Source organism: Reyranella sp. (genome assembly GCF_036558665.1).
GTDB lineage: Bacteria > Pseudomonadota > Alphaproteobacteria > Reyranellales > Reyranellaceae > Reyranella.
In genome coordinates, this window is record NZ_DATBFE010000130.1 from 1 (window position 1) to 55,915 (window position 55,915).

Below are 55,915 nucleotides of genomic sequence, written 5' to 3' on the forward strand. Positions count from 1 at the left end.
ACGAACTTCAGGTCGCGGCGGAACTGCAGCATCGGATGTTCGCCGATAGGATGATGCGGGGCGAGAAAAGCGCCGAAACCCAGCCGATGCATAAGACCTCCCTGAACAGGCGGTCATTCGCCTAACATGTCGGCTCGGTGAGGTCGATAGATGGAGGGAAGAATGGCCGAACTCAGCGGGCGGGTGGCGCTGATCACCGGTGGTTCACGCGGCATCGGCCGCGCCGTGGCGATTTCGCTGGCCGAAGCCGGTGCGGCCGTCGCGGTAAATTTCCGGGAAAACGCAGCCGATGCGGACGCCGTGGTGGACCTGATCCGCAAAGCGGGACGCCGGGCGACAGCCGTCCGTGCCGATGTCTCCAACGGCACCGAGGTGACGGCGATGGTCGCGGCCGTCGAGCGCGAGCTCGGCCCGATCGACATGTTGGTCAACAATGCCGGCATCGGCCTCATCCGGAGCATCGAAGAGCTGACGGAAGAGGTGTTCGACGAGACTATCGCCGTGAACCTGAAGTCGGCGTTCCTGTGCACGCAGGCCATCGTGGCGGGCATGCGCGCCAGGAAATGGGGTCGTATCGTGAACATATCCTCGGGCGCGGCACGCGGCGCCGGTGGCATTGGTCCGCACTACAACGCCTCGAAGGCGGGTCTCGAGGGGCTGACGCGGGGCTACGCCGCGCGTCTGGTGAAGGATGGTATCACGGTAAACGCCGTCGCTCCGTCACTGATCGAGACGGATATGGTGCGGTCGGGTCTCGCGTCCTCACCGGCACGCATTCCGCTCGGCCGCTTCGGAACGCCCGAGGAATGCGCACAGATCGTGCTGATGCTGATGGGTAACGCCTACATGACCGGCCAGACTGTGGCGCTGAGCGGCGGCATGTCCTTCATTTAGCGCGCCGGCTGCTTCCCGCGCTCTTCTCGAACATCTCCCGCATCGTGACCGGCCGCTTGTACTTCTTCAGGAGGTCGGCGACCGCTTCGTCCATCAGCTCCTGGAAGGTCTTGCCCGTGTCGGATTCGAGGATCTCCAGGGCATTCAAACTGGTCGGTGCGATCTGGACCATCTTGCGCATGGCGGCTGCCTTCGTTGCGATATGCTGGGAGTGATCGGTGCTCTCGGGAACGCTAATGTTGTGTCTGCAGCGCGTGTTCCATCGGCATCATGTTGGCGTCGAGGTTCGCCATGATCAGCATCGAGCCGAAGACGACGAGCCCGACGACAAAAATGCCAAAAGCCAGGGCGAGGAAGTTGTTGGTGTCGTCGGGACCGCTGGAGATGTGAAAAAAGAACACGACATGTACGCCCATTTGCCCGATCGCGAGGGCGGCGAGCAGGATGGGAACCGCGGGTCCCCAGACGGTGTGCGTGCCGGCCACCCAGAAAGAGGCAAGCGTCAACACGATCGCAAAACCGAGGCCGGCGAGATAGGCGCGAACGCCGCCGCGGCTGGTCTGTGCGCCGCCGGGAGCGTGGTCACCCCGGACATCTTGGGCTTGGCGTGGCTCAGGCATAGCCTGCTCCCAGATAAACAATGGTGAAGACGCCGATCCAGACAATATCGAGAGCATGCCAGAACAGCGTGAAACAAAGCAGCCGGCGCACGACCACGGGGCGAAAGCCGAGCGTCGCGACCTGCGCCATCATTACGGCCAGCCAGCAGAGGCCCAGAGTGACATGCAGGCCGTGCGTGCCGACCAGCGTAAAGAAAGCCGAGAGAAAGGCGCTGCGGGTCGGCCCGGCGCCTTCGCTGCCCATGCGCAGGAACTCCGACAGTTCGAGCCCCAGGAACGCCGCGCCGAAGGCGAAGGTGATCGCCGCCCAGAAGTAGGTCGCGGCGGCCGAACGGCGTTCGATGGCGATTGAGCACAGTCCGCACGTGAAGCTCGAGAACAGCAGGCAGCCGGTCTCGATCAGAACAAGGCCGCGGTTGAACAGATGGAGCCCGTCGGGGCCGCCGGCGGTGCGGTCCGCCAGAACGGCATAGGCGGCGAACAGCGCCGAGAAGATCACGACATCGCTCAGAAGGAACAGCCAGAACCCGAAACCGACCACGACCTCGATCGCTGCGGGTCCGCGCTCCGACAAGGGAATATTGGTGTCGCCATCGACCGGCGTCGTCAGGGCATCGACGACGCTCACGACGACACCTCGCGCCTGCGGGCCTGCTCGGCGCGAGCAATCTCCGCCGCCGGGATCTCTATCTCGCTGTGGATGCGCCAGGCGTGCGTCAGCGCCGCCGCCGCCATGCCCGCCAGTCCGACGATCGCGAGCCACCAGATATGCCAGACCAGTGAAAAGCCGGCGATCACGGAGAAGAAGGAGACGAAGAAGCCCACCGGCGTGGAGCGGGGCAGAACGATCGGCTGCCATCGCGGCGGGGTCCGTCCGCCGCTCTGCTCGCGACCGTCTTGCTTCATGTGCCAGTAGGCATCCGCACCCTGCACCTGCGGCAAGACCGAGAAGTTCCAGGCCGGCGGCGGCGATGGAGTGGACCATTCGAGCGTCCGGCCGTCCCAGGGATCGCCCGTGCGGTCGCGACGGCTTTCTCGGGTGCGGACGCTCACAACAAGCTGCAGGACGATGCAGGCGATGCCGGCAAGGATCACCAGCGCGCCGACAAGGGCGATCACGAACAGCGGCTGCCAGTCGGCCTCGGGGTAGTGCTGCATGCGCCGGGTGGCGCCCATCAACCCCAGGGCGTAGAGCGGCATGAAGGCAAGATAGAAGCCGACCAGCCAGCACCAGAAAGCGGCCTTGCCCCACCTCTCGTCCAGCGTGAAGCCGAACGCCTTGGGAAACCAGTAGGTGTATCCGGCGAAAGCACCGAACAGCACGCCGCCGATGATCACGTTGTGGAAGTGCGCGACCAGGAACAGGCTGTTGTGCAGCACGAAATCGGCCGGCGGCACGGCAAGCAGGACGCCGGTCATGCCACCGATCACGAAGGTGCAGATGAAGCCGAGCGACCAGAGAAGGGGCGAGGCAAACCGCACGCGACCGCCATAGAGGGTAAACAGCCAGTTGAAGACTTTCACGCCCGTGGGCACGGCGATGATCATGGTCATGATGCCGAAGAAGCCGTTGACGTCCGCGCCGGCTCCCATGGTGAAGAAGTGGTGCAGCCACACCATGAAGGACAGCATGCAGATCGCCATGGTGGCGACGATCATGGAGCGATACCCGAACAGTGGCTTGCCCGCAAAAGTGGAGATCACCGCGGAATAGACGCCGAAGGCCGGCAGGACGAGGATGTAGACCTCAGGATGGCCCCAGGCCCAGATCAGGTTGACGTACATCATCGCGTTGCCGCCGGCCGCGTTGGTGAAGAAGTGGAAGCCGAGGTAGCGGTCGAGCAGCAACATCGCCAGGGTCGCCGTGAGGATGGGGAAGGCGGCGACGATCAGCAGATTGGAGGCAAGCGCGGTCCAGCAGAAGACCGGCATGCGGCCGTAGCCCATGCCGGGCGCACGCAGCTTCAGGATGGTGGTGGTGAAGTTGATGCCGGTCATCAGCGAGCCGGCGCCGGAGATCTGCAACGCCCAGAGATAGTAGTCGACGCCGACTCCCGGTGAGAAGGCGAGCTCGGAAAGCGGTGGATAGACGAGCCAGCCGGTTTTCGCGAACTCGCCCACGGCAAGTGACATGTTGACCAGCAGGGCGCCTGCGGCGGTCAGCCAGAAGCTGACCGAATTCAGCGTCGGGAAGGCCACGTCGCGGACGCCGAGTTGCAGGGGCACGACGAAGTTCATCAGGCCGATCATGAACGGCATGGCGACGAAGAAGATCATGATCGTGCCATGCGCCGAGAAGATCTGGTCGAAGTGCTCGGGCGGCAGATAGCCCTGTGCGCCGGCGGCGGCGACGGCCTGCTGCGTGCGCATCATCATCGCGTCGGTGAAGCCGCGCAGCAGCATGACGAGAGCGAGCACCGCGTACATCACGCCGATCCGCTTGTGGTCGACGCTGGTGATCCATTCGCGCCACAGATAGGGCCACCAGCCCTTGAGAACGATCGTCACGAGAACAGCCGCGATGGCGACGATCATCAGCACCGACGCGGCCATCGGGATGGGCTGGTCGAGCGGAAGCGCGTCCCAGGAAAGCTTGCCCAGCATGCTAGCGGCCGGTGGCCTCGCGGACGATGGTCTGGAACATCGCCGGCGCGACGGTGGCGTAGGCCGTGGCCTTGTCGACGGAGCCGGGTGTCGCGAGCGCTCTATAACCCGCCAGGTCGAGCCGGTCCGTACCGCCACGCACGGTGGCGAGCCAGGCTGCGAACTCGTCGGCCGGCATGGCGACAACGTCGAACCGCATGTCGGAGAAGCCGTTGCCGCTGAATTGCGCGCTGAGGCCGGTGAAGGTGCCGGGGTGGTCGGCCTGGAGGTTGAGCTGCGTCGTCATCCCCGCCATGGCGTAGATCTGGCTGCCGAGCTGTGGCACGAAGAAGCTGTTCATCACCGTCGCGGAAGTGATGCTGAAGTGCAGCGGCGTCGCCACGGGAACGACCAGTCGGTTTACTGTCGCAACCCCTTCCTTCGGATAGATGAAGAGCCACTTCCAATCGAGTGAAACGACCTGGATCTCGAGCAGCGGCTTCGGCGAGGCGATCGGCCGCGGCGGGTCGAGGTCGTGGGAGCCGATCCAGCCGATGCCGCCCAGGAACAGCACGACGAGCGCGGGAATCGACCACACGACCAGCTCGACCGGCCCGGAGTAGGACCAGTCCGGCAAATGGCGCGCGCGGCGATTGCCGGCGCGAAACCACCACGCGAAGCCGATGGTGAGCAGGATCACCGGCACGATCACGGCGAGCATGATCGAGGTGGCGTTGAGCAGGATCAGCCGCTCCGCACTGCCGATCGGCCCCTGCGGGTCCAGCACGCCGGCATGCCAAGGCCAGTTGGAGTGCAAAGCCCCTCCCTCGCGAACCGGCTCCAACGCCCGTCGTGCAGGCGGGTTCCGGCATTGCGCCATTGCGAACCCCTCGCTCAGCCAAACTTACCGCAACCGGGAATGGCGACAATCGTTTGTTGGGCTATGGTCGGTCTTGCCCTGACAGACGAGGAACGCGCCGCGCTCGAAAATCTGGCCGCCTTCGGGCCGGAGCGCGGCCTTGCGCCGCCGCTGCGCGGGCGGCTGGCGCTCTACAAGCTGATCGATGAGACTCCCCAAGGTTGGAAGATTACGTCACTGGGGCGCGACGCCTTGACCAGTGCGCCGCTGCGGCGTGATCCGAGGGAAGCGGAGCCCGAGGCCGAGGAGACGCCGCCGTCCACCGAAAGCGAGCGGCACTACGGCCGCAAGTCGCGCAATACCTCCTGGCTCGACTGAGCCCTCAGCTTTCCAGTGCCGCCTTCACACGCGCCGGCGTGAACGGCATGTCGCGCAGGCGATGTCCGATCGCGTCGGCAATTGCATTGGCGAGTGCCGCGGCGGCGGGACCTTGTCCGGCCTCGCCGGTACCCAGGAACGGCTCACCCGGCCGGTCGATCACGTGGACGTCGATCGAAGCCGGTACGCCTGGAAAGCGCAGGATGGGATAACCGCTCCAGTCGAAGCTTCTCCGATGGCTCGCGTCGAATGCCACGGATTCCAGCATGGTCCAGCTCAGCGACTGGATGATCGCGCCCTCGATCTGGTTGCGGATGCCGTCCGGACTGACAGCCTCGCCGCTATCGATGGCGGCCACGATCCGGCGGACGTCGATCGCACCGCTATCCGGATCGACCGCGATTTCGATGGCAAGCGCGCAGTAGGCGCCGAGATTCTTGTAACGTGCGAAACCAAAGCCGCAGCCACGCCCAGGACGGCCTTTGATTCGCCGCTTCCAGCCGAACCGGTTGGCTGCCGTCTCCACTACCTCGCGTCCGCGGCTGTCCTGCAGGTGGACCAGGCGGAAGTCGACCGGATCGACGCCGGCCGCGTGCGCCAGTTCGTCCACGAAGCTTTCGATGGCGAACACGTTCATGTGTGCACCAAGGGAGCGCAGGGCCGAGACGCGTACCGGCGCCTGCTCGACGAAATGGTAAATGCCGCTTGCGTTGGCGAAAGCGTAGATCGGGTTGGCGTTGCGGTCGCCACCGCCTTCCGGCATCGGGATCGGCCGCGCCTTCTGCGGCGGAAACGGCGGATCGAGCTCGGCGCCGGCCAGCAGGCCGCCGGCACTGGTCGGGCGACCGTTGTGCGCATTGCTCCACACCTCGTGATGCCAGGTCGCAACATGGCCGCCTTGCCCGAGCGCGGCCTGAAGCTCGACCACCATCGCCGAGCCCAGCGGTTCCCAGCCATGCTCCTGTTCGCGCATCCATTGCAAGCGCACGGGCCGTCCCGGAACGGCACGCGCCGCCAGCGCCGCATCGGCAGCGGCATCATCGGCGCCGTTGTGGCCGTAGCAGCCCGACCCTTCGACATGGATGCAGCGCACCTTCTCGGCCGGCAGATGGAGCAGGTCGGCGAGCGACTTGCGTAGCGGCGAGACACCCTGGCTGTGCGTCCACACGGTCACGCTGTCGTCTTCCCACAGTGCCAGGGCGCAGGAAGGCCCGATCGAGCCATGCATCAGGCATGGCCGGCTGTAGCGTGCTTTCACGATCCGGGCGTCAGGCGGGGGTTCGTTCGATCCCGGATAGTCGAAGATCGGAATTTCCTGGCCGGGCGAGCTGCGCAGCACATGGCGCATGTCCGCCGCCGGAAGGGGAGCGTCCTGCCGTTCCCATCCCGTTGCCTGCAGGCGGCGCATGGCCTTGATCGCATGCCATTCCTTGGCGGCCAGAACCGCCAGGAAGCGGCCGTCGCGCACCACCCGCTCGATACCCGGCATTTGTGCCACGCCATCGACCTCGACCTGCTTCAGGCGCGTGCCAGCGCTCGGACCGCGAACGACGCGGGCATGCAGCATGTTGGGCATGCGCATATCCTGCACGTAGGCGGCGATGCCGCGCAGCTTGGCCGGTATGTCGACGCGAGGCACGTTCTCGCCGATCAATCGGCGGCCCTTGCTGCGGCGGGTCACGTCCGGTCTGGCCATGACGCGCAGAGAGAAGCCTGCGGCGAGATCGCCATAGCCAAGATGCTGGCCGTTGGGACCAAAAGCCATGCCGTCCTGCAGCTCGATCTGGTCGATCGAGGTCACGAAACGCCAGGCCGCGGCATCTGTGAGCAACATGCGAATGTTGGCGGCGGCATTCAGGATCGCCGTTCCGCTGTTCTGCATCGAATGGCTGCCGGCCGTGACGCCTTCGTCGGGCGTACGCGCCGTGTCGGCGGTAACGAGTTCAATGGCGGCCGGCGAGACGGCCAGCTCATCGGCGGCGATCTGGATCAAGGCGGTGCGCAACCCCTGACCGAGTTCCGCCTTACCGGTGAAGACCGTGATCCTGCCGGTGCCATCGACACGGATCCATGAATCGAGAAAGGGATGCTTGTCGAGATCACCCGGGAGCGTGGCAGATTCGCCGGGCTCCTGAGCGAGCGCCGATGCTGTGCTGGCGAATGCCACCATCAGCCCGCCCTTCGCCAACAGCGCGCGTCGCGTGAGGCCGTTCATCGAGCGGACTCCCGGACGCCGCCGCCCATGGCGATTGCCGCACGGCGTACCGCCCGCAGGATACGCATATGTGTGCCGCAGCGGCAGAGATTGGCAGCGAGATGGGCACGCAGTTCGCCCTCGGTCGGCCGGGTATTGCGCTCGAGCAGGGCCTGCGCCCGCATGATCACCCCGGCAATACAATAGCCGCACTGGGCAGCCTGCTCGGCTTCGAACGCGGCTGCCAGAACACCGGGCCGATCGGGCGTGCCGAGACCTTCGAGGGTGCGCACCTTGCGACCGGCAAGCGCCGCGACCGGCACCAGGCACGAAAAGGCCGGCCGGTCATCGACCAGCACGGTGCACGCCCCACATTGGCCAAGGCCGCAGCCGAACTTGGCGCCATTTAGTCCGAGCTCACCACGCAACACGTAGAGGAGCGGCGTATCGGGATCGGCATCGACGGAATGCGCCGTACCGTTCACGCTGAGGCTGATCATCTGCCGCCCGCCTTGCGGACGTCGGATACCGCCTGCTCGAGGTTTTGCCAGGGCGGCAGGTCGGTGTACCGCGTCCGCAAATAGGCGGCGACTTCGGCGAGCTGGCGATCCGTAAAATCGTTGCCGAAGGCCGGCATCGACGGTCCGACGCCGCTGGCGGAAGCACCGAGGCCCTGAATGATTACTTGCAGCGTGTCGTGCGGCGTGTCCTCGTGCAGCGGCGTTCCCCAGGCAAGTGGCGGGCGTCCTTGTTGCATCATCGGGGCGCCCGCGTCATGACAGGCAGCGCAGGCGCCGGCAAACAGAATCCCGCCCTCGGGATGCGTCCGATCGGCGAGACTTTCGTTGTCGCGCCGAGCAAGATCGCCTTTGGCGGCCGGTGCATCGGCCATAAGACCGGCGAAATAGCCGGCGAGAGCCCGTACATCTGCCTCGGCCGCTGAGGCCAGTTCCCGTGTCACTTCACTCATCGGGCCGGCGGCGGCCGCATGCATGGCGCCGCGCCCGGTGCGCAGATACTCGAACAACTCGTCGGCGGTCCACGGCTGCACTGCTGGAGAACGGGCATTGAGCGCCGGCGCATACCAGCCCTCCGTCCACGCGCCGTCATAGGCCCGATCGCTCATTTCCGCACCCCAGCGGTCGCGCGGCGTATGACAGGCGCCGCAATGGGCGAGGCCCTCCGCAAGGTAGCGTCCCCGATCCGCCTCGTTGATCGCATCCTTCTTCAGATAGAGGAGATTCCAGGCCACCAGAAGCGGTCGATATCCGAACGGCCAGGCGAGACGATTGTCGGGTATTTGCGTCCGGACAGGCGGGCGGGTCATGAAGAAGGCATAGAGGGCGTCGAGGTCGCTGTCGCTCGTATGGGTAAAGTGATCGTAGGGGAAAGCCGGATAGAGCAGGCTACCGTCACGCGACACGCCGTCGCGCATGGCGCGCGTGAAAGCTTCGGACGACCAGCGGCCGATGCCGGTCTCCGGGTCGGGCGTGATGTTGGAGGCGAAGATCGTGCCGAACGGCGTGCGCAGCGCCTTTCCTCCGGCGAACCCCCGTCCGCCAGGTGCCGTATGGCAGGTACTGCAGTTGCCGAGATGGACAAGCGTCTGCCCACGCAACACCGTCGCGCGGTCGAAGCCGGCAGCGGCCGGAGGGGGGACCGGAGGCAAGGCGGGCTTCCATGCCAAGGCGCCCGCCGCGACCGTGATTGCGACAAGCCCCGAGGCGATGCCCGCCAGGACCCACCCGCCTCGAGACAAATTCCGGCTCCGTCAGGCAATTCAGGTCCGGCGGGAGTACCGCCGGCAGGGGGCCGATTTCAAGCTTCAGGATTTGTCCAATTGATGGCGGCTCTCGTGAGCCGAGTCGGCCGATGTGCCGGTGACCGGCGAACGGCCGCGGCCGTCGAGGCTGTCGGTTGCGGCGGTCGGCAGTACGCCGACCTGGCAGGCGATCGGCCTGGTGCCGAACCGGCCTTCGGCAAGAACATTTTGCAGGCGATGCAGCGAATCGTCGGAGCCGACGGTGCCTTTGACGATGACGGCCCCGTTCACGACCTCGACCGCGAGATTGCGTGCATCGATGCTCATCTTCGTCAGGGTGTCGGTGATCGCGTCGCGGAGCCGTTCGTCGCGCTCGTTCATGGGTGCCCTCTTCGGCCCGTGTCGGGTGGACAGGGGAGGAACGCACCGGGCTCGAGATTGTTGCAACCCGCCTGAAGGGCACGCCGTTGCCCTTGCATGGTCGCCGCCAATTCCGAACGGATGGTCCATCGTCAGATCGAACGGCGTGGAGTCCGCGATCCGCGCGTCCTGGCTGCCATGCGCAAGGTGGAGCGCGAGGCCTTCCTGCCCGAGGCGATGCGCGAGTTCGCCTATGAGGATACCGCACTGCCGATCGAGGAAGGTCAGACCATGTCGCAGCCCTTCATCGTGGCGCGCATGGCCGAGGCAGCCAGGATTTCCTCCGGCGACCGCGTGCTCGAGGTGGGCGCGGGCTCAGGTTATGCCGCAGCGGTCCTGGGGGAGCTGGCTGCTCGCGTCTATGCCATCGAGCGGCATGCAGCCTTGGCCGCTTTGGCCCAGAGCCGGCTGCGTTCCCTGGGTTACCGCAACGTCGACGTGCGGGTCGGCGACGGTACACTGGGCTGGCCGGAGGCGGCGCCATTCGACGCGATCATTGCTTCTGCCGGAGGGCCGCGTGTGCCCGAGGCCCTGCGTCGCCAACTGGCGACCGGCGGCCGGCTGATCATGCCGGTGGGCGACACCCGTAACCGCCAGCGTCTGCTGCGCATCATGCGCACCGGCGAGGAGAGCTTCCAACAGGAGACCTTGGAAGAGGTCATGTTCGTGCCATTGATCGGCGCCGAAGGCTGGGACGCGGACGGCGGCGATCGTGGTCCGCCGCGCCGTGGCGACCTGCCGCCTTCGGCGCCGCGCTCCTTGCCCATGATGATCGCTGAGGTCACACAAGCGCTGCCCGACCTGAGGGACCCCGCCTTTGCCGACTTCTTCGACCGCTTCGGCGACCGGCGGGTCGTGCTCCTGGGCGAAGCGAGCCATGGTACGTCCGAATTCTATCGCGCCCGGGCCGCGATCACGCGCCGCCTGATCGAGCGTCACGGCTTTGGCATTGTGGCCGTCGAGGCCGATTGGCCGGACGCGGCGGCGCTCGACCGCTATGTCCGACAACTGCCGGCTTCCGACGGCAATCGTCAGGTCTTTCGGCGCTTCCCGACCTGGATGTGGCGCAACAGGGAGGTCGACGCCTTCCTCCGCTGGATGCGGGACTACAATGCCCCGTACCTCGAGGAGAAGAAGATCGGCTTCTACGGTCTCGACATCTACAGCCTCTCCGACTCGATCGAGGCCGTATTGGGCTATCTTGAGCGCAGCGATCCGGAGGCTGCACGCATCGCCCGCGAGCGCTATGGCTGCCTGACGCCGTGGCAGAGAGATCCTTCGGTCTATGGCCGTGCGGTGCTGAGCCAACGCTACCGTGAATGCGAGGCCGCCGTCGTGGCGACCCTCACCGATCTCTTGTCCAGGCGCCTGACCTACGCAGCGGAGGACAACGAGCGTTTCTTCGATGCGGTGCAGAACGCCCGGCTCGTCGCCTCGGCGGAGCGCTACTATCGGATCATGTACTACGGTGGTGCGGAAGGCTGGAACCTGCGCGACCGGCACATGTTCGATACACTTGTCCGCTTGCTGGAGCATCGAGGGCCCGGCTCCAAGGCGGTGGTTTGGGCGCACAACTCGCATATCGGCGATGCGCGCTTCACCGACCTGGGCCGCATGCGCGACGAGCTCAATCTCGGGCAGCTTTGCCGCGAACGCTTCGGCGATCAGGCTGCAACCATAGGATTCGGCACGCATGCCGGTACCGTTGCCGCAGCCCAAGACTGGGGCGAGCCGATGGAAGTCATGGAGGTGCGCCCCTCGCGCCACGACAGCATCGAGCGGCAATTCCACGATGGCGGCGTCGGCCGCGGTGCGCTCCTGCTGAATGGCATCACCGGCAAGTTGCGCGAACACCTGCAAGCCGAACGGCTGGAGCGTTTCATCGGTGTGATCTATCGCCCCGAAACGGAGCTCCAGAGCCACTACGCGAACGTCGAGTTGTCGGGCCAGTTCGACGCCTATGTCTGGTTCGACCGCACGACCGCTGTCTCGCCCCTGCCGGCAAGCCCCACTTCGGATGGTCCGGATACATGGCCGTTCGGGGTCTGAGCACGGTGCAGGGAAAGTGGTCTCCTAGGTTCCCTGTCGGGCGACGAGACGCGCGACGAGGGCGGCCTTCTTGATGGGTGAGCGGGGCGACTTGCGCAGGCGCGACAGTTTGCCTTCTTCGAATGCCGAGACGACCGAAGCGTGTACGTAGCTCTTGCGGCAGACGGTTGGCGTATTGCCGAGCTCCTCGGCGACCTCGACCACCGCCGATCGAATCTGCGAACGGCGTGCGCGGCGGCTTGCCGCCGCAGGCGTCGCAACCAGGGCGTGGAGGACCCCAGCCGAGCCCACAAGCGTGCGAAAGTCCTTGAGCGAAATGCGCCGGCCGGCAACTTCGCGCAGGAAGGCGTTCACCTCGCCGGCACGCACGGGGTGGATGGTGCCGTCGCCAGCACGATACTGGAACAGGCGACGGCCCGGCAATCTCATCAATTGGCCGATCGCGTCCGCGAGACGGCCGTCGCGCACTTCCTTGGAGACGGTCTTCCCGCCCTTGGCCTTGAATGCCAGCATCACGGTGCGTCGATGCACCTTCACGTTGGACTTGAGCAGTGTCGTCGCGCCGCGCGTGCCGCGTTCGCGCGCATAACTCTCGCCGCCGGCGCGGATGGCGGCACGATCGACCAGGCGCACGATCGACACGACGGCGAATTCGAGAGTGCAGTCCGCGCCGCCCAGCCGTCGCGCCACGGCGCGCTCGATTGCCGGCAGGGAGCGCGCGAGACGGGCCAGCCGGCGTGCCTTCAGCGCTTCCCGCACCTCGGTCCATTTGGAGTGGTAGCGATATTGAAGCCGGCCCGCAGCGTCGATGCCGATCGCCTGCAAATGGGCCAACGGATCGGCCGCATAGCGGACGCCGGAATAGGCGGGCGGCACTGCCAGCGACTTCAATCGATCCAGTTCGTGCCGGTCGCGTACGATCTTGCCGTTGCCGTCGACGTACAAAAACCCCTTGCCGCAAGGCCGGCGGCGCACTGTCAAAGCGGTGGCCTCGACGAGGTTGAGGCCGTTTTGCTCGGCCAGCGAACGGACAAATGCGGAGTGCGGCCGCGGCATGACGGAGAAGGAAACGTGGCGCGGCCTGAGAGCGTTCCCTGCCGCCGTTTACCGATCGTCGGGCGCAACTTGGCGGACGGTCCGGCGTTTGGTTCGACGGGTATGGACGATCGGATGACGATTTCGGAGAAGCCCACAGGGGAGCCTGCCATGCTTGGGCACGGCGGGCATGTCCTGCCCAATGTTACCGTCGATACCTACAACGAAGAGCTGCGCGACGAGGACGGGTTCGTCGGCGATCGTGCCAGCGGGCGGGCTTTTCGTGCCATTCTGGACGATTGGCGGGATAGACTGCGCGACAATGGAGAGGATCCATTCGACGGCACGCCGACCGCCGAGATCTCGAAGTCCAGGCTCGATACCTATCTCAAGGGTGCCGATCCGATGGCGGCCGGGCTGGTCCACACTGCCGTCGAAGAGTTCGCCAACGAGCTCGCGACCGTGGTCCGGCGCTTCCTTCGGCTTACCGCATGGAAGGACACCGAGCGCATTGTCGTCGGCGGTGGCCTCAGCGCCAGCCATATCGGACAGCTTGCGATGGGCCGCGCTGCGGTACTGCTGACCGGCGGCGGCACCGCCATCGATCTCAGCACGATCGAGAATCACCCCGACAAGGCGGGCCTGATCGGCGCTGTTCAGCTCGCGCCGACCTGGATGCTCGAAGGTCATGACGCCATCCTCGCTGCCGATATCGGCGGCACCAACCTGCGGGTCGGCGTGATCGAGTTCAAGGTCAAGAAAGGGCATCTCTCCAAGGCGAGCGTGCGGAAGTACCTCCATTGGCGCTACCGCGATGACGAACCGTCGCGGGACGAGGCCATCGACCGCATGGCCGAGATGGCGAAAGAGCTGGTCGACGGTGCAGCCGTTCATAAGTTGAAGCTTGCGCCGTTCTTCGGTATTGGCTGCCCGGGCCTGATCGACGAGCGCGGTGTCATCCGCAAAGGCGGCCAGAACCTGCCGGGCAACTGGGAGGGCGAGGGCTTCAATCTTGCCCAGGAACTCGCCCATCGATTGCCGCGCATCAATAGCCATGAAACCCTGTTCGTCATTCACAACGACGCCGTTGTGCAGGGGTTGGGCGAGGTACCCGCGATGCAGGACGTGAGCCGCTGGGGTGTATTCACAATCGGTACGGGTCTCGGCAACGCCCGCTTCACCAACCGCTTCGACGATGAGAAGTCCGAGAAGAAATAGAGCGGTGCCGCGAACCGTGATGGAAGCGCGGCAGGTCGATGCTTTGCCGAGCGGCGCGGGATGGCAGTATGAACCGAAGTGGGATGGCTTTCGCTGCCTGGCGATACGGGACGGCACGTCGGTCGAGTTGCTGGGCAAGTCGGGAAAGAGCCTCGCTCGTTATTTCCCCGAAGTCGTCGCGAGCCTGGGTCGCCATTCCGCGCGGGACTTCGCGATCGACGGCGAGCTCGCTGTCCCGCTCGGGGAGCGACTGTCCTTCGACGCTTTGCAAATGCGTCTGCATCCCGCGCAAAGCCGTATCGATCGTCTGTCCCGCGAAACTCCGGCGATCCTCATCGTCTTCGACATGCTGCAGACGATGAAGGGCCAGGACATCGTGTCCGCGCCGCTCAGCGAGCGCCGCCGGGCTCTCGAGGGCTTCTTCGGGATCGCCGATGCAACGGGTATCTTGCGCCTCTCGCCCGCAAGCACCCGCCGCGCCGACGCGGAGCACTGGCTGACCCGCGCCGGCGGCGGCGCCCTCGACGGCGTCGTGGCCAAGCGCCTCGACGAGCCCTATCGGCCTGGCGAACGCGCGATGCTCAAGGTCAAACGGTTGCGTACCGCGGACTGCGTGGTCGGCGGCTTTCGCTATGCCACCGGCCACGCGCGAGGACAGCACCGGCTGGTCGGATCGCTGCTGCTGGGCCTGTTCGACGTGGCCGGCAAGCTCGACCACGTCGGCTTTACGTCCGGGATCGCCGATCGCGAACGGCCTACGCTGACGCGCAAGCTGGAGCGGTTGCGCGGCCACGGATTCACCGGAAAGTCCCCCGGTGGTCCGAGCCGATGGTCGACCGAGCGGTCCTCAGAGTGGGAGGGCGTGAAGCCGTGCCTTGTCGCTGAGGTCCAGTACGATCACGTAACCGGCGATCGCTTTCGCCATGGCACGCGGTTCGTGCGCTGGCGCCCCGACAAGGTGCCACGCCAGTGCACGCTGGATCAGCTCCAGGTCGAAGCCCGGCCGTCGAGGCTCATGAAGGCGATCGCAGGCTAGCCATGCGCACGGTGTTGCTGGACCGCGATGGCGTCGTGACGATCAACCGCAAGTACAACGTGAAGTCGCCGGCTGAACTGTGCCTCGTTCCCGGCGCGGCGAGGGCGATCGCCCGGCTCAATCGGCAGGGCGTCGCTGTCGCGCTTTGCACCAATCAGCCGGAAGTCGACAAGGGCATCATCAACCGGCGCCAGCTCGACGCGATCCATCATGTCCTGCGCGTGATGCTGGGGCGGCACGACGCGCATTTCGACCTGGTGTTGTGTTGCACGGACGATTTTCGCTCGGAACGGCGCAAGCCGTCGCCCGGGATGCTTTTCGAGGCGATGCGGCGACTGGGCGCCAAGGCGGCCGACACGCCGTTTGTCGGCGACCAGGTGAGCGACCTCGAGGCGGCGGCGCATGCGCACTGCCGTCCCGTGCTGGTGCGCACCGGACTTGGCCGGATGACCGAAAGACGCGTCATCCCGGAGTATGCGAAGCCGCTCGCCGTCTACGACGATCTGGCGGCCTTTGTTGATGCCTATTGCCTCTAGTCCGCGTGCTGGCCGGCATCGATGGGCTGCCAGTCGATGCGGAGCACCCCTTGCTGTTGCTGCAGGCGATTGACAACGGGAGGGACATCGTTCGCGGTATCGCGGCTGCTCCAGGTCACGCGGCAGCGGACGCGAAGCTTGTCCGATCGGGTGAATGCGAGCGAAGTCACCTTGTAGCCGGCCTCGATGATGGTCGCGCGCATTTGTGAAGCAGTCGGACCATCTTCCCCCACCTCGACCGTGAGCTCGGCATGGTGCTGGCGGTGCATGAGGGGTTCCAGCTTCACCACCAGCGCCAGCACGACGAAGGTGACGGCGGTGGTCGCGCCACCGAGGAGGAAGTAGCCGGCACCGACGATGAGTCCGATGATCGTGACCATCCACAACGTAGCCGCAGTGGTGACTCCCATCACCATGTCGTCGCGCTTCAGAATGGCGCCGGCGCCGATGAATCCGATGCCTGAAAGCACCCCCAGCGGGAAGCGCAGCGTGTCCATCACCGAGAAGGACGAGTCGTGCCTGCCGGTGACCGAGAGGATCAGATTGGCCTCGATCATCGCGCCGGCGGCGGCAACGCATATGAGGATCGTCGTGCGAAGGCCGGCAATTCGACCGCGTGTCCCGCGGTCAAAGCCGATGATGGCGCCTGCGGCCACGGCCGCCGCCAGGCGGAGGAAGATATCCGCCGTCGTGACTGTGGAATCCACGTAGGGGAAACGCGGCATGGGGCGGCACGTTCCGCATGATCGCCAGGGCAGACGCCGGCAACGACCCTGTGATAGCGCGGGACTAGCTGAGCGGATGGTGGCAGGCGACGACCTGGCCGCTCGAGATCGGACGCAGGACCGGCACCTTCTCCGCGCAGACGGAATCGGCACGCGGGCAGCGCGTGCGGAAGCGGCAGCCCGACGGCGGATCGAGCGGCGACGGCGGCTCGCCGGCCGCGACGTTGGTGGCCGGCGCGATCGTCGGATCGGGGACCGGGATCGCCTCCAGCAGCAGTGCGGTGTAGGGATGGGCTGGACGGGCGAACAATCGCTCCGTCGGCCCGACCTCGCAGAGGCGGCCGAGATACATCACCGCAATGCGGTCGCTGACCGCCTTCACCACGGCGAGATCGTGCGCGATGAAGAGCAGCGTGAGACCGTAGCGCCGTTTCATCTCTTCCAGAAGATTGAGGATCTGGGCGCGGATCGACACGTCGAGTGCCGACACGGGCTCGTCGCAGATCACGAGCTCCGGCTCGAGGATCAGCGCACGGGCGATGCACACGCGCTGGCACTGACCACCGGAGAATTCGTGCGGCAGGCGGCGCCAGACGAGCTCGGGATCGAGGCCGACGGCCGACAGCACGTCGCGCACCCGGCGCTCGCGCTCGACGCGGTCGGAGATGCCGATAATGATCAGCGGCTCGGCCACGATGTCACCGATACACCGCCTGGGATTGAGCGAGGCGATCGGGTCCTGGAAGATGAGCTGCAGGCGCCTGCGCATGAGGCGCAGCGCCTCGCCGTCGAGTTCTGTGAGCTCGGTGCCGTCGAACACGACCTTGCCGCCGGTGGGCCGCCGAAGCTGCAGCACGGCGCGGCCGAGCGTCGACTTGCCGCAACCCGACTCGCCGACAAGGCCCAGTGTTTCGCCACGTCCGACGACGAGGCTCACATCGGCGACCGCCGACAGCGTCCGGCCCGCAACCGGATATTCGACCGTCAGCCGGTCGACGGAAAGGAGCGGCGCGGTGCCGCTCGACGCGCCGTCCGGCACTAGGCCCTCGCCGCGGCGGCCGACGCCAGGGGATGCCAGCAGGCGTAGAGTCCGCCGCTACGGCCGGAGTTGATGAGCGGCGGCTTGGCCTGCCGGCAGCGCTCGTCGGCATAGCGGCAGCGCGGTGCGAACGAACAGCCCGGCATCGGTCGCGTCGGATCGGGCGGGCGTCCGGCGATCGCCGGCAGGGCGGTGTGCGGCGGCGACTCGAGCTTGGGAATCGCCGCCAACAACGCTTCGGTGTAGGGCATACGCATTTCGGCGAACAGCTTGGGCGTTGAGGCGCGCTCGACGACCCGGCCGGCATACATCACGGCAACCTCGTCGGTGCGGCCTGCGACGACGCCGAGATCGTGGGTAATGAGGATCATCGCCATGTGCCGGCGCTTCTGCTCACGCGCGAGCAACTCGAGGATCTGCGCCTGGACGGTGACATCGAGCGCGGTCGTCGGCTCGTCGGCGACCAGCAGTTTCGGCTCGCAGGAAAGCGCGATCGCGATCGCCACGCGCTGGCGCATGCCGCCCGAAAGCTGGTGCGGATATTGCCGCAACCGCTGCTCGGGCGCGGGGATACCGACAGCCGCCAGCAGATCGACACTGCGCCGCGTCGCCATGCCGGCCTCCATGCCGAGATGGGCCTGCAGCGTCTCGACGAGCTGGGTGCCGATCGTGAGCACGGGATTGAGCGAGGTCATCGGATCCTGGAACACGACGGCAAGCTCGGGTCCGCGCAGCCGGCGCAAGGCTTCGGGCGGGAGGACAGCCAAATCACGCCCGCCGAACATGACGTTGCCCGAGAGCTTTGCCCGCTTGGGCAGAAGCTGCAAAATGGCGCGCGACAGCATCGTCTTGCCGCAACCCGACTCACCCACTATGCCGAGCGTGCGACCGGGCATCAGAGCGAGATCGACCTTGTCGACCGCCTGCAAAGGACCACGCGGCGTCGGCAGCTCGACCGACACGCCTTCGAGACAAAGCAGCGGCTCCGTCATGGTGCGCCTCTCACAGCGCACCCGGCCGCGGGTCCGTCAGAGCCCGTAGCGTATCGCCGACGATGTTGAAGGAGAGCACAGTCACGAACATGAAGCCGGCAGGCAGGAAGGCAAGCCAGGGCGCGATGTCGAGACTTTCCCGTCCCTCGCCGATCATGCTGCCCCAGCTCGGGGCCGGCGGCGGCACACCCAGTCCGAGGAAGCTCAGCGCACCCTCGACGACGATGGTCACCGCCACCCCCAGCAGGAAGAAGGCGAGCAACGGCAGCGCCACATTGGGTAGGAGCTCGCGCAGCAGGATGCGGGTATGGGTCGCGCCGAGCGCGCGGGCGGCGACCACGAACTCGCGTTGCGCGAGCGACAGCGTCGTGGCGCGGGCGACGCGTGTGAAGGCGGGAATGCTCAGGACACCGATCACCATGGTGAGATTCAGGACCGACTGTCCCAGATACGCGGTAACCGCGAGCGCGAACACCAGCGGCGGGAAGGCCAGCAGCACGTCGACCCCGCCAACCGTGAGCGCCTCGAAGCGGCCGCCGAAATAGCCCGCCAGCATGCCGAGCGCGCCGCCGATGCCGAGGCCGATCACTGGCGCGAGCAGGCCGACGGTGAGCGAGATGCGCGCGCCGAAGATCAGGCGCGAGAGCATGTCGCGGCCGAGCTGATCGGTGCCGAGGAGATGCTCGGCGCTGGGCGGGGCGCGCTTGCCGAGGAGGTCCATGTCGGTAGGACTCACGATGGGCAGGACGTTGGCCAGAAGGGCGGCGAGCGCGATTGCGGCGATCCAGAAGAGGGCCGCAAGGAACAGCGCGCCCGGGCCGCGGCGCCGGCGCACCGGCGAGACGAGGGCGGTATCGCCTTCGATCTCAAGCACGGCCATGGCGGATCCTCGGATCGAGCACGGCATAGAGCATGTCGACGATGAAGTTCACCACGACGAAACCCGTGGCGACGAACAGCACGACACCCTGCAGGATGATGAAGTCTCGGGCATAGATGGCGCCCACGAGCAGGCGGCCGATGCCTGGAAGGGCAAAGATCGTCTCGACGATCAGGGCGCCGCCGATGAGCCGGCCGATATTGATTCCCGTCACCGTCACGAGCGTGAGCGAGGACGGCTTCAGGGCATGAACCAGAAGGATGCGGGCCGGCCGTAGACCCTTGGCCTTGGCCATCGCGATGTAGTCTTCCTGCAAGGTCGCGATCATGTCCGAGCGCAGCACGCGCATCAGCACCGGCCATTCGGCGAAGGCGAGCGTCAATGCCGGCAACACGAAGCAGCGCAGGTTGCCGATCGGATCCTCGGTGAAGGGCACCCATCCGGTCGCGGGCAGCCAGCCGAGCTGCACGGCAAAGAGATAGATCAGCAGGATCGCCACCATGAAGGAGGGCAGCGACAGCTTGCCGAAGGCAAGCCCGGTCAGAAACCGGTCGATGGCGCTGCCGCTCCTGACCGCGCACAGAATCGCAAGCGGAATGCCGATCAAGAGACCCAGCAGCTCCGCCATCAACATCAGCTCGATCGACACCGGCAGGCGGTCGAGCACTGCGGCGAGCACGGTCTCGCCGGTGCGGAAGGAGCGGCCAAAATCGCCCTGCAGGACGTCCCACAGCCAATGCAGATAGCGCTGCCAGATCGGCAGATCGAGGCCCATCTGGGCACGCAGCGCCGCAACCTTCTCGGGCGTTGCCTGATCGCCCAGCATCACGTAGGCAAGGTCGCCCGGCAGCAGCGAGGCGATCAGGAAAGTCAGCAAGGTGACGGCCAGCAGAACGGGCAGCAGGTGGATTAGCCGCCGTCCTACAAATCGCGCCATGCCGTACTCCTACTCCAGATCGGCCAGGGTCTATTCCAGCCAGGCATCCGAGACGTCGATGACGCCGCTATGCATCTTGGGGATGCCTTTCACGTTGGCCTTTGCCATCGCGTAATAGGTGTTCTGAAAGGTCCAGAACCAGAGCGCCTCCTTGTTGATCAGCCGGCTGATCGCGCAGTAGTCCTCGGTGCGCTTGGCCGGGTCGGCCGTGACACGCGCATGCTCCAGGAGCTTGTCGAGTTCGGGGTCGGAATAGTTGGCGAGCGCCACCGGGCTGCCGGTATGGAAGTTGGCGTACATCTGCGGGTCGGGATCGCTCAGATCGACGATGCGCCAGGGCGTGAGCTGGAACTGGCGCTGGAAGGCGCGCGGGACGATGGTCGCCTGATCGACCTGTTCGATCTCCATCTTCGCACCGACCTGCTTCCAGAGCTGCTGCATCACCTGACCGACGGCGCGCCCGCGCGGCGTGGCCGTCACCAGCATCTTGAACTCGACCGGCTTGCCGTACTCCTTCAGGAGCGCCCTGGCCTTGGCCGGGTCCTCGGGCAAAGCACCGTCGTCCTTGCACTTGACCCACGAGCCGTCGCCATAGGGATTGGTGGCCGGCCGCGCGAGACCATTGGTGAGCGCCTGCGACATCTTCTTGCGGTCGAGCGCCATGACAAGCGCTTGTCTCACACGCACGTCGTCGAACGGCGCTACCTTGGTATTGAAGGCGTAGACGGCCGCGCCGGAGCCGACATAGTCGAGCACCTTCAGGTTCTTGTCCTTCCGGGCGCGCGCAATGTTGTCGGCTTCGTATTCGTCGGCCCACACAAGCTGCGCCTCACCGGATTGCAGACTGGCGAAGCGCGACTGCGAATCGGGCAACGGTCGAAGCACGACGCGGTCCAGATAGGGATGACCCTTGTTCCAGTAGTTGGGGTTGCGCTCCAGCACCATGCGATCTCCGGCCGCCCAGGACTTGATGATGAACGGGCCCGTGCCCACGGGATTGCGGTTGTAGTCGTCGCCCTTGGCCTGGATGGCCGATGGTGACTGGATGACGTTGTTGGACGACTGGATCGTGAGGAGTGTGGGCAGATTCACCGATGGATCGCGCAGATGATAGACGACCGTAAGGTCATCGGTCGCTTCCACGCTATTGATGAAGGAAATGTAGAAGGCGCAGCGGCAGTTGTTCTTGGGATCCTTCTGGCGATTGAAGTTCCATACGACCGCCTGCGCATTGAACGGCGTTCCGTCCTGGAATTTGACGCCGGGGCGCAGCTTGAAAGTCCAGGTCTTGAAGTCTTCGGAAGACGACCAGGAGAGCGCCAGCCGCGGCTGGGCCTTGCCGTCGTCGTCGAGGCTGGTGAGCGTGTCGAAGATCAGGGCGGCTGCCGATTCGGCAGCGGTATCGAAGACGCCGACCTTCAAAGGATCGAAGCCCGGTATGTCGAGCTCGAGCCCGACCGTGAGAGTGCCGCCCTGCTTCTGCGCCATTGCGGGGCCCGAAACAGCCAACGCGGCAGCAGCCGCCAACCCAAGCAGTCGCGCTTTCTTGGTCATCAGTGCCCTCCCGGAACAGTCGGCGTTAGCCTGCCTTGTTGGGGCCACTGTAAGGAGCGTCGCTTCCCGCCTCAAGAAGAAGCTGACGATGGCGTCACCTTGACTTTGGAGCGGACAGGGTCGCGATGGCGTGCCGCAGGGTAAGTGCGAGTAGCGCGTCGAGGTCGCCATTGAAGAACTCCTGCCGCACGGTGTCTCCCGTCGCGACCGCACGATCCGAACCGACGACGATGCTGGCGGCCTGCATCCCGGCCAGTCGCGCGGTGACGAAGAACGGCGCCTCCTCCATCTCGACGTAGCCTGGCACTTTGCCCGGGTCGAAGGGGAAGGCGAGCAGGGACTTCAGCAGGCCCACCTTCTGGAAGTAGTAGACAGGCGAGGTGAAGCCGAGTGCGCGCTTGTGGGCGACGCGCGCAGCGATCAACTGCTGGTCGACGGCATCGGTGAGGGCCGGATCGGCAAGGGCAATCTGCTCGGCCGCCTCGTGCGCACTCGAGGCCAACAGGAAGGCCGCACCATCCTTGTAGGAGCCGTTCGCCACGATCAGAGATGTATAGGGAAGTCGCGCCCCCAGGAGGCCCGCGGTGCCGATATGGATGGCCTGCTTGACGCCGAGAGCGCCGAGCTCGGCCACCTGCGTGGTGATGCCGCCGGCGCCCGGCAGGCCGCGATTGACGATGAAGGCTGGTGCGGACTTCGGCCGCACGACGAACAGCAGGTTCGGATCGATGTGGCCGATGCGAAGCTCCTCGATTTCCTCAGCAGGGTAGCCCAGCTGATTCAGCATCCGCCGCGCGTCGACATGGTGCAGGATCACGGCGCGGTCGGGCAGGCGATCGAGCTGGCCGTCTTTGAATCGCGGTTGCCTCTTCAGCCAGGCAATATAGTCCGCGGGACTGTTCACCGATGGGCTGTCGGCATACGCGCCGTAGGCGTCGAGGACCTTGAACTCCCGAGCCTCCGCCGAATGGCAGGAGAGCAAGAGGACGAGGCAAAACATCGCCCTTGCCAAGCCGAACCGCATTGAACTGCCTCATGCGCCCGTCGCGGGCGAGCGGCGTGCGTATCAGAGGCGTTCGGGCATCACAACTCCGCGCCCCGATATGTTGAGGCCGTAGACGAGCGGCAGCAGTCAGCCGCCCAGCACGTCCTTCTCGTGGAACTCGACGCCTCGCGTGACCTCGGGAGCGACGCCCTCATACTCGACCTTGCGAAGTTGCGTGCGGCGAATCTTGCCGGAGATGGTCTTGGGCAACTCCGTCACGAACTCCACCCGCCGGATGCGCTTGAAGGGCGCCAGCCGCGTGTTGCAGTACTTCAGGATCGACGCTGCCGTATCGCGAGACGGCGGTGTTGAGGCCGTCAGCAGCACGAAGGCCTTGGGCACGCTCAAGCGGATTTCATCGGGCGAAGGCACGATCGCTGCTTCAGCGACGGCCTCGTGCTCGATCAGTACGCTCTCGAGCTCGAACGGGCTGATGCGGTAGTCGGAGGACTTGAATACGTCGTCGGCGCGGCCCACGAACGTCAGGTAGCCGTCCTCGTCGACGCTTGCGACGTCGCCGGTGCGATAGACCTCGCCGTCGGCGCCGCTTAGCTTGCCCGAGGCATCGGCGTAGCCCTGCATCAGCCCGGCCGGCCGTTCGGCACCCAGCACCAGACAGACCTCGCCTTCCTTGGCATCCTTGCCGTCGGCATCGAGAAGGCGCACGCGATAGCCCGGCATCGGCCTGCCCATGGAGCCCGCCTTCACCGGCTGCCCCGGCGAGTTGGCGATCTGCGCCGTGGTCTCGGTCTGGCCGTAGCCGTCCCGGATGGTGAGGTGCCAGGCTTCCTGCACCTTGTTGATCACCTCGGGATTGAGCGGCTCGCCTGCGCCGCAAACCTCGCGCAACGAGAGCTTGCACGCGGCGAGATCCTCCTGGATCAACAGCCGCCAGACAGTGGGCGGGGCACAGAAGGTCGTGACCTTGCAGCGCTCCAGCACCGCCAGCAAACCTTTCGCGTTGAACGGCGCCTGGTTCACCATCAGCACCGTGGCGCCGGCATTCCAGGGCGCGAAAAAAGTGCTCCAGGCATGCTTGGCCCAGCCCGGCGAAGAGATGTTCACGTGCACGTCGCCTGGCCTGAGGCCGAGCCAGTACATCGTGGAAAGGCCACCGACCGGATAGGAACGATGGCTGTGGCGCACCAGCTTCGGCTTGGCCGTCGTGCCCGAGGTGAAATAGAGCAGCAGCGGGTCGTCGGCCTTTGTCGCCCCACCGGGTGTGAAGACCGTGGGGCACTTGTATGCCTCCGCCAGCGGCAGCCAGCCGTCGAGCTTCGATGCGCCGGTCGTCACGAAGATCACGCCGTCTCGACACAGGCCTTTGCATTTTTCCGCTTGGTCTTCGCCCGCGATGATCATGCGGGCGCGGCCGCGCTCGACGCGGTCGGCCAGTTCCTCGGTCGTGAGCAGCGTCGTGGCAGGGATCACCACGACGCCAAGCTTCATCGCCGCCAGCATGATCTCCCAGAGCGGCGCGACGTTGTTCAGCACCACAAGGAGATGATCACCGCGATCGAGTCCCAGATTGCGCAGCCAGTTCGCGACCTGGTTCGAGCGCTTGCTCAACTCGGCAAAGGTAAGCTTCGTCTCCTGACCGGTCGCGACATCGACGATCCACAGCGCGCAGCGATCCTTGCTCTCGGGCGCGCGTGCCAGATCGGCGTCGAACCAGTCGAGTGCCCAGTTGAAGGGAACCGGGTCCGGCCATTTGAAACCTTTGACCGCGGCTGCGTAGTCGGTGCGGTTGTCGAGCAGGAATTGGCGGGCTTGCTGGAAGGTGGGCATGAGCGTTCGTCCTCGAATTCATTCTCGCCCACGCTACTCGGGGACTGCCGGTCCGTCGAGCGACAGGGGAGCTTCTGCGGCCGGCTTGTGATGGTCGAACAGACCGGCACAGCCGGCGCTGAGGCCATTGCCCGGTGCCGCCTGCACCGGCGCGATGAACGTGGCGGAGATCGTGAGCTCGCCCACCTGGAGCCGGGCTTGGCTCAGCCAGCGGGATGCACGCGTCGAAGCGCCGGCCTTGTCGAGCGTAAGCCAGCCGCAGATCACGGTGCGCTCGCCCGAAGGATCGACGCGGATATGGGCGACGTCCTGGCCGGTGAAGCTGCCCGCCGCGCTCGTCACGCGCCACTCGAATGGCACCCTGCGATAAAGCCGCGCATCGTCGACCGACACGTCGATCGTGCCGACATAGTCGGAACGCATCAGCGCGGGATCCTGAAGCCAGCCTCGCGCGATCGCGAATCCGAGCGCGATGGCGGCGACAAAGGCGAACGCGATTGCCCAGGGCAAACGACCGCGCGCGGTCACGCCAGCACGGTCGAGAGGCCACCGTCCACGACGAGCGTGTGGCCGGTGATGTAGGCTCCCGCATCGGAGGCGAGCAGTAGCAGGGCGCCGCGCAGATCCTCGGGCCTGCCCCAGCGATGCGATGCTGTGCGCTGCTCCAGCATGTCGCTGAAGCCCTTGTTCTGTTGGAGGGCCACGTTGATCTCGGTGCGGATATATCCCGGCGCGATCGCGTTCGCGGTGACGTCGGGGCCGAACTCGACGGCAAGGCTCTTGGTGAGACCCACGATGCCGTGCTTGGCAGAGACATACCCCGAGACCCGGGCGCGCGCGACGACCGCCAGCACCGAGGCGATATTGACGATGCGGCCATATTTGCGCTTCAGCATGTGCCGACCTATCTCGCGCGACAATACGAAGGGCGCAATCAGATCGGTCTCGACGGTAAGGCGGAAGGACTCGGTCGCGAGATCGACGATCGGCTCGCGCGACAGGACGCCTGCATTATTGACCAGCACGTCGATGCGGCGATGCCGGGCAATGATGTTCTCGACCTGCTCGCGCACTGCCGCCTCGTCCGTGACGTCGAGCGGCACTACGTGCGCCCTGCCACCCTTGCGGCTGATCGCCTTCGCCGTCGCCTCGAGGGCTTTCACGGTGCGGCCGGCGCACAGCACCGTGGCGCCGGCCCGGGCAAGGGTGAGGGCCATGTCGCGGCCCAGCCCGCGCGACGCGCCGGTCAGCAGAACGACGCGGTTCTTCAACGAAAACAAGTCTGCCATGGGCCACGATCCTAGCCTAGAAAGGGCGCCAGAACCTATCGGGAGGAGAGAGCATGGCCAAAGTGGCAATCGTGACGGGTTCCGCGACGGGTCTTGGCGCCGCATGCGCGCTGGATCTGGCGGCGAAGGGCTGGAACGTCGCGATCAACTACACCAAAAGCAGGAAGGAAGCCGACGAGACCTACGAAAAGGTGAAGGCCAAGGGCGTGGAGGCCATCCTTGTGCAGGCCGACATGGGCCAGGATGCCGACTGCAGGAAGCTCGCGTCCGAGACAATGAAGAAATGGGGCCGCATCGACGGGCTGATCAACAATGCCGGCACGACCAAGTTCCAGAGCCAGGGAGATCTCGACGGCGTCACGCCCGAGGATTTCGACCGTATCCTGCGCGTCAACGTGACCGGTCCCTACATGATGAGCCGCGCCGTTTTCCCGGTCATGAAGAAGCAGTGGGACAACGACAAGGAGCGCGGCTCGATCGTCAACATCTCCTCGATCGCCGGCGTGATGGGCGTCGGCACGTCGATCCCCTACGCGGCCTCGAAGGGCGCGCTGAACACGCTCACGCTGTCGCTCGCACGGTGGTTCGGGCCGGCGGTGCGCGTCAACACCGTGTGTCCGGGTTTCATCCAGACGCGCTGGCTGCTCGGCGCCTTGGGGCAGGACGACTACGAGAAGCTGAAGGTGGCCCAGGAACAGACGACGCCGCTGCGCCAGGCCGGCACCGCCGAGCAGATGGCCGAGGCGGCGATCTTCTTCCTCACCAGTGCCAGCAACATCACAGGCGAGTTTTTGATCGTCGATGCCGGCACCCATCTCGGCGGCCTGCCGATGAAGGGGCGCTAGGCAGCTTCGTCGTTCGCGGCGCCATGGTTTCGGGCGAAGGCGGCTGCGGCATTGTGGACGTGGCGCATGGCGAGCAGCGCGGCGAGTTCCTCGTCACCGGCGATCACGGCTTCGAGGATGCCGGCATGCTCCTTCCAGTCTTCTCGTGCGCGGGTACGTCCGTTGATCGCGAAGGCGAGACTCGTCCGTTCGCGCAGACCGCGCATCACTTCCAGCAGCACGGAATTGCGGCTCGCCTCGCCCAGCCGCTCGTGGAATTCCGCATTGAGCCGGGCGAGCTCTTCGGTGGTGCCCGAGTCGGCCGCGGCATTGCCGTGTCCCAGCGTCTCGCGCAGTTGGGTGACGATCTCAGGATCGTGACGTCGGGCAGCGAGGCGTGCGTTCTGGCCTTCCAGCAGCGCCCGCACCTCGACGAGCTCGGCCACGATTCCGGGCGTGATCTCCACGACGGTGGCGCCGCGATGCGGCTCCAGCCGCACCAGCCCCTCGGCGGACAGGCTGCGCAGCGCCTCGCGCACCGGTACGCGCGACACGCCAAGCTCGGCCGACAAGCGATCCTCCACGAGGCGCATGCCGGGTTTCAGACGACCGTCGAGGATCTGGCTGCGGATGCGCTCGCGCACGAGTTTGCTGAGCGACATCGAAGAAGGGGAGGCGCGGCCACTCATTTCTTCAGCGCCGTCATGAAGGCTGCGATCCCCGCTTCGCAGCAGGCAATATCCTGCTCGCCATTGCCGCCCGAGGCCGAGATCGAGCCGACGCACTGCCCGTCGACGAAGATCGGGAAGCCGCCGACGAAGACCGTGAAGCGGCCCTCGTGCTGCGTGAAGATGCCGAATGCCTCCTCACCCGGCAGCGCATTCTTGTAGACGTGCGTGGGCTTGCGATGGCCCGCCGCCGTGAAGGCCTTGTTCATGGCGATTTGCACGCTCGTCACCTTGCCGCCATCGAGGCGGCGCAGGGCGATCGGGTAGCCCGCATTGTCGGCCACGCAGAGGACTTCGGGCACGCCGAGCTCCTCGGCCTTCGTCTGTGCCGCGTCGAGGATGGTGTGTGCCTCGGCGAGCGTCAGGGTCTTGTAGGTGTGCACGTCTACGCGGCGAGCCTGCTCGCGGCTTCCGGCTTCGCCAGGAACTTGCGGTAGAGGCCATCGAGATAAAGGCGGCGCATCATGGTCGCCTCCTTCACCAGCCGCACGCAGGCCTCACGCTGGGCGTCGGTCGTGGCGTACTTCTCGACGATCTCGAAGCCCCTCTCGCCGTGCTCGGTATCGGCCACGATGTGCAGCGTGAAGAAGGTCACCTCGTCCTCGGCGAAGCCGTACTTCTCGAGAAGCGGCGGCGTCGTCTTGCTGTAGATGCGCGGCACCTGGCTCTCGAGGCCGATCAGGAGGCCCGAAAGCGCCTCGACGAAGGGCTTGGTCGACTGCAGGGCGCACCAGCTCTGCAGGCCGAGCGTCTCGGGCAGGAGCTCGCCCTTCGCCTGGGCATCCAGGATCTCTGCCCGTTTCATGCCGCAAGTTTCGGCGAATTCCAGCAGCAGCTCGGAATGGCGCACGGGTGCGAAGTCGCCCGAGCCTACGAAGCCTTCCTCCTCGGTGATGTTCTCCAGCAGGAAATGCTGGACCTCCCAGTGCGGGCAATTGGCGTAGACCGTGCCCAGCCATTCGGAGAAGTGGCTGACATAGTGGAAATGCTGCTTCACCCATTCGCCCAGGAGCTGGCGGGTGAGCTTGCCGGATGTCCAGGCCTCGCTCCACGGATGCACGGCCGAGTGCCGTTGCTCGATGGCTTCCTCAAGAGCCAGGCGGAAAGGACTTTTTGCCATGGCGACCTCCAGATTGTATACAATAAGGTCATCATTGACCAAAGAAGCGGGCCAGGCAACCAGTATTGTATACAACAATATGACACCCGAAGACTACGCCCAAGGGGATGCCTTCCAGGCCGAGAAACGCACGATCTTCTCGACCTGGTGGCTGCCGGTCTGCGCCGAGAGCCAGATCGGCCGTTGCGGCGAATTCATGTCAGCAACGGTCGGCGGTTGGGGCGTCGTCGCCGTCCGCGACGGGCAGGGGGCAATCCACGTCCTGCGCAATGCCTGCCGGCATCAGAATATGCCGGTCGTGGGCGCTCCATCGGGCCATTGCGAGACCTTCCGTTGCCGCTTCCACGGCTGGACCTACGATCTCGCCGGCAAGTTCGTGAGCGCACCGCCGGCCGTCGCGCCGGCAGATACGCAGCGTGCCGAGGTGAATCTGATTTCGTTGCCGATAGCCCGGTCGGCGGGCCTGCTTTTTTTCAACCTCGCCGGCACGATGCCGCCCCCGGATCTCGGAGCGACGCCGCCGGACTATGGTGGCACCAACGTCACCGACATCGCCTGCAACTGGAAGGTCCTCGTCGAGCATCTGCTCTCGGCACAGCCGGACAGGTCGCCCGACTTCGCCTGGCAGTGGCCGCTGCTGACGCTGCGCCGGGCCGGCGCCGTCGTTGTCGTCGAGCAGGTGATGCCGCATACGTTCCTGCGCACACGCCTTCTCACGCACGTGTTCGGCGGGCCGGCCGAAGAGCACAGATCATCGAGCAACCTGATCAAGCAGGCCTGCGAGCATCTGCAGGCCGACCGCATCGCCGGAACGATGATGCCCGACGACAACGCGCTCCTGGCCGACTTCAATCGGCGGCTCGGCGCAGCCTATGCGGAGGCGGCGGCAACGCCTTGAACTTGCTGTCCATCGCGCTGGCTGGAGAAAATCCTTCTCTTTCGCAGTAGGTCCTCTCATGGACCCCGGCAGTTCTTCTCCATGGTGTCGGACGCCGACCGGCTCAACATACTGAGAACCATTTCGACTGTGCCATCCGGAGGTCCTGCCCCATGACGCTTCAAACCAATATCGAAGCCATCGCCGCGCTGCCGCATGTGCTGGCCGACATGAACTATCTCGCGCCCATGGCCGCGCGCCCGCGCAACTACACGTTCGATCCGCCGGCCGGCGTGCCACGCAGCAACAGCCGGCACGAACCACATCGGGTCGCCATCCACGATGCACGCCCGATCGCCGACAAGATATCTCTGGATGCGACCGGTTTTGCACTGGTGAAGCACCAGAGTGCCGTGCGCGACTTTTTCGACGACGAGGAAGTGCGTCGCATCTACTACCCTGAGGTCGAGCGCATCCTGAAAGAAGCGACCGGCGCCTATCGCGTCCACATCTTCGACCACACCACGCGCCGTCGCGTCCCCGGCGCCGAAGACCGCAATGGCGGGCCGCGCCAGCCGGTCCAGCGCGTCCATATCGACCACACGGCGCGTTCCGGTCCGCAGCGCGTGCGCGATCTGTTGCCCGACGAGGCCGACGAGTTGCTGAAAGGGCGGGTGCAGGTGATCAACCTGTGGCGGCCGGTACGGAGTCCCCTGCTCGATTCACCGCTGGCCGTCTGCGACGCAACGAGTGTCGGGGCCGACCAGCTCGTGCCTTCCGATCTCGTCTATCCGCACCGCGTCGGCGAGACCTACTCTGTGACCTATAGTCCGGCGCACCGCTGGTACTACGTGCCGCAGATGCGCAGCGACGAGGCGCTGCTGCTCAAATGCTCCGACACATCGACCGCTGTGCCGGCACGTTTCACGCCGCACAGTGCGTTCGTCGACCCGACCACGCCTCGCGATGCCCCGCCGCGCGAAAGCATCGAGGTGCGGACGCTGGCATTCCACCGTTGAGGCGGGCTTAGGCCGGCAATTCGTGGCCGCGGCCGATGTTGCGGATGATCTCGCTCAGATGCGGCTTCGCCTGGAGGAGGGCTCGTCGATAGACGACGAGCCCGTTCAGCATGGCCCCGTCGCGCTTCAGGAGCCGGTCGGCGAACTCGATCATGCGCGTGTTGGGCCAGCCGTGCTTGCGCAGCTCGAGGAGCCTGAGAAACGCTGCTTCCTCCTCCCCCGGCGCATGCTGCGCCATCAGGATCGCCGCGGCAGCCGTGGAACGCGATACGCCGGCATGGCAGTGGATCAGGACATGGCTGTCGCGCGCCGCGTGGGCGCGCTCGCCGAACTCGAGCACCTTCCGGATGTGCTCGGGCGTGCAGGCCTCGAAACCGGGGTACTCCGCCACCACGTCGTCGAAGCGCAACAACAGGTGATCGATTTCGAAATAGTTGTCGAGCGCATCCGGTCTCGGTTCGTGCGTGTCGATGATCGACAGCACATGGCTGACGCCCCCCGACGCGTGTTGCGGCAATTCGGGAATGCCGCAGATCGTCAGCCTTTGGCTCGGTACGGGCATGCGTCGTTCTACAACAAGGCACGCGCCATGTGCAGTCCGATTGCCAGCATGCCGAGCAGGAACGATGCGGCGGAATATCCCTGCCCCCGCGCGAAGCTCATGAAGGGCCGCAGACTTCTTTCGCCATCCGATCGAAGGCCTCCCAGAACCGGGCGCGCCGCTGGTCGGTTTCCATCATTATCTCGTGCCGAGATCCGTCGATGGTCACGAGCCTGCCGTGGCGAAGGCGCGCGACCACCGGTCCATGGCTGGCCGGATTGACAAGCGTATCCGCCGTCGCGCTCACCAACAGCAAAGGCAGATCGATGCGCTCCAGGACGCCCGGCGCCAGTCCGGCGGCCATGGAGCGTAGCGCCTGCCGGCACCACCCGATGGTCGGGCCACCGAGCGACAGGCGCGGGTCGGCCGCGAACCATTGGGCCGTGAAGCCGAAGCGCCGTTTGTCGTGGGTCAGCACGTTGCCGTCGAACGGATACCTGGCCGCATCGAAAGGGCCGGTTCCGTACAGATAGCGCTGATCCAACGCGCGCAGGGGCGGGGTCAGACGCAGCACGTTTCGCAGCAGAGCTTCCTGAGTCAGGCTCGTCATGGGCGCCGTCACCACACCGGCGACGAATGGTGCGCTTCCGTGCAAAGCGAGGGAGCGCAGGAAGAGGTGACCGCCCATCGAATGACAAAGTGCCATGATCGGTTTGGGTGCTTCGGCGGCGACCACCGTGTCGAGGAAGAGACGCAGGTCGGAGATGTAGGTTTCGTAGCGGTCGATATGGCCCTTGTGACGATCGGCCAGCGGCCGATCCGAAAGCCCCTGGCCCCGCCAGTCGAAGGCGGCGACGGCGAAGCCGCGTCCGAGCAAATCGCCGACGACTTCGGTCGCATACTTTTCAATGAACTCCGCGCGGCCCGGTAGCACGAGCACGGTGCCGCGCGGCGGCCCGAGCGCGTTCCACCAGGCATGGCGCAGTCGCGTCGCGCCGGACTGCAGAAAATCGTAGCGATCGGCCGGACGATAGGTGGCTGCGAGTTCCGCCGGAACAGCAGCCGGAGCCGCCGTATGGTCGTCGTCGGTCATCACCACGGGCTGGATTTTGGCATTTTGGCCATCATTGGTTCCGGACTCTTTACCGTTCCCGGACGTGCGGCTATAGATCGGCTCCGTCGCCTCATCGCCTGCGAAGGGTCGCAGACGAGGAAATCTGGCGCAAGGAAACCTCGAAGAGGTCCGCCGCACCGCGTGGTCATCGGCTCGCCGCCAGGAGTCGATCCGGCACGGTCCTTGCGCCGACGTCCATCGTCCGCAGGAGACATGCGATCCCGAGCGCGAGTTGGCCGCCGTGACGGATAGCCGGAGCGATCGCCGTTTCATGTTTCGTCGCGGGCTGGTCTTACTCGTTGCAGTCGCGGCCACGATGGCTGGCTGGCGTCTTCTCGATAGCCATGTTCAAGCCGCCAATGTCGAAGGCCCGCTGCATGGTGTGACCTACGCGGCCTGGGCCAAGGACCAGGACCCGCTGGCGGCCAAATCGAGCGGCATCCTGAGCTTCCTGCGCACCGCCTTCACCGAGGAGCCTCCGCCGCCGGTCAAGCCGCGCAAGGAGCAGATCCAGTACGACTTCGCCATGATGGCGGGACACGTCGACTATATCCGCACCTATCGCACGTCCGACGGCGGCGAGGAAATGGCCGAGATCGCCGCGCGCAACGGGCTCAAGCTCGTGCCGGGAGCGTGGATCTACAGCGCAGTCGAGGCCAAGCAGCAGTTCGGCCGCGACGCCGCCGACGTCAACGCGGAGGAAACCCGCGGTCTGATCCGCATGGCGAATCAGAATCCCAACGTGATCGACCGCGTGATGGTCGGCAACGAGAACATCCTGCGCTGGGATGCCCAGAAGGACGACCGCGACAACAACGCCGTCAGCCCCGCCCAGCTCATCCGTGAGATCAGAAACGTCAAGCGCAACGTCAAGGTGCCGGTCAGCACCGCCGAGCCTTGGCACGTGTGGCTGCGCTACCCGGAACTGGCGCGCGAGGTGGATTTCCTCGCGGTGCACATTCTACCCTACTGGGACGAGCAATCGAGTGAAGCGCCGCTCGACTATCTCAAGAACAAGATCAAGCTGCTGCGGCAGGCCTATCCGAACAAAAACATCATCGTCACCGAAGTGGGTTGGCCATCGAACGGCGCCGAGCGGCGCAGTCCCGCCACTGGGTTGATCAAGCGCGCGACCCCGGCCGAGCAGGCCAAGAACGTCCGCGACATGGTCGCCTGGCTCAAATCCCAGAACATCGACTATTTCGTGGTCGAGGCCATCGACCAGCCATGGAAGTCGTACGACCTCGAGGGCAAGGCCGGCGGCTACTGGGGTCTCTGGAACGCCGATCGAGAGCCGAAATTCGCCTGGTCCGGGGCGATCGAGACTTTTCCGCAGTGGTGGGTCTGGGCGGTCTGGTCGGTCGTCGGCGCCCTGCCGCTGATGGCGCTGTTTCTTTGGAAGTGGCGCGATCTCGCCGCCGTCGGGCAGCTCGCGTTCTGCGGCCTCGTCGCCCTGTCGGCGAGCGCGGTCGCCTATGGCGCCTCGGTCGCTGCCGGTACCTATATGGTAAGCGGCGAAGTGATCGGCTGGGCGATGCTTGCGTTCTTCCTGATCGTGAGTCTCGCCATGGCGCTCGTGCAGGCACTCGAGCTCGTCGAGACGATCTGGCGACGGCACTGGCGGCGCGAAGCGCTGCCTGCCGCCGAGATGATCGCGCGCCAGCCGGGCGACCGCGTCTGGCCCAAAGTCTCGCTGCATCTTGCGATCTGCAACGAGCCGCCGGCCATGGTGATGCAGACGCTCGATTCGCTGGCGGCGCTCGACTATCCCGACTTCGAGGTGATCGTCATCGACAACAATACGAAGGATCCGGCGGTGTGGCGTCCCGTGCAGGACTACTGTGCGCAGCTCGGCGAGCGCTTCCGTTTCTTCCATTTCGATGTGATGAAGGGCTTCAAAGCCGGCGCGTTGAATTACGTGCTCGGCCAGACCGCGGTCGATGCGAGGGTCATCGGCGTCATCGACAGCGACTATATGGTCCGCTCCGACTGGCTGAAGGCCGTCGTGCCGTACTTCGACGATCCGAAAGTGAGCTACGTCCAGGCGCCGCAGGATCATCGCGACTGGCGCGACGACCGGTTCAAGGAAATGCTCAACTGGGAATATGCCGGCTTCTTCGATATCGGCATGTGCCTGCGCAACGAGTACGACGCCATCATCCAGCACGGCACCATGACGCTCGTCCGCAAGGACCGCATGGAGGAGATGGACGGCTGGGCGACTTGGTGCATCACCGAAGACACCGAGCTCGGCCTGCGCCTGATGGAGAAGGGCTACGGCGCGATGTACAGCCGTGAGCGCTTCGGCCACGGCCTGACGCCCGACCACTTCGCCGGCTACAAGAAGCAGCGCTTTCGCTGGGCCTATGGCGCCATGCAGATCATGAAGGCGCATGGCGGCAAGATGATGGGCAAGGCCACTCGACTGACCTTTTGGCAGAAGTACCATTTCGTTAGCGGCTGGTTGCCGTGGTTCGCCGACGCACTGAACCTGATCTTCACCTGGGCAGGCCTTGCCTGGGCTCTCGCGGTGCTGCTGCCGCCCCTGTTTGGTCTGAAGCCCGTAGGCTTGCCGCCGGCCGAGTTCATCGTCCCCACGATCGGCATCTTCGTCTTCAAGCTGGTCTATTCCTTCGGCCTCTATGCCAACCGGGTGAACTGCAGCTTCCGGCAGAGCGTTGGCGCCTCGCTGGCCGGCCTGGCGCTCACCTATACGGTGGGCCGCGCGGTGATTTACGGCCTGGCGACCAGTCGACTGCCTTTCATGCGCACACCCAAAATGGACGAACGGGCCACGCTCGGCATGGCGCTCGGCATGGCACGTGGTGAGGCGGTACTGATGATCCTGCTCTGGGTTGCGGCCTTGGTGCTCTGGAACACCAGCGGCGTGATCGATCCAGAAGCCCGGCTGTGGGCGGGCTTCATGGCGGTCCAGTCGCTGCCCTTCACAGCGGCTGTGATCGTGTCGCTGGTGAACGCGCTCGAGCAGATGCGGCATGCGCGGGCAGCCTTTGAGCCGGCGCCGGCCACCGCGCCGGTCTCGGCCGGACCCGCCATGCAACCCGCACAGTAGAATGGCGTAGAAGAAGCGGTGTTTTTCGCTCTCGACACGCAACCATCCTCTGCTAGCGTTTGCCATGCCCACCGCAGTTCACGACGCCGGCAGGACCCTTTTTCTGAAGCGCTGGCTGCGCCGGCCGTTGGCGATGGGGGCCTTCCTGCCCAGTGGCCCTTTTCTCAGCGAAGCGATCGCAAACGCCACTTTGTCGGCCATGAATGGCCACTCCGGGTACGTCATCGAGCTGGGGGCGGGGACGGGAGAAGTGACCAAGGCATTGCTGGCCGCCGGCATTCCGGCCGACCGGCTCGCGCTCGTCGAACGCGATCCTGAGCTCGTGGCGTTCCTGCGGCGTCATTTCGCCGGCCTCAAGATCATCGAGGGCGATGCGGCCCGCCTGCCACGCCTTCTGGCGGCCAATGCGATCGAGGGTGTCGCCGCGGTCGTGTCCGGCCTGCCGCTCCTGTCGCTGCCGGCCGAGGTGGTGCACGGCATCGTGCATGGAGCCTTCGAAACCCTGCCGCCCGGAGGGCCGATGGTGCAGTTTACCTACGGGCCCACCCCGCCGGTGCCCAGAAGCTTGCGGCAGAGCTTGAAATTGATTGCCCTCAACAGCCGGCGCATATGGCGCAATGTTCCGCCGGCCGTCGTCTGGACATTCACGAGGGCCTCCGACGCGTGAGTGGGCTCGGCTTCGACGAGACGCTGCGCACTGCTATTGTCGACCGCCTTCGGCGCTTCGAGGTGCGGCGGCGCAGCGATCCGGGCAGTTTGCGCCACGCGGCCGTCGCGGTGGCGGTCCTGGAAGGCGAACGGCCAGGCGAGGCGGCATTCCTGCTGACAAGGCGGACGCCGAAGCTGCGCACCCATGGTGGGCAGTGGGCGCTGCCGGGCGGCCGCGTCGATCCGGGCGAGACGATCGAGCAGACGGCGCTGCGCGAGCTGCATGAGGAACTGGGCGTGCTGGCGGCGGCCGACGACGTTCTGGGCACGCTCGACGACTATCCCACGCGCTCGGGCTATCTCATCGCGCCCGTAGTCGTATGGCTGCGCGGCCTTATCGAGCCGGTGCCAAACCCGGGCGAGGTCGCGGCTGCCTACCGCATCCGTTGCGCCGAGCTGTTCCGTCCCGATTCACCGGAGATCGTCGCAATCGAGGAATCCGATCGGCCGATCATTCGCCTGCCGCTGCCTATGGCCACGGTGAACGCACCGACGGCAGCGATCCTCTATCAGTTCAAGGAGGTGGCGCTCGCCGGGCGCGACACGCGCGTGGACCACTACGAACAGCCGGTCTTCGCCTGGCGCTAGGATCGCATGCTCGCGACCGTCAGCGGGCGGCGCTTGAGGAAGACGGTCGTCTCCTGCTCCATCACATGCTCGCCGCGCTGGTTGATGGTGACCTGACGGATACGTACGACGCCGCGGTCGGGCTTCGATGTCGAGGCGCGCAGGTCGACGATGTCGGTGACCACGCGCAACGTGTCGCCGGGGCGGACCGGCCGTGGAAACTGCGTCTCACCGAGGCCAGGTGAGCCCAGGCTGCAGGCGCGGAACACTCCGAGTTCGAGCCACAAACGCAGCGTCACGCACATCGTATGGATGCCCGACGCGATCAGACCTTCGAAAGCCCACTTCTTGGCGAAATCGGCGTCGATGTGGAAGGGCTGCGGATCCCATTGGCGGGCGAAGTCGATGATGGCGGCCTCGGTGATCGTCATGCCACCGCTCACGAAGCGCTCGCCCTTCCTGAAGTCCTCGAAGTAGCGGTCGGTCACGGAACCAGCTCCATGTAGGTAGACGGCATCGGCGAAAGGACTGGCGGAGTGGGACGGGATTTCGGCTCCCGGCGTTCGGTAGAGCTGCACCGCCATCCTCATTGTGCCGCCGATTGTGTCGAGTCTGAGACAGATCGCCGTGCGTACGGGCCGGTCCGGGGCTTCGGCGCATTCGACCTCATGTGCGTTTTCCGCCTGCACGTCCGGCCGCGTCAGGCATCGAGGACCGCGACGAGCTGGCCTTCACCGATTGCGTCGCCCTCGTTGACCTTGATCTCCGTGATCGTCCCGGCTTTGGGGGAAAGGACCGGAATCTCCATCTTCATCGATTCCAGGATCATGATCTCGCCATCAGCTTCCACCTTGTCGCCCGGCTTGAGCTGGATCTTCCAGACGTTGCCCGCGATCTCCGATTTGACATTGATGACGGCCATTCCCGGCTTCCTTGCAGTTGGTCAGGCGGCCTTTTCCGCCAGCGCCCTCGCCAACGCAAGCGCCGTGGTGCCAATGCGCGCGCCGAGCCGGCATGCAGCGTGGTTGGCGGCCGAGATCGTTCCGTCCTGCAGGGTCGAGCGTCCGTCACCGATGCGCGCGGACATCGCCGCGACCGCAACGCCGGCAACCCCATCGCGCTCGAGGACCTCCAGACCGAGTACGCCGCCGCGATCTATCCCGGGCCCCGCGTCGTTGAAGAAGATCAGGCGCGGCCGCAGAGGCGCAGTCGTTGTGCCTGAATTCCGTGCGCCATGGCTGCCGGTGGCGATGATCTTGCCGCGATCCGCCGGCAGCAGAAGAGTAGCAGAATCGATGCAGACGATGCTGCCCACCAGGTGACGGCCCTCGTCCTTCGGTGGCGGCGGCCGATGCGGCCACGGAGCGTCCTTCAAGAGCTCCACGGCTTCCTTGCAGCTCATGCCCTTGGCCACCCCGCAGCCGGCGGCGTGACCGTTGGCCCGGCTTACGATGCCGCGCTCGAACTGATCCGTGCCATCACCGATGCGGCAGGTCTCGGTGGCGAGCGCCACCATGGCCATGCCGAGCGCGTCAGCGTAGGCGAGGCCGCTCACGCCCGCTTCGTCGAGGCCGATCCCGGCATCGTGATGGATGGCGGCGCGAAGGCCGCCCTTGGCCGAAAGGTGGGCGGCATAGACCGCGGCATGCGAGCCGCCGACCACGACAGCGCCGTTCGCCTCGGCGGGCAGCTTGGTGACGCTGTCGAGGATGAGAAGGCGAACACTCATCGTCAATTGGCAGGCTGAAGGCGGATCGGCAGGCTCGAGAGGCCGCGCAGTGTGTTGTTGTAGCGACGCCTGGGTTCGCCGGTGATCTCGATGCTGTCGACCCTGCGGGCGAGCGCCGCGAGCACGACCTCGCCTTCCAGCCGTGCCAGCATTTGGCCGACACACATATGAATGCCGGCGCCGAAGCCGACATGACCTATCGTGCGGCGGGTGATGTCATACTGATCCGGCTGTTCCCAGTGCCGCGGATCGCGGTTGGCGGCGCCGAGAAACATCAGGACCTTCTGTCCTTCGTCGATGCCGACATCGCCGATATGGACCGCCCGAGTCGTGGTGCGGAAGAAGGTCTGCACCGGGGATTCGAAGCGGACCGCTTCCTCGAACGCAGCGCGGGCCAGCGAGGGGTCGGCACGAAGGCGGCGCCATTGTTGGGGAAAGCGGGCGAGACAATACAGGGCCGCGCCGATGCCGTTCACGGTCGTATCGACGCCGGCGGTCAGCAGCGAACGCACGACCAGCGGTGCTTCTTCGGCCGTCAGCTCGCCGCTGTCGACCGTGGCATGGATCTCGGCACCGAAGCCCTGTGGAGCAAGCTGGTCGCGCTGCATCTGGCCGGCGAGCCAGGCGAGCACCGGCGAGGCGCCTTCGACAGATTTTTCGAAGAGCTCGTTGCGCGGGCCGAACGAGTTGAAGACCATGTTGCCGTAGGGCAGGAGGTAGTGGCGGTTTTCGCGGGGCATGCCCAGGGCATCGGGAAACACCGAGAGCGGATAGGCCTCGGCAAGATCGGCGATGCCGTCGAAGCTCCCGCGTGCGACGAGCGAATCGACCATGTCATCGGCCGCTTTGGTGAAGCGGCCTTGCAGGTCCTTCATGGCCGCCGGCGACAGGACACGATTGAGAACGGCGCGGGCTCGTTCATGCTGGGGCGGGTCGGCCTCCAGCAGAATGCTGCGCGGCCGCCACGGCGTCTCCTTGGCGAAGTCGGCCAGCCCGACGCCGCGGCTGGAGCAATAGGTCTTCCAGTCGAACAGCATCGCCCGGACATGTTCGAAACGCGCGACTGCCCACACACCGTAACGGGCCAACCAGACGGCGGGTCCGGCCTCGCGGAGTTCTTCCTGGAAGGGGTAGGGATCGTCGAAATACGCCTTGGAGAAGGGATCGATATTCGAGACCGGCACGGTTCCGACCGTCGTCAAGGACATGTCTCCCATGGGCCACCCGACCTCCTGCAGTTCCTTCCGTGAACGCTGGCACGCGCGCGATGTGAGTTCAAGGATGCGCCTTGGATCGCTATATCTCGCATCATGACCGAAGCGACCGCGGCGGCGCCCATCAATCCGACGATCGACAACAGGATCGCCGTTCTGATCCTGCAGCATCCGCAGGAACAGGATCGGGTACTGGGGACAGCGAAGCTCGTTTGTTCGACTCTGGTCAACGCCAGACTCACGATCGGTCTGTCATGGCGCAATCTCGGCCACGCGCTGAACGCGCCGGCAGATGCCCGACAGTGGGGCGTCCTTTATCTCGGCTCGGCGGCAGTCGAGCAGGTCGGCCCGCTGATCGCGGTCGATCGCAAGGGTGCGCCGCTTGCCGACCAGCAGACGGCCCGCCGAGGCCTGAAAGGGATCGTTGCGCTGGACGGCAACTGGGCCCAAGCCAAGGCGCTTTGGTGGCGCAATCCCTGGCTCACCAAGCTCCGGCGCTTCGTCGTCGTCCCGGACGGTCCGTCGCTCTATGGCGATCTGCGCCGCGAGGCACGGTCCGACGCAGTGTCGACGCTGGAGGCCGTCGCGTTGGCGTTGTCCGCCCTGGAGCAAGATCAGGCGGTGCGCGAGAAGCTGCTTGCACCGTTTCGAGGCCTGTTGGCCCGGGCCCGCGCCGCTGGCATCCGCGATAGTCGGCGCGACAGACGAGGCCGGCCCTTGCGTCCTTGATGGTCACGCTCGTTGATAGGACGCGAATCCATCCGGCACCGATGCGGTTGACGGACAGCGCGAGGGTCATGAAGCTCCACTCATGAAGCAACTGCAAGGCAAAGTATGCGTCGTGACCGGCGGAGCCGGCAGCATCGGTTTGGAGAGCGCCCGCCTTTTCCTGGAGGAAGGCGCGCGGGTGCTCCTGGTCGACCTGAAAGAGCAGGCGTTGAGCGTGGCCACGCGAAAGCTGGGCAGCGACGAAGTGGCCTGGAGTGTCGCGGACGTCAGCAAGGCCGACGACACGCGAGCCTACCTCGACAAGGCAGTCGCGACCTTCGGCACGATCGACGTGCTGTTCAGCAATGCCGGCAATGCCGGTGTCATCGCGCCGATCGTCGATTATCCCGACGAAGTGTTCGACCGCGTCCAGGCCATCCATGTCAGAGGCGCCTACAACGCCTGCAAATACGGTCTGCCGCGCATGAATGACGGCGGCAGCATCATCATCACCTCGAGCGTTGCGGCCTTCCGCGGCGATCCGGGTGCGGCTGCCTACATCACCGCCAAGATCGCCCAGATCGGGCTCATGCGCTGCGTCGCCAGGGAAGCGGCGGCGCGGCGCATCCGGGTGAATACCATCCATCCCGGCCCGACCGACAATTCATTCCAGGCCGATCTGGAAAGCCATCTGGGCGCCATCCTGAAGCGCGATGCGACAGCGATGTTCAACGAGCTGATCCCGCTCGGCCGTCATGCGACACCGGGTGAGATCGCGCGGTCCGTGCTTTATCTGGCGTCGGACCAGAGCAGCTTCACCACGGGCACCACGTTGAGCGTCACCGGCGGCATGGCCGGCTGACCGCGGAGCCGTCGTGCGGGCCGACATCGGTACAATCAGGCTGACACTCTCGGTGCTCGGACAGTAAACTTCACCCATGCTCGATCAACCCCGGCTACCTGTTGCCCAACGCACCAATCCGGAACGCTCGTTCCGCGAAGAGGTCCGTTCGCTCCGGCTCGGCAATGGCGAGATCTTTCGCGGCGAAGGCATCCTGGCCGTTACCAAGGCGATCCTGCAGTCGGGCGTGGCCTATGTCGGCGGATACCAGGGTGCGCCGGTCTCGCATCTCGTTGACGTGCTGGTCGACTCGCAGGACCTGCTCGACGAACTGGGTGTCCACCTCGAGACCTGCACCAACGAGGCTTCGGCGGCGGCGCTACTGGGCGCTTCGATCAACTATCCCATGCGCGGCTGCGTCACCTGGAAGTCGATCGTCGGCACCAATGTGGCGGCCGACGCGCTCTCCAATCTTGCCTCTCCCGGCGTGGTCGGCGGCGCCCTGATCGTGGTTGGCGAGGACTACGGCGAGGGCGCGTCGGTCATCCAGGAGCGCTCGCACGCCTACGCCCTCAAGTGCTCAGTGTGGTTGATGGACCCGCGGCCGTCGCTGCCCACGATCGTGCGCTGCACCGAGAAGGCGTTCGAGCTCTCTGAAGCGAGCAACACGCCGGTGATGATGGAGTTGCGCATTCGGGCCTGTCACGTCACCGGCGACTTCGTCGCCAAGGACAACAAGCCGCCGGCCATCTCGCGCAACCATCGACTTGCCGAACCGGCGCCGCACAACTACGACCGCATTTCGCATCCGCCCTCGACCTATGCGCAGGAGAAGCTCAAGGTCGAGGTACGCCTGCCGGCCGCGCAGCGCTTCATCGTCGAACAGGGGCTGAACGAGATCTTCCCCGGCGAGCGCTCCGATCTCGGGATCATCGTGCAGGGCGGCATTACCAACGTGCTGATGCGTGGCCTCGATCGACTCGAGGTCGAGGGCAAAGTCCCGACCCTGGTCCTTAACGTCACCCATCCGCTGGTCCCGGATCAGATCGCCGACTTCTGCCGCGGCAAGCGCGCCGTGCTGGTCGTGGAGGAAGGTGGGCCGGACTATATCGAGCAGGCGGTCAACGCACTCCTGCGCAAGCGTGACATCGACACCCGGATCTACGGCAAGGATGTCCTGCCGATGGCAGGGGAATACACGGCGGAGGTCGTGACCGAGGGTCTGCTGAAATTCTTCGCGCAGTCGGCCAACGATATCGATCTCGCGGGCCCGCGCGAGCGCTTCGAGGCGGTACGGGCCGGTCGTGCGGAGGCACAGCGCCTGCTGGGCGGTGCGCTGCCGCTTCGGCCGCCCGGTTTCTGCGTCGGCTGTCCCGAACGGCCGGTATTTTCGGCGATCAAGCTGCTCGAGCGTGAGGTCGGCAAGGTCCACATCTCGAGCGACATCGGCTGCCACTCCTTCGCCACGCTGGCGCCGTTCAATCTCGGCAATTCGATCCTGGGTTTCGGCATGTCGCTGGCGGCGGCGGGGGCGGTGGCGCCGGTGATGCAGAGGCGCACGATTTCGGTGATGGGCGACGGCGGCTTCTGGCACAACGGCCTGCTGAGCGGCGTGGCCTCGTCGATGTTCAATCGGGGCGACCGCGTTCTGGTGATCATGCAGAACGGCTACACCTCGGCAACGGGCGCCCAGTTCATACCCAATACCGCGGGCAATCGGCGCGACGGTGAAACGACATCGGACATTGCGGCCACTCTGAAGGCGATGGGCGTCAAGTGGCTCCGCACCGTCCGCACCTACAATGTCGGCACGATGCTCAAGACCCTGCGCGAGGCCATGAGCACAGGTGACACGGGCCTTAAGGTGATCGTGGCCGACGGCGAATGCCAGCTCGCACGACAGCGCCGCATCCGCCCGCAGATCACCGCCCGGCTCAAGCGCGGCGAGCGCGTAGTGCGTACACGCTTCGGGGTCGATGATGAAGTCTGCACGGGCGACCACTCCTGCATCCGCCTGTCGGGTTGTCCGTCGCTGGTGGTGAAGCCCAGCCCCGATCCGCTACGCTCCGATCCTGTGGCGCATGTGAACAACGGCTGTGTCGGCTGCGGCCTCTGTGGCGAAGTCGCCGACGCGGCCGTTCTCTGCCCGTCCTTCTACAGGGCCGATATCGTCCAGAATGCAACCTGGTGGGACCGTGTCGTCTTCCGCCTGCGCTCGGCCGCGATCGGGGCGATGGCGGGTGCCTAGGCCGATCACCATCCTGGTGGGCGCATTGGGAGGCGATGGCGGCGGCGTGCTGTGCGACTGGATCGTGGCCGCGGCACACGGCCAGGGCCTCGGCGTGCAGGCGACGCAGATCCCGGGTGTCGCGCAGCGCACCGGCGCCACGACCTATTATCTCGAGATCATGCCGACACCCGGTCCGACACAGGCGGCGCTGGCGCTCAATCCGGCGATGGGCGAGGTCGACGTGGCGCTCGCCACCGAGCTCCTCGAGGCTGGCCGCATGATCTTCAACGGCTTGGTCACGCCGGACCGCACGACCTTGATCGCATCGACGCACCGCGTGCTGGCGATCGGCGAGCGGTCGGCCATGGGCGACGGCAGTTTCGACGTTGGCCGCCTCCTGCGGGCAGTGAAGGAGCGCAGCAAGACGCGGATCCTGTTCGACATGGACCAGGCGGCCGAAGAAGCGGGCGGCCTGCTCAACGCTGTCCTGCTGGGCGCGCTTGCCGGCTCGGGCAGACTGCCCATTCCGGAGCACGCGTTCGAGGCGGCGATTCGCGAAGGCGCAAAGGCGGTCGACGCCAATCTCGCCGGTTTCGCCTTCGGTCGCGGCCATGCGCGAGGCGAGCTTGCCCAAGTCGTGCGCGAGCATCGCAAGCGGCAGGCGGCTGCACGCGGCATCGAGGATCTCGTCGAACGGGCACGCAGGACCTATGCGCCGGCATCGCTCGACATCGTGGAGGAGGGTGTCCGTCGGCTGACGGCGTACCAGGACCGGCACTATGCGGCGCTCTACCTCGACCGGCTCGATGCGATCAATGGCCTGGGCTCCGCCGAGCTGTTGCGCGATACGGCGCGGCATCTCGCCGTGCGCATGTCGTTCGAGGATGTGATCCGTGTCGCCCAGGCCAAGACTGCGCCCGAGCGGCTGGCCCGCGTGCGCGCGGAGGTGCGGGCCATGGCCGACGAGCCCGTCAGGCTCACCGAGCATTTCAAGCCCGGCATCGAGGAGATCTGCGCGATCCTCCCGCCCGGCCTGGCGACACGTCTCCTGGCTTGGGCCGAGCGGACCGGGAGGTTAGGCAAGGTCTACTTTTCGATGCATGTACGAACGACCACCATCTGGGGTTTCGCACGGCTGCGCTTGCTCGCTTCTCTGCGCTGGTGGCGACCGAGGAGCTACCGCTACGTCGAGGAGCAGGCCGAGATCGAGCGCTGGCTCGCAGCCATTCGGGGAGCTGCGCCGCTCAGCATCGAACTTGCGCGCGAGGTCGCCGAGCTGGCACGCCTCGTCAAGGGCTACGGCGGCACGCTCAAGCGGGGCCTCGGCAACTATCGGCGCATCGCCGCCGAGGTCATCGAGCCCGCGCTGGCGGGCCGCATGTCGCCGAGGGCAGCGGCCGATGCGGTCGCCAATGCGCGGGTGGCGGCGCTCGCAGACCCGGAGGGCGAGTCGCTGTCGAGGGCATTGACGTCGATCGCTGCCTCCGGGGCGATGCTGCGCCCGGCAGCAGAATAGCGGCACGCTGTGACTGGATCCGGATCGCTGCCAACGGCCGGGCACCATGAGGTCGTCGTCGAGTGGGGTGACTGCGATCCAGCGGGCATCGTTTACTATCCATCCTATTTCCGCTGGTGCGATCAGGCGACCTATCGGCTGTTCCAGGCCGCCGGACTGAGACGCGACGATGTCAGCAGCGGCCAGTGGACGGAGGGTACGCCGCTGGTGGCCGCCGAATGCACCTTTCGTCGTCCGTCGCAGCACGGCGAGAAGCTGACGATCGAAAGCCGCGTCGAGAAGCTCGGCCGCAGTTCGTTCACCATCCGGCATATCTTTCGCGATGGCACGGGGCAGGTCGCAGCCGAAGGCACAGAGACGCGGATATGGGCGCGCAAGGATGGCGACGCCCGCTCGCTCAAGGCGGTCGCCATCCCGGCAGATGTGAAGGAGAAGCTCGGCGGCTGAGAAGCAGCCTCAGGCAGCGACCGCCGTCTGCCTTTCCTCCGCCAGCAGCTGGATCTCGCGATAGATCACGGCACCGATGTCGTTCTGATACATCCACAGGCTGTTGGCCTGGCCGCGGAAATTCGGCTCACAGCCCATGGCCTGTGTGGGGCGGAAGCCGCTTCCGAGGCCGATGCCAAAGACATTGGGCAAGGGCGTCCCGTCGGCCGTGAGAAGACGGCAGTCGCCATCCACGGCATCCCCATTGATGTCCGCTTTCAGCGTCAGCCGCTGGCCCGCCGGATCGAAGATGGGCATCGTCGCCGATCGATAGCCGAGGCACGGCACGACGAGAGCAGCCTCTTCCAGTGCTACCCGCAACTGCGTGGCGGAGAAATCCTGAAGGGTCAGGACGGCCACGCGGGACTCCGGCTGCACGTTGGGCTTGCGGGCGATCTGTCGCCAGATGTCCCGGCCGTGTCCCCGGATGCCGCCCATCCGATTGACTCTCTGCGTGCGCACGCAGATGTCGCCCTCTTCGAACGGATAGTCATCGGCAGTCGCCGTCGCGCGATCCGGATAGAAGATGCGTGGCGGTCGACGCTGCAGGATGACGATCTGTCCGTCCTTCAACGACGCGGCGGCGGGCAACTGCAGAAGGGCCCAGGCCGCGGCATAGGCGCTGTGTGCCCCGCCCACGATCACGATCGATCGGTCGCCGGCATCGCCGATGATCTCGTTGGCCTGGGCGAGCCCGTCATGAGTCAAGAGTTCGTTCGACGACAACAGCTGCCGCATGGCGCAGTCGACGAACTTGAGCCCTGGCGCTGCCAATTCGTCCCGCCAGTGCTGCCGGCCGCCGAGGGCGACCACCGCTGAACGAGCGACGAGCGTCCTAGGCCGTTCATTCTGGCCGTGGACGACGACGGCGACCCGCCCATCCTCGCACAGATGTACCGATTGCGCCGTCGTATGCAGGTGGAGCGCAGAAGTCGGGTGACCGGTGAACATCTCGGCCACCGCCAGCCCGACGAGGCCCATGTACCGGTTGACGAGAGGCAGCGGCGGATAGCTCTTCTGGTAACGCTCCATCTCCAGCGTCACCGGATCGTGGCGCAGGTGCTGCAGAGCCGTCGGCCAGCCGGCTGACGCGAGGCACTCCAGGTAGGATCCGCCCAGCGAGTCGGAATTTATGCCGTACTGGCCGAGCGTGCCGCCGAGACGGCCGCTGCGCTCGACCAGAGCGATGCCTTGATCCAGCCAGGCTTCGAAGCGCCCATGCTGTGCCGCCCACAAGAGAGGACCGAGACCACCTGGTCCGCCTCCCACGACAATGGACGAAAAGTCGCGACGAGAATGCGGTTCAGCCCAGCACATTACGGAACACTTTCACAATACGGTCGATGACTTGGTCGTCCACGGCGCGCGAGGTCGGCAGGTTGATGCCGGTCGCGGAAAGCTCGAGGCTGTTGGGACAAACCCGTGCGTACTTCTCATAAGGGGGCAAGGTCGAAAGCGAGTGGAAGAAGGGTCGCATTTCGATCTTTGCCTCGTGGGCGGCCAGCAGGAGCTGGTCTCGCTTGGCGGCGGGAACCTGTGCTGAGGCGAGCCAGACCACCGGTTCGCAGGCCGAGTCCATCGGAGGCGGGAACTTGACGCCGGGAATGCCCTTGAGCGCGGCCTGGTAAGCGTCGGCGATGTCCTTGTTGCGGTCCAGCACCTCTTCGATGCGCCACAGCTGTGAATAACCGATGGCCGCCTGCAGGTTCGTGATTCGATAGTTGTAGCCGACGCGCTCGTGCCAGTAGGAGCGATTGGGCGTCATGCCGTGATCACGAAGCAAACGAATCGCCTTGGCGAGCTCCGCGGAGTTCGTCAGGCACATCCCGCCTTCGCCGGTAGTGACGATCTTGTTGGCGTAGAACGAGAAGCAGGCAACGTCGCCGAACTGCCCGAGCGGTCGGCCGGCATAGCGTGCGCCGTGGGCCTCCGCGCAATCCTCGACCACGCCGATCCCGCGCTTGGCGGCAAAGGCGGCAATCGGGCCGATCTCCGCCGGCCGGCCATAAAGATGCACCGGGATGATCGCCTTGGTCCTGGGCGTGGTGGCCTGCTGGACGCCCGCGAGCGACATGCCCCATGTGTGGCGGTCGACATCGACAATGACCGGCGTCGCGCCGCAGAACAGCACGGCATTGATGGTTGCCGCGAAGGTGAGGTCGGGAACGATGACCTCGTCGCCCGGGCCGACGCCCAGTGCCAACAGGGCGAGATGGAGTGCCACGGTGCCGTTGGAGACGGCGATGCCGTGCCCTGTGCCGATGAAGGCGCGGAACTCCTGTTCGAACTTGTCGACGTAGGGACCCTTGCTCGAGATCCACGAGGAGAGAAAGGCGTCGAGGACCGAGCGGAATTCCCGATGGCTCATGTCGGGTCGCGCGACCTGGATATGTTGCGATGTGCGGTCGATATCGATCCCGATCAGCCGACCCGACGCGTCGAGCACAGGTTGCAGAACGTCCTTGTCGACCGACGAATCGTTATGCAACCGGTGAGAGAATTTCTCGATATGCTGGTCGAGTGTCGGATTGAGCAACGCGCCATCGAGCACGGCCTTTCCGATGTCGTCGAGAGAGATGCGGCCGACGACGTGGCGCTTTTCCCCAATGACCAGGCAGGTGCCCAAGCCATTGTCGAGGCACTTCTCGATTGCGGCGATCAGGCTTTCCGAGGTACTGCAAACAAAGTCATCCCCTTCCTCCGGCGCGCCGTCCCCAATCGGCAGCGCCTCCGCAATGGACAAAGACATCGAGTCCTCCTTCGAGATCCTCTTTGCCGAACGCACACCCCAGAGGCGAACGGCTCGGCATCATCAGACGTGTGTTGGTCGTTTGAAGCCAGTGGCCACTTTGTGGCCGGTGTTAGTTGAAATGCAGAGCACTTGCCCTTTCTTGGTCACTGGTCAGCGCGGAGGCGTCTCAGCATCCTGACGCCTCACGATCAGCTCGAGGGGACGATGCATTGCCTTTGGATCACGCTTGCGGATCCCGACCCGGCAACTAACGGTCAGCTCATCTATTCCGAGGGTCTCATCCAGGCAGTGCGTGCGGCAGGGGCGTCCTTGTGTGTCGTAGGACTGTCGCGCACCGAAAAGGCGACGTTGCCGGCCGACGAGGCCGGTCTCACCTGGCGGCTGGTGAACGAAGAGAAGCTGGCGCGCTGGCGACGTCTGCTTCATGGCAAGCCGGAGGTAGCCCTGCGCGGCATCTCCGGGCCTATGTCGAAGGCACTCGGGACGGCGCTCAATGCGCGGGCATGGGATGCCGTGGTATTCGACAGCATTTGCGCGGGTTGGGCGCTGAATGCGGTGCGGCATCATGGCGCGCATGGCTCGCGCCCACCGAAGATCGTCTACCTTGCCCACAATCATGAAGTTACTGCCGCGCGGCGTATCGCCGAGCAGAGTCGAGGCGCGCGCCGCCTCGTGAAGCAGGTCGATTTCCTCAAGGTCGCGAGGCTGGAACGTTCTCTGATCGCGATGTCCGATCTCGTGACGTCCAACACACCGGAAGATTGTCGCCGCTTCGTCGCCGACGCGGGCGGCGTGCCGGTGGCCTTTCTGCCGCCCGGTTATGGCGGCCATCGCGTCGCTTCGCGCATCATCGATGCGAGCGTCCCGCGGCGCGTGGTCGTAGTCGGGAGCTTCAACTGGCCACCCAAGCGCGTGGCCCTGGAGCAGTTTCTCGCGATCGCCGCATCACGCCTGTCGGCGGCAGGCATCGAGCTGCAATTCGTGGGGGAGATCGATCCGGGTTACCTTGCCGACCTCCGGGCACGCTATCCGTCGGTGAAGTTTGTCGGTCGGGTCGAAAATGTGCTGCCCTACATGGCCGGCGCGCGGCTCGCGCTGGTGATCGATCTCCTGGGCGGGTTCAAGCTCAAGGGGCTGGACTACGTCTTCAACCGCATTCCGATCCTCGCGATGCGAGTTGCGCTTCCGGGCATGCCCCTCAAGGACGGGCACAGCATCGGATTATTCGATAGCCACGAGGCTCTGGCGGCCGCCGTGCCGCCTCTGATCGATGACTTCGGGACGCTCAACCGCCGGCAAATCGCCGCCTTCGAGGCTTGTGCCATCCGGTTCGACTGGGATCGCATCGGCCAGCATCTGCTTGACCACATCCGGCGTGCGGGTCGACGCCAGGGCCACAGTCCCGCACCCGGTATCCTATCCAGAGCGGTAGAGGCCGCGGCCGATTGAGGCCGCCGATCCCAGAGCCAAACTGGCAGTTGCAATCCCGGGCGCAGACTCGGAGAGATCTACGCCAGTCCGCGTTCCCGTCTAGTGCGCAGTGAACTTGTAGAGACGCTCCGACATCTTCCAAAGAGTCTCCTGCGGCTCGTCCGGCGGCAGGAAGATGAAGTTGTACAGATAGCGTCCAAACCGCTCACGCTCGGGCAGCGGAGCGGTGAGGTTCGGTAGATTGTCGGGGCGCTGCATTCTCTCGACCGAGAACCTTTCCATCGGCTTCAGGTTGCCGTTGTGGATGAAGAAGCCGCGGTAACCCAGTTCCGTGAAATAGCTGCGGGCGCGCTCGATGCCGCCGGGCGACAGCCGTTCATAGATCCCGATCAGCAACCTCGGCATGCAACGCCGGATCGTCTCGATGGCGCCGTCCAGGACGGCCTGCTCGTGGCCCTCGACGTCGATCTTGATGAAGCTGACATCACCCCCGTACACGTCGTCGAGCCTCGCCATCGGCACTTCGACACTCCGGTAGGCCGGATAGGTCGCCGACGCATCGAACGAAATGGTCGAGCAGCCCTCGACCGGGATACCGTCGACGAGAGGCACGCGTAGCTCGACCTTGCCGCGATCGTCGGACAGGGCCATGGCTTCGACCCGTACCCGGGCCGGAAACTTGGCGCGCAGGGCCGCGGCGAGATGGGGCATGGGCTCGTAGGCTACGACGTGGCCCGCCCAGCGTCGCATATAGTGCACATAGCTGCCGTCGTTGGCACCCACATCGATGGCGTCGCGATCACGGCGACACAGGAAGTCGAGAAGATGGAGTTCGACCTCGCCGTAGCGCCCGTAGTATCGCGCCTCGCGCCAGTTCAGGATGGGCTTGGGACAGATGGCACGTAGAGCGTGCCGTGCCTCCGCATAGGTATTGTTGACGTCGACCATATGTTCATTTCGCCCTGGCTGCCGGGCGCGATGTTATGCCGGCACCAACGTCAGGAGCCGTGACCAGACGGTGATCACCGCACTTCTTTGAGGATATCGGCGGCCTTCTCGCCGACCATGATCGAGGGGGCATTCGTGTTGCCCGACGGCATCGTCGGAAAGATCGAGGCGTCGGCTACGCGCAGCCCTTCGATGCCGTGCACCCGCAGCCTGTCATCGACCACCGCGTTCGGACCCGGGCCCATGCGGCAGGTTCCGACCGGATGATAGGCTGTCTGAGAGTTGTGGCGGATCCAGGTCAGGATCTCGTCGTCCGACTGGACGGCCGGGCCTGGCGAGAACTCGGAATCGCGGTACGGGTCCATCGGCGCTGCATCCACGATACGCCGCATCATGCGGAAGCCGTCGACCATGGCTCGCTGATCGATCGGATCGGCGAGGAAGTTGAAGCGAATGGCCGGATGCGCCTTTGGGTCGGGCGACTTGATATGGATGGAGCCCAGGCTTTCAGGGCGAAGCTGGTAGCAGGCGATCGTCATGGACGGAAAGTCCTGCAGCTTGCGCGTCTTGGGATCCTTGATCGAGTAGGGCACGAGGTGCATCTGCACGTCCGGCGTTGCCAGCTCGGGGCGCGTGCGCAGGAACGCGAGCAGAGGTGCCGAGGGAAGGCTCATGAAGCCGCCGCCGGTGGCGAGGTACTTCATCATCTGCGTCACGGCGCCGACGCCGCGGGCCATATGGTTGTAGGAGACCTTGCGGTCCTTCACACGCCAGATGATGCGGGCATTGATGTGATCGCGAAAGTTCTCCCCGACCGCCTGCAACTCGTGTCTCACTTCAATGCCGTGGCTGCGCAGCAGCTCGGGCCGGCCGATGCCACTCAGCTCGAGGATCTGCGGGCTCGCGACGCCACCCGCGGAGAGCACGGTTTCCCGGGCGCGGGCCTGCACCACCTTGCCGTCCTTCTCGTACTCTACGCCGACGCACCGCTTGCCCTCGAGCAGCACGCGAAGCGTGTGAGCGTTGGTCGCAACGTGCAGGTTGGAGGAGCGCCTCATCGCCGGCTCGATGTAGCAATGAGCCACGCTCATCCGCCGGCCCTTGTGGATCGAGGTCTGCGTCTTTACGACGCCTTCCTGATCCTCGCTGTTGTAGTCGGGATTGAGCTTGTAACCCGCCGCGACAGCGGCCTTGAACAAGGCGTCGTAGAGCGGGTTCTGGTCGGGCACCGTTGATACCTTGAGAGGCCCTCTCGTGCCGCGACCGTTGCTGCCGTCGCCGTCGACAAAGGTCTCGATCCGGGTGAAGAGAGGAGCCACATCCCGCCAGCTCCAGCCCCGGCATCCCATCTGCGCCCACGTGTCATAGTCGAGTGGCTGCCCGCGTACCCAGACCAGACCGTTGATCGAGCTCGAGCCGCCGAGCAGTTTGCCGCGCGGCACCGGGATTGTGCGATTGGCCGTGCCCGGTTCGGGCTCTGATTGGTAGAGCCAGTTGGCAGCGGGATTGTCTATCAGCAGACCGAAGGAGAGTGGCATGCGGGAGTAGGGATGGCTTGCTGCGCCAGCCTCCAGCAGCAGGATCCTTGCCTTCGGATTCTCGCTCAATCGGGCGGCCAATGTGCCGCCGGCCGAGCCCGCCCCAACGATGATGCAGTCGTAGTCCGCCATGCGGTCCGTGCCCCCGATTTGTCTCGGGCCGAACAGAGCAGGGAATCTCCGACCTCACAAGGGCGCCACACCGCTCGGCGCGATGGCTCCCGCGGCGATCAATCACTCGCTTGCGTGTCGGCGCTGTTGCCGCCGCGCTCTCTGTCAGCTCTTCCTCATTTCGGTGAGGGCGGTGCCCGAAGCCACGAGTTTGTCGATATCGGTTTCGGAATAACCGCACTCCGCGAGAATTGCCTTCGTGTCGAGGCCGAACTTCTTGGGCTTGCTGCGCGCGGCTGGTGGTGTGCGCGAGAGCTTCACCGGATTACCGACGTTCCGGTAGCCGTCCTTCTCCCACACCATGCGGCGATGCCTGGTGTGCGGATGTTCCATCACATCGGGTACACCGAGAACGGCGCCGGACGGCACACCGCCCGTCATCAGCTCCCGGGAGAAATCGTCGGCGTCGCGGTCTTTCAGGAGCGCCCCGAGCTCCGCTTCGAGCTCGGAGCGACGGGCCACGCGATCCTTGTTGGTCTTGAAGCGCGGATCGTCGGCGAGTTCGGCCTTGCCCAGCATCTGACAGAGCTTGCGGAACTGGCCGTCATTGCCGGCGCCGACCACGATATTGCCGTTCCTGGTCGGGAAGTTGGCGTATGGAGCGAGGCTCGCGTGGCTGTTGCCCACGAGCTCGGGCTTGAGGCCGGCCATGAAGTAGTTCGGCGCGTGCGGCTGGTGCAGGGCGATGGCGCTGTCATAGAGCGTCGCGTCGACGAACTGGCCCCTGCCGGAGCGATGGCGCTCGTAGAGCGCCATCAGTATGCCGATGCAGGCGTTCATGCCGGTCGAGAGATCGACGACGGGCACGCCGATGCGCACCGGACCGCTTTCGGGCGAGCCGTTGACTGAAACCAGGCCGGACGAGGCCTGCACGATGGCGTCGTAGCCGGGAAGGCCCCCCAACGGGCCGTCGGCGCCGAAGCCCGAGACACGCGCATGGATCAGGCGTGGAAATTTGCCGGCGAGCGTGTCGGCATAGCCGATGCCCCATTTTTCCATCGTGCCGGTCTTGAAGTTGTCGATCAGCACGTCGGCATCTTCCAGCAGCCGCAGCAGCACGCCGCGGCCCTCGGGTTTGGAAAGGTCGAGCGCCATGGTGCGCTTGTTGCGGTTGATGCCGGCGAAATAGGCCGAGATTCCCTCCTTGTCGAAGGGCGGACCCCAGCCACGAGTCTCGTCGCCCTGGGGCGGCTCGACCTTGATTACCTCGGCGCCGTGGTCGGCGAGCATCTGGCTGCAATACGGACCGCCCAGCACCCGCGACAGATCGATCACCTTCAACCCGTCCAACGCACCCTTGCTGCCCTGAGGCATCTCGTTCCACTCCTCGAACCCGAACCCGAGGCGCGGTTATAGACCATGCGGCAGGGGCTCGGTACCGTCCTTGCCTCGGTCAAGGAGAAGGGCATGCTGAGCGGCATTCATGGCCATCAGGACATCGAGCGAGTTGTTTATGGCAAGGCGGCAGGCAGCGCCGTGCTCACGGAGGCCAAGCGGCTGGAGGCGGGCCGCGTCTTCGTAACGACGTCAAAGTCGGTAGCGCAAAGCGCGTTGCTGGGCGACATCGTGCACGCCTTGGGAGGACGGCATGTCGGCACCTACGCCGGCGTCACCGCTCATTCGCCACGGCCCTGCGTTATCGAGGGTGCGCGGCTCGCGCACGAGGCGAAAGCTGATCTGATTGTCGCGGTCGGCGGCGGTTCCGTGATCGATGCCACCAAGGTGATGTTGATCGCGCTCTGGCAGAAGGCGACGCGGATTGAAGATCTCGATGCCTTCCGCGCCGGGCGGCCGGAAGAGGGCGCGGCGCCGCCGTCGCAGGCAATCAACCCGCCGCCCGAGGCAATCCGCATGATCGCCGTGCCGACGACGCTCTCGGCCGCCGAGTTCAATGCTTACGCCGGCATTACCGATCTGCGCTACGGCATCAAGGAGAGCTTCGGTCACCGCCTGATCGTGCCGCAGGTGATCGTGCTCGATCCGGCGGCGACGCTCGCTACGCCGATGGACCTCATGCTCTCGACGGGCCTGAAGGCGGTCGACCACGCCGTTGAGCGGCTCTGTTCGCAACAGGCACATCCTTTCGTCATCGGCACGGCAAGTGAGGCGCTCAAGCTCCTGGCCAAGGCATTGCCGGGGCACAGGGCGAAACCCGACGACATGGAGACGCGCCTCGATCTGCAGTTCGGCATGTGGTTGTCGATCGGCGCCGGCACGTCGGGCGTTGGCGTGGGTGCGAGCCACGGGATTGGCCATGTACTGGGTGCCGCTTGCCACGTGCCGCACGGCCACACTTCCTGTGTCATGTTGCCACCGGTGCTGCGGTGGAACCTGGCGGTCAACGCCGACCGTCAGAAGCGGGTCAGCGAGGCCCTGGGCAGGCCAGATCTGCCGGCGGCTGATCTGGTGGGCGCGCTTGTCGAGACGTTGGGCCTGCCGCGGCGGCTGGCCGATGTCGGCGTCGGCAAGGATCGCTTCCGGGAGATCGCCGAGAAGTCGATGCACGATCGGGCAGTGCTGAACAATCCGCGGCCGATCAAGGAACCGGCCCAGGTCGTGGAAATCCTCGAACTCGCGGCCTGAGGCACGAATGACCCCATGAATTCTTCTCGTGGGGTCGCCCGCTGGGGCCGCGTATGCTGACCGCCGATCTAGGGAGAAGCATTGCTCTCGAGAAACGGGTGCCCAACATGGCCGAACTTCGCCTTGCCTATTCCATGCGGGCCGTGCCGACAGCGCCCTGGGTGGAAGCGCCGGTCAACTATCTGGCCGATCTCAGCATCAAGCCGGTGACCTACAACCCGCCGCCCGGCACGGGGCTGCCGCGCCGCGATGGCAATTATCGCAATTTCACGGTTCGCATTCATGATGCGCGTCCGCTGGTGGGCAGTCTCTCGCTCGACAGACAGGCCTTCAGCCTGACACGGCACGAGACGGAGGTTCGCGACTTCTACCGCGAGGAAGAAGTGCGCTCTTCCTATTCCATCGAGGTCGAGGCCCTGATCAAGCGAGAGACGGGCGCGTCGAAGGTCGTCGTCTTCGATCATACGCTGCGCACCGCCGATCGTGCGGTCGAACGCGGCCTGCGCACGCCGGTGCGCAGCGTGCACAATGACTACACCGAGAAGTCCGGGCCGCAGCGCGTGCGCGACCTCCTGCCGCCGGACGAGGCCGAGGCGAGGCTCGCCAAGCGCTTCGCCGAGTACAACGTCTGGCGCAACATCGCCCAGGAGCCGATCGAGATGGCGCCTTTGGGATTGATTGATGCACAGTCGATCGCGCCGCGCGATCTCGCCGTCTGCGATCTCGTCTATGCCGATCGCGTCGGAGAAATCTATCAGGGCGTCTACAACGCCGATCACCAATGGCACTATTTTCCGGCGATGACTCGAGACGAGGCGATCCTCATCAAGTGCTACGACTCGGCGAAGGACGGCCGTGCGCGCTTCTCGCTTCATTCGGCCTTCGACGATCCGTCCTCGTCGGCAAACGCCCGGCCGCGTCAGAGTATCGAAGTTCGTGCCTTCGCGTTCTTCGACTGACGAGCCTTACGAATTGGCGATGGTCTCGAGGTGCTGTGCCAGCTCCTCGGGCTGGCTGTAGAAGGGCGAGTGCGCGCATTCCATGGTGATCACCTTGCAGGGCAGGGCCTTGACCATTGCGCGTTGGCGCCCGATGCGGATGGCGAGGTCCTGCGTGCACTCGATGTACCAGCGCGGCACTGAGCCGTAGCGCTCCTCGGTCAATGTGACTGGTGTCCGGGAGATCGAGATGGGCTGGGGACGCAGCCTCTCCATGGCGCGATAGCGGTCCTCGGGCGACACGTCGGCATAGAAGAGCGCCGGAAGCTGCGAGCGGGCGAAGGTGTAGGTGAGGCCGTCCGGGCTGATTTCGCGCGAGCGCCGAAACAGCATGTCGGGATCGCCCGCTGTCATCTCGCGGCTGGC

General features: G+C 65.5%; 55 protein-coding genes (1 of these 55 cut by a window edge). 20 read left to right on the plus strand and 35 right to left on the minus strand.

Features of this window, described 5'->3' with window-relative positions; translation table 11 throughout:
• Positions 1-162 precede the first annotated feature (162 nt).
• Positions 163-894, plus strand: coding sequence for an SDR family NAD(P)-dependent oxidoreductase (locus tag VH499_RS18975; RefSeq protein ID WP_332054317.1), 732 nt, complete (start codon positions 163-165; stop codon positions 892-894).
• Here VH499_RS18975 and VH499_RS18980 read toward each other — a convergent pair.
• From VH499_RS18980 to cyoA, 5 genes are read right to left on the minus strand one after another with little or no spacing between them, the layout of a single operon-like run.
• On the minus strand, positions 887-1,075 hold the full coding sequence (locus VH499_RS18980; protein ID WP_332054318.1) for a hypothetical protein: 189 nt from the start codon (positions 1,073-1,075) through the stop codon (positions 887-889). The genes VH499_RS18975 and VH499_RS18980 overlap by 8 nt on opposite strands.
• A 52-nt stretch (positions 1,076-1,127) precedes the next feature.
• Complete coding sequence (gene cyoD / locus VH499_RS18985; RefSeq protein WP_332054319.1) at positions 1,128-1,535, minus strand: cytochrome o ubiquinol oxidase subunit IV; 408 nt, start codon at positions 1,533-1,535, stop codon at positions 1,128-1,130.
• Positions 1,507-2,142: a cytochrome o ubiquinol oxidase subunit III gene (gene cyoC, locus VH499_RS18990; RefSeq protein WP_332054320.1), complete on the minus strand. Its 636-nt coding sequence runs from the start codon at positions 2,140-2,142 to the stop codon at positions 1,507-1,509. Before cyoC ends, cyoD begins: the two co-directional genes overlap by 29 nt.
• Positions 2,139-4,118, minus strand: a complete 1,980-nt coding sequence (gene cyoB, locus VH499_RS18995) for a cytochrome o ubiquinol oxidase subunit I (protein ID WP_332054321.1) — start codon at positions 4,116-4,118, stop codon at positions 2,139-2,141. Before cyoB ends, cyoC begins: the two co-directional genes overlap by 4 nt.
• A gap of 1 nt (position 4,119) precedes the next feature.
• The gene (cyoA, locus tag VH499_RS19000; RefSeq protein ID WP_332054322.1) at positions 4,120-4,914 is read right to left on the minus strand and encodes a ubiquinol oxidase subunit II; all 795 of its coding nucleotides are present in this window, start codon (positions 4,912-4,914) and stop codon (positions 4,120-4,122) included.
• A 126-nt stretch (positions 4,915-5,040) separates the two neighbouring features.
• Here cyoA and VH499_RS19005 point away from each other — a divergent pair, with 126 nt between their 5' ends.
• The gene (locus VH499_RS19005; protein WP_332054323.1) at positions 5,041-5,334 is read left to right on the plus strand and encodes a hypothetical protein; all 294 of its coding nucleotides are present in this window, start codon (positions 5,041-5,043) and stop codon (positions 5,332-5,334) included.
• 4 nt (positions 5,335-5,338) lie between these two features.
• Here the strand turns inward: VH499_RS19005 and VH499_RS19010 are convergent, their stop codons facing one another.
• The 4 genes from VH499_RS19010 to VH499_RS19025 form a co-directional block, all read right to left on the minus strand.
• The gene (locus VH499_RS19010; RefSeq protein WP_332054324.1) at positions 5,339-7,549 is read right to left on the minus strand and encodes a xanthine dehydrogenase family protein molybdopterin-binding subunit; all 2,211 of its coding nucleotides are present in this window, start codon (positions 7,547-7,549) and stop codon (positions 5,339-5,341) included.
• The gene (locus tag VH499_RS19015; RefSeq protein ID WP_332054325.1) at positions 7,546-8,028 is read right to left on the minus strand and encodes a (2Fe-2S)-binding protein; all 483 of its coding nucleotides are present in this window, start codon (positions 8,026-8,028) and stop codon (positions 7,546-7,548) included. The genes VH499_RS19010 and VH499_RS19015 overlap by 4 nt, the downstream gene beginning before the upstream one ends.
• Complete coding sequence (locus VH499_RS19020) at positions 8,025-9,287, minus strand: cytochrome c (RefSeq protein ID WP_332054326.1); 1,263 nt, start codon at positions 9,285-9,287, stop codon at positions 8,025-8,027. Before VH499_RS19020 ends, VH499_RS19015 begins: the two co-directional genes overlap by 4 nt.
• A 66-nt stretch (positions 9,288-9,353) precedes the next feature.
• Positions 9,354-9,671, minus strand: coding sequence for a hypothetical protein (locus VH499_RS19025; RefSeq protein WP_332054327.1), 318 nt, complete (start codon positions 9,669-9,671; stop codon positions 9,354-9,356).
• Positions 9,672-9,767: 96 nt separating this feature from the next.
• Here VH499_RS19025 and VH499_RS19030 point away from each other — a divergent pair, with 96 nt between their 5' ends.
• On the plus strand, positions 9,768-11,759 hold the full coding sequence (locus VH499_RS19030; RefSeq protein WP_332054328.1) for a protein-L-isoaspartate(D-aspartate) O-methyltransferase: 1,992 nt from the start codon (positions 9,768-9,770) through the stop codon (positions 11,757-11,759).
• A gap of 24 nt (positions 11,760-11,783) precedes the next feature.
• Here VH499_RS19030 and VH499_RS19035 read toward each other — a convergent pair whose 3' ends face one another.
• Positions 11,784-12,815, minus strand: coding sequence for a DNA topoisomerase IB (locus tag VH499_RS19035; protein WP_332054329.1), 1,032 nt, complete (start codon positions 12,813-12,815; stop codon positions 11,784-11,786).
• Between the two features lie 150 nt (positions 12,816-12,965).
• Between VH499_RS19035 and VH499_RS19040 the strand changes: the two genes are divergently transcribed.
• The 3 genes from VH499_RS19040 to VH499_RS19050 are packed head-to-tail and all read left to right on the plus strand — an operon-like array spanning position 12,966 to position 15,584.
• Entirely contained in the window at positions 12,966-14,012 is a 1,047-nt protein-coding gene (locus tag VH499_RS19040; protein WP_332054330.1) for an ROK family protein, read from the plus strand.
• The gene (locus tag VH499_RS19045) at positions 13,990-15,048 is read left to right on the plus strand and encodes an ATP-dependent DNA ligase (protein WP_414709812.1); all 1,059 of its coding nucleotides are present in this window, start codon (positions 13,990-13,992) and stop codon (positions 15,046-15,048) included. Before VH499_RS19040 ends, VH499_RS19045 begins: the two co-directional genes overlap by 23 nt.
• Before the next feature lie 2 nt (positions 15,049-15,050).
• On the plus strand, positions 15,051-15,584 hold the full coding sequence (locus VH499_RS19050) for an HAD-IIIA family hydrolase (protein ID WP_332054331.1): 534 nt from the start codon (positions 15,051-15,053) through the stop codon (positions 15,582-15,584).
• Here VH499_RS19050 and VH499_RS19055 read toward each other — a convergent pair.
• The 10 genes from VH499_RS19055 to VH499_RS19100 form a co-directional block, all read right to left on the minus strand.
• Positions 15,581-16,309, minus strand: coding sequence for an MgtC/SapB family protein (locus VH499_RS19055; protein WP_332054332.1), 729 nt, complete (start codon positions 16,307-16,309; stop codon positions 15,581-15,583). The two genes, VH499_RS19050 and VH499_RS19055, sit on opposite strands and share 4 nt — an antisense overlap.
• A 64-nt stretch (positions 16,310-16,373) precedes the next feature.
• Positions 16,374-17,348, minus strand: a complete 975-nt coding sequence (locus VH499_RS19060; RefSeq protein ID WP_332054333.1) for an oligopeptide/dipeptide ABC transporter ATP-binding protein — start codon at positions 17,346-17,348, stop codon at positions 16,374-16,376.
• Positions 17,348-18,340: an ABC transporter ATP-binding protein gene (locus tag VH499_RS19065; protein WP_332054334.1), complete on the minus strand. Its 993-nt coding sequence runs from the start codon at positions 18,338-18,340 to the stop codon at positions 17,348-17,350. The genes VH499_RS19060 and VH499_RS19065 overlap by 1 nt, the downstream gene beginning before the upstream one ends.
• A gap of 10 nt (positions 18,341-18,350) precedes the next feature.
• Complete coding sequence (locus tag VH499_RS19070; RefSeq protein WP_332054335.1) at positions 18,351-19,220, minus strand: ABC transporter permease; 870 nt, start codon at positions 19,218-19,220, stop codon at positions 18,351-18,353.
• A complete protein-coding gene (locus tag VH499_RS19075; RefSeq protein WP_332054336.1) occupies positions 19,207-20,157 on the minus strand; it encodes an ABC transporter permease in 951 nt (316 codons plus the stop codon). The genes VH499_RS19070 and VH499_RS19075 overlap by 14 nt, the downstream gene beginning before the upstream one ends.
• A 30-nt stretch (positions 20,158-20,187) precedes the next feature.
• On the minus strand, positions 20,188-21,711 hold the full coding sequence (locus VH499_RS19080; RefSeq protein WP_332054337.1) for an ABC transporter substrate-binding protein: 1,524 nt from the start codon (positions 21,709-21,711) through the stop codon (positions 20,188-20,190).
• A gap of 94 nt (positions 21,712-21,805) precedes the next feature.
• Positions 21,806-22,735 carry a hypothetical protein gene (locus VH499_RS19085; RefSeq protein WP_332054338.1) on the minus strand — a complete coding sequence of 310 codons (930 nt, stop codon included), beginning with the start codon at positions 22,733-22,735 and terminating at the stop codon, positions 21,806-21,808.
• A gap of 108 nt (positions 22,736-22,843) precedes the next feature.
• The gene (locus tag VH499_RS19090; RefSeq protein WP_332054339.1) at positions 22,844-24,544 is read right to left on the minus strand and encodes an AMP-binding protein; all 1,701 of its coding nucleotides are present in this window, start codon (positions 24,542-24,544) and stop codon (positions 22,844-22,846) included.
• Positions 24,545-24,577: 33 nt separating this feature from the next.
• A complete protein-coding gene (locus VH499_RS19095; protein ID WP_332054340.1) occupies positions 24,578-25,072 on the minus strand; it encodes a hypothetical protein in 495 nt (164 codons plus the stop codon).
• Positions 25,069-25,833, minus strand: a complete 765-nt coding sequence (locus VH499_RS19100; protein ID WP_332054341.1) for an SDR family NAD(P)-dependent oxidoreductase — start codon at positions 25,831-25,833, stop codon at positions 25,069-25,071. The genes VH499_RS19095 and VH499_RS19100 overlap by 4 nt, the downstream gene beginning before the upstream one ends.
• A gap of 53 nt (positions 25,834-25,886) precedes the next feature.
• On the opposite strand from VH499_RS19100, the gene VH499_RS19105 reads away from it, so the two are divergent.
• The gene (locus VH499_RS19105) at positions 25,887-26,678 is read left to right on the plus strand and encodes an SDR family oxidoreductase (RefSeq protein ID WP_332054342.1); all 792 of its coding nucleotides are present in this window, start codon (positions 25,887-25,889) and stop codon (positions 26,676-26,678) included.
• Here the strand turns inward: VH499_RS19105 and VH499_RS19110 are convergent.
• The 3 genes from VH499_RS19110 to VH499_RS19120 are packed head-to-tail and all read right to left on the minus strand — an operon-like array spanning position 26,675 to position 28,505.
• Positions 26,675-27,319 carry a GntR family transcriptional regulator gene (locus VH499_RS19110; protein ID WP_332054343.1) on the minus strand — a complete coding sequence of 215 codons (645 nt, stop codon included), beginning with the start codon at positions 27,317-27,319 and terminating at the stop codon, positions 26,675-26,677. The two genes, VH499_RS19105 and VH499_RS19110, sit on opposite strands and share 4 nt — an antisense overlap.
• 23 nt (positions 27,320-27,342) lie before the next feature.
• On the minus strand, positions 27,343-27,768 hold the full coding sequence (locus VH499_RS19115; RefSeq protein WP_332054344.1) for a heme-binding protein: 426 nt from the start codon (positions 27,766-27,768) through the stop codon (positions 27,343-27,345).
• Positions 27,769-27,770: 2 nt separating this feature from the next.
• Positions 27,771-28,505 (minus strand): TenA family transcriptional regulator, encoded by a 735-nt coding sequence (locus VH499_RS19120; protein ID WP_332054345.1) that lies wholly within the window; start codon positions 28,503-28,505, stop codon positions 27,771-27,773.
• Positions 28,506-28,584: 79 nt separating this feature from the next.
• On the opposite strand from VH499_RS19120, the gene VH499_RS19125 reads away from it, so the two are divergent.
• Entirely contained in the window at positions 28,585-29,403 is an 819-nt protein-coding gene (locus tag VH499_RS19125; RefSeq protein ID WP_332054346.1) for a Rieske (2Fe-2S) protein, read from the plus strand.
• 152 nt (positions 29,404-29,555) lie between these two features.
• A complete protein-coding gene (locus tag VH499_RS19130; protein WP_332054347.1) occupies positions 29,556-30,401 on the plus strand; it encodes a CmcJ/NvfI family oxidoreductase in 846 nt (281 codons plus the stop codon).
• Positions 30,402-30,408: 7 nt separating this feature from the next.
• Here the strand turns inward: VH499_RS19130 and VH499_RS19135 are convergent, their stop codons facing one another.
• Entirely contained in the window at positions 30,409-30,963 is a 555-nt protein-coding gene (locus tag VH499_RS19135; RefSeq protein WP_332054348.1) for a tyrosine phosphatase family protein, read from the minus strand.
• Between the two features lie 97 nt (positions 30,964-31,060).
• On the minus strand, positions 31,061-32,035 hold the full coding sequence (locus VH499_RS19140) for an alpha/beta hydrolase (protein ID WP_332054349.1): 975 nt from the start codon (positions 32,033-32,035) through the stop codon (positions 31,061-31,063).
• Between the two features lie 337 nt (positions 32,036-32,372).
• Between VH499_RS19140 and VH499_RS19145 the strand changes: the two genes are divergently transcribed.
• The 3 genes from VH499_RS19145 to VH499_RS19155 all read left to right on the plus strand — a co-directional run bounded on the left by VH499_RS19145 (position 32,373) and on the right by VH499_RS19155 (position 36,425).
• A complete protein-coding gene (locus VH499_RS19145) occupies positions 32,373-35,129 on the plus strand; it encodes a glycosyltransferase (protein ID WP_332054350.1) in 2,757 nt (918 codons plus the stop codon).
• A 64-nt stretch (positions 35,130-35,193) separates the two neighbouring features.
• Positions 35,194-35,796, plus strand: coding sequence for a class I SAM-dependent methyltransferase (locus tag VH499_RS19150; RefSeq protein ID WP_332054351.1), 603 nt, complete (start codon positions 35,194-35,196; stop codon positions 35,794-35,796).
• Positions 35,793-36,425, plus strand: a complete 633-nt coding sequence (locus VH499_RS19155; protein ID WP_332054352.1) for a CoA pyrophosphatase — start codon at positions 35,793-35,795, stop codon at positions 36,423-36,425. Before VH499_RS19150 ends, VH499_RS19155 begins: the two co-directional genes overlap by 4 nt.
• Here the strand turns inward: VH499_RS19155 and VH499_RS19160 are convergent.
• From VH499_RS19160 to VH499_RS19175, 4 genes are all read right to left on the minus strand, one after another.
• Positions 36,422-36,892, minus strand: coding sequence for a MaoC family dehydratase (locus VH499_RS19160; protein WP_332054353.1), 471 nt, complete (start codon positions 36,890-36,892; stop codon positions 36,422-36,424). The genes VH499_RS19155 and VH499_RS19160 overlap by 4 nt on opposite strands.
• A 212-nt stretch (positions 36,893-37,104) precedes the next feature.
• Positions 37,105-37,326, minus strand: a complete 222-nt coding sequence (locus VH499_RS19165) for a biotin/lipoyl-binding carrier protein (protein WP_332054354.1) — start codon at positions 37,324-37,326, stop codon at positions 37,105-37,107.
• Between the two features lie 21 nt (positions 37,327-37,347).
• The gene (locus VH499_RS19170; RefSeq protein ID WP_332054355.1) at positions 37,348-38,133 is read right to left on the minus strand and encodes a hypothetical protein; all 786 of its coding nucleotides are present in this window, start codon (positions 38,131-38,133) and stop codon (positions 37,348-37,350) included.
• A 2-nt stretch (positions 38,134-38,135) separates the two neighbouring features.
• Positions 38,136-39,341 carry a cytochrome P450 gene (locus VH499_RS19175; protein WP_332054356.1) on the minus strand — a complete coding sequence of 402 codons (1,206 nt, stop codon included), beginning with the start codon at positions 39,339-39,341 and terminating at the stop codon, positions 38,136-38,138.
• A 102-nt stretch (positions 39,342-39,443) separates the two neighbouring features.
• Here VH499_RS19175 and VH499_RS19180 point away from each other — a divergent pair, with 102 nt between their 5' ends.
• The 5 genes from VH499_RS19180 to VH499_RS19200 all read left to right on the plus strand — a co-directional run bounded on the left by VH499_RS19180 (position 39,444) and on the right by VH499_RS19200 (position 45,089).
• Entirely contained in the window at positions 39,444-40,076 is a 633-nt protein-coding gene (locus VH499_RS19180) for a tRNA-uridine aminocarboxypropyltransferase (RefSeq protein WP_332054357.1), read from the plus strand.
• 82 nt (positions 40,077-40,158) lie between these two features.
• Positions 40,159-40,917 (plus strand): SDR family NAD(P)-dependent oxidoreductase, encoded by a 759-nt coding sequence (locus VH499_RS19185; protein ID WP_332054358.1) that lies wholly within the window; start codon positions 40,159-40,161, stop codon positions 40,915-40,917.
• Between the two features lie 76 nt (positions 40,918-40,993).
• The gene (locus VH499_RS19190; RefSeq protein WP_332054359.1) at positions 40,994-43,144 is read left to right on the plus strand and encodes an indolepyruvate ferredoxin oxidoreductase subunit alpha; all 2,151 of its coding nucleotides are present in this window, start codon (positions 40,994-40,996) and stop codon (positions 43,142-43,144) included.
• On the plus strand, positions 43,137-44,642 hold the full coding sequence (locus VH499_RS19195) for an indolepyruvate oxidoreductase subunit beta family protein (protein WP_332054360.1): 1,506 nt from the start codon (positions 43,137-43,139) through the stop codon (positions 44,640-44,642). The genes VH499_RS19190 and VH499_RS19195 overlap by 8 nt, the downstream gene beginning before the upstream one ends.
• A gap of 9 nt (positions 44,643-44,651) precedes the next feature.
• On the plus strand, positions 44,652-45,089 hold the full coding sequence (locus tag VH499_RS19200; protein ID WP_332054361.1) for an acyl-CoA thioesterase: 438 nt from the start codon (positions 44,652-44,654) through the stop codon (positions 45,087-45,089).
• Between the two features lie 9 nt (positions 45,090-45,098).
• Here VH499_RS19200 and VH499_RS19205 read toward each other — a convergent pair whose 3' ends face one another.
• Positions 45,099-46,397, minus strand: a complete 1,299-nt coding sequence (locus tag VH499_RS19205) for a hypothetical protein (protein WP_332054362.1) — start codon at positions 46,395-46,397, stop codon at positions 45,099-45,101.
• Positions 46,398-46,431: 34 nt separating this feature from the next.
• Positions 46,432-47,877 (minus strand): aminotransferase class I/II-fold pyridoxal phosphate-dependent enzyme, encoded by a 1,446-nt coding sequence (locus VH499_RS19210; protein ID WP_332054363.1) that lies wholly within the window; start codon positions 47,875-47,877, stop codon positions 46,432-46,434.
• Positions 47,878-48,084: 207 nt separating this feature from the next.
• Here VH499_RS19210 and VH499_RS19215 point away from each other — a divergent pair, with 207 nt between their 5' ends.
• Complete coding sequence (locus VH499_RS19215; protein WP_332054364.1) at positions 48,085-49,329, plus strand: glycosyltransferase; 1,245 nt, start codon at positions 48,085-48,087, stop codon at positions 49,327-49,329.
• Positions 49,330-49,410: 81 nt separating this feature from the next.
• Here VH499_RS19215 and VH499_RS19220 read toward each other — a convergent pair whose 3' ends face one another.
• The 3 genes from VH499_RS19220 to VH499_RS19230 all read right to left on the minus strand — a co-directional run bounded on the left by VH499_RS19220 (position 49,411) and on the right by VH499_RS19230 (position 53,282).
• Entirely contained in the window at positions 49,411-50,259 is an 849-nt protein-coding gene (locus VH499_RS19220; protein ID WP_332054365.1) for an FkbM family methyltransferase, read from the minus strand.
• 74 nt (positions 50,260-50,333) lie between these two features.
• On the minus strand, positions 50,334-51,929 hold the full coding sequence (locus tag VH499_RS19225) for a GMC family oxidoreductase (RefSeq protein WP_332054366.1): 1,596 nt from the start codon (positions 51,927-51,929) through the stop codon (positions 50,334-50,336).
• A gap of 144 nt (positions 51,930-52,073) precedes the next feature.
• Positions 52,074-53,282 carry a CoA transferase gene (locus tag VH499_RS19230; RefSeq protein ID WP_332054367.1) on the minus strand — a complete coding sequence of 403 codons (1,209 nt, stop codon included), beginning with the start codon at positions 53,280-53,282 and terminating at the stop codon, positions 52,074-52,076.
• Between the two features lie 93 nt (positions 53,283-53,375).
• On the opposite strand from VH499_RS19230, the gene VH499_RS19235 reads away from it, so the two are divergent.
• Positions 53,376-54,551: an iron-containing alcohol dehydrogenase gene (locus VH499_RS19235; protein WP_332054368.1), complete on the plus strand. Its 1,176-nt coding sequence runs from the start codon at positions 53,376-53,378 to the stop codon at positions 54,549-54,551.
• A 107-nt stretch (positions 54,552-54,658) separates the two neighbouring features.
• Positions 54,659-55,510: a CmcJ/NvfI family oxidoreductase gene (locus tag VH499_RS19240; protein WP_332054369.1), complete on the plus strand. Its 852-nt coding sequence runs from the start codon at positions 54,659-54,661 to the stop codon at positions 55,508-55,510.
• Positions 55,511-55,516: 6 nt separating this feature from the next.
• On the opposite strand, the gene VH499_RS19245 is transcribed toward VH499_RS19240, so the two are convergent.
• A protein-coding gene (locus tag VH499_RS19245; protein ID WP_332054370.1) for an alpha/beta fold hydrolase crosses the window boundary here: on the minus strand, positions 55,517-55,915 show its 3' portion. It continues 321 nt past the right edge of the window; the window shows 399 of its 720 coding nt (coding positions 322-720); the start codon falls outside the window, past its right edge — the gene reads right to left on this strand; its stop codon occupies positions 55,517-55,519.

Excerpts from the sequence above, each read along its gene's own strand:
- VH499_RS18975 (WP_332054317.1), top strand. The coding sequence starts at position 163 with ATGGCCGAACTCAGCGGGCGGGTGGCGCTGATCACCGGTGGTTCACGC.
- VH499_RS18980 (WP_332054318.1), bottom strand. The coding sequence starts at position 1,075 with ATGCGCAAGATGGTCCAGATCGCACCGACCAGTTTGAATGCCCTGGAG.
- cyoB (WP_332054321.1), bottom strand. The coding sequence starts at position 4,118 with ATGCTGGGCAAGCTTTCCTGGGACGCGCTTCCGCTCGACCAGCCCATC.
- VH499_RS19005 (WP_332054323.1), top strand. The coding sequence starts at position 5,041 with ATGGTCGGTCTTGCCCTGACAGACGAGGAACGCGCCGCGCTCGAAAAT.
- VH499_RS19010 (WP_332054324.1), bottom strand. The coding sequence starts at position 7,549 with ATGAACGGCCTCACGCGACGCGCGCTGTTGGCGAAGGGCGGGCTGATG.
- VH499_RS19015 (WP_332054325.1), bottom strand. The coding sequence starts at position 8,028 with ATGATCAGCCTCAGCGTGAACGGTACGGCGCATTCCGTCGATGCCGAT.
- VH499_RS19025 (WP_332054327.1), bottom strand. The coding sequence starts at position 9,671 with ATGAACGAGCGCGACGAACGGCTCCGCGACGCGATCACCGACACCCTG.
- VH499_RS19030 (WP_332054328.1), top strand. The coding sequence starts at position 9,768 with ATGGTCGCCGCCAATTCCGAACGGATGGTCCATCGTCAGATCGAACGG.
- VH499_RS19035 (WP_332054329.1), bottom strand. The coding sequence starts at position 12,815 with ATGCCGCGGCCGCACTCCGCATTTGTCCGTTCGCTGGCCGAGCAAAAC.
- VH499_RS19040 (WP_332054330.1), top strand. The coding sequence starts at position 12,966 with ATGCTTGGGCACGGCGGGCATGTCCTGCCCAATGTTACCGTCGATACC.
- VH499_RS19045 (WP_414709812.1), top strand. The coding sequence starts at position 13,990 with ATGAGAAGTCCGAGAAGAAATAGAGCGGTGCCGCGAACCGTGATGGAA.
- VH499_RS19050 (WP_332054331.1), top strand. The coding sequence starts at position 15,051 with ATGCGCACGGTGTTGCTGGACCGCGATGGCGTCGTGACGATCAACCGC.
- VH499_RS19055 (WP_332054332.1), bottom strand. The coding sequence starts at position 16,309 with ATGCCGCGTTTCCCCTACGTGGATTCCACAGTCACGACGGCGGATATC.
- VH499_RS19065 (WP_332054334.1), bottom strand. The coding sequence starts at position 18,340 with ATGACGGAGCCGCTGCTTTGTCTCGAAGGCGTGTCGGTCGAGCTGCCG.
- VH499_RS19070 (WP_332054335.1), bottom strand. The coding sequence starts at position 19,220 with ATGGCCGTGCTTGAGATCGAAGGCGATACCGCCCTCGTCTCGCCGGTG.
- VH499_RS19075 (WP_332054336.1), bottom strand. The coding sequence starts at position 20,157 with ATGGCGCGATTTGTAGGACGGCGGCTAATCCACCTGCTGCCCGTTCTG.
- VH499_RS19080 (WP_332054337.1), bottom strand. The coding sequence starts at position 21,711 with ATGACCAAGAAAGCGCGACTGCTTGGGTTGGCGGCTGCTGCCGCGTTG.
- VH499_RS19085 (WP_332054338.1), bottom strand. The coding sequence starts at position 22,735 with ATGCGGTTCGGCTTGGCAAGGGCGATGTTTTGCCTCGTCCTCTTGCTC.
- VH499_RS19090 (WP_332054339.1), bottom strand. The coding sequence starts at position 24,544 with ATGCCCACCTTCCAGCAAGCCCGCCAATTCCTGCTCGACAACCGCACC.
- VH499_RS19100 (WP_332054341.1), bottom strand. The coding sequence starts at position 25,833 with ATGGCAGACTTGTTTTCGTTGAAGAACCGCGTCGTTCTGCTGACCGGC.
- VH499_RS19105 (WP_332054342.1), top strand. The coding sequence starts at position 25,887 with ATGGCCAAAGTGGCAATCGTGACGGGTTCCGCGACGGGTCTTGGCGCC.
- VH499_RS19110 (WP_332054343.1), bottom strand. The coding sequence starts at position 27,319 with ATGTCGCTCAGCAAACTCGTGCGCGAGCGCATCCGCAGCCAGATCCTC.
- VH499_RS19120 (WP_332054345.1), bottom strand. The coding sequence starts at position 28,505 with ATGGCAAAAAGTCCTTTCCGCCTGGCTCTTGAGGAAGCCATCGAGCAA.
- VH499_RS19125 (WP_332054346.1), top strand. The coding sequence starts at position 28,585 with ATGACACCCGAAGACTACGCCCAAGGGGATGCCTTCCAGGCCGAGAAA.
- VH499_RS19130 (WP_332054347.1), top strand. The coding sequence starts at position 29,556 with ATGACGCTTCAAACCAATATCGAAGCCATCGCCGCGCTGCCGCATGTG.
- VH499_RS19135 (WP_332054348.1), bottom strand. The coding sequence starts at position 30,963 with ATGCCCGTACCGAGCCAAAGGCTGACGATCTGCGGCATTCCCGAATTG.
- VH499_RS19140 (WP_332054349.1), bottom strand. The coding sequence starts at position 32,035 with ATGACCGACGACGACCATACGGCGGCTCCGGCTGCTGTTCCGGCGGAA.
- VH499_RS19145 (WP_332054350.1), top strand. The coding sequence starts at position 32,373 with ATGGCTGGCTGGCGTCTTCTCGATAGCCATGTTCAAGCCGCCAATGTC.
- VH499_RS19150 (WP_332054351.1), top strand. The coding sequence starts at position 35,194 with ATGCCCACCGCAGTTCACGACGCCGGCAGGACCCTTTTTCTGAAGCGC.
- VH499_RS19165 (WP_332054354.1), bottom strand. The coding sequence starts at position 37,326 with ATGGCCGTCATCAATGTCAAATCGGAGATCGCGGGCAACGTCTGGAAG.
- VH499_RS19170 (WP_332054355.1), bottom strand. The coding sequence starts at position 38,133 with ATGAGTGTTCGCCTTCTCATCCTCGACAGCGTCACCAAGCTGCCCGCC.
- VH499_RS19175 (WP_332054356.1), bottom strand. The coding sequence starts at position 39,341 with ATGTCCTTGACGACGGTCGGAACCGTGCCGGTCTCGAATATCGATCCC.
- VH499_RS19180 (WP_332054357.1), top strand. The coding sequence starts at position 39,444 with ATGACCGAAGCGACCGCGGCGGCGCCCATCAATCCGACGATCGACAAC.
- VH499_RS19185 (WP_332054358.1), top strand. The coding sequence starts at position 40,159 with ATGAAGCAACTGCAAGGCAAAGTATGCGTCGTGACCGGCGGAGCCGGC.
- VH499_RS19190 (WP_332054359.1), top strand. The coding sequence starts at position 40,994 with ATGCTCGATCAACCCCGGCTACCTGTTGCCCAACGCACCAATCCGGAA.
- VH499_RS19210 (WP_332054363.1), bottom strand. The coding sequence starts at position 47,877 with ATGTCTTTGTCCATTGCGGAGGCGCTGCCGATTGGGGACGGCGCGCCG.
- VH499_RS19215 (WP_332054364.1), top strand. The coding sequence starts at position 48,085 with ATGCATTGCCTTTGGATCACGCTTGCGGATCCCGACCCGGCAACTAAC.
- VH499_RS19220 (WP_332054365.1), bottom strand. The coding sequence starts at position 50,259 with ATGGTCGACGTCAACAATACCTATGCGGAGGCACGGCACGCTCTACGT.
- VH499_RS19225 (WP_332054366.1), bottom strand. The coding sequence starts at position 51,929 with ATGGCGGACTACGACTGCATCATCGTTGGGGCGGGCTCGGCCGGCGGC.
- VH499_RS19230 (WP_332054367.1), bottom strand. The coding sequence starts at position 53,282 with ATGCCTCAGGGCAGCAAGGGTGCGTTGGACGGGTTGAAGGTGATCGAT.
- VH499_RS19235 (WP_332054368.1), top strand. The coding sequence starts at position 53,376 with ATGCTGAGCGGCATTCATGGCCATCAGGACATCGAGCGAGTTGTTTAT.
- VH499_RS19240 (WP_332054369.1), top strand. The coding sequence starts at position 54,659 with ATGGCCGAACTTCGCCTTGCCTATTCCATGCGGGCCGTGCCGACAGCG.